This is a genomic window from Methylotetracoccus oryzae (assembly GCF_006175985.1).
GTDB lineage: Bacteria > Pseudomonadota > Gammaproteobacteria > Methylococcales > Methylococcaceae > Methylotetracoccus > Methylotetracoccus oryzae.
The window spans coordinates 1-57,671 of sequence record NZ_SRSH01000019.1 but is presented as its reverse complement, the minus strand read 5'-3'; the positions used below and the strand labels follow the sequence as shown (position 1 = coordinate 57,671).

At 63.9% G+C, this 57,671-nt stretch carries 50 protein-coding genes, 1 tRNA gene and 1 pseudogene (1 of these 52 running past the window's edge); 43 read left to right on the top strand and 9 right to left on the bottom strand.

Features of this window, described 5'->3' with window-relative positions:
• Nucleotides 1-411: the 5' end (the start) of a sigma-54 interaction domain-containing protein gene (locus BWR02_RS21550; RefSeq protein ID WP_139559116.1), read on the bottom strand. It extends 1,479 nt beyond the left edge of the window; only the first 411 of its 1,890 coding nucleotides appear in the window; its start codon is at nucleotides 409-411; the stop codon falls past the left edge of the window.
• 266 nt (nucleotides 412-677) lie between these two features.
• Here BWR02_RS21550 and BWR02_RS17055 point away from each other — a divergent pair, with 266 nt between their 5' ends.
• Genes BWR02_RS17055 through msrP form a run of 5 tightly spaced genes read left to right on the top strand, consistent with a single transcriptional unit; the run spans nucleotide 678 to nucleotide 4,080 of the window.
• Nucleotides 678-950: a BufA1 family periplasmic bufferin-type metallophore gene (locus BWR02_RS17055; RefSeq protein WP_129882864.1), complete on the top strand. Its 273-nt coding sequence runs from the start codon at nucleotides 678-680 to the stop codon at nucleotides 948-950.
• A complete protein-coding gene (gene bufB, locus BWR02_RS17050; protein ID WP_139559115.1) occupies nucleotides 951-1,835 on the top strand; it encodes an MNIO family bufferin maturase in 885 nt (294 codons plus the stop codon).
• Nucleotides 1,819-2,613, top strand: a complete 795-nt coding sequence (locus BWR02_RS17045) for an HvfC/BufC N-terminal domain-containing protein (RefSeq protein WP_139559114.1) — start codon at nucleotides 1,819-1,821, stop codon at nucleotides 2,611-2,613. The genes bufB and BWR02_RS17045 overlap by 17 nt, the downstream gene beginning before the upstream one ends.
• A complete protein-coding gene (locus BWR02_RS17040) occupies nucleotides 2,610-3,092 on the top strand; it encodes a DoxX family protein (protein ID WP_139559113.1) in 483 nt (160 codons plus the stop codon). Before BWR02_RS17045 ends, BWR02_RS17040 begins: the two co-directional genes overlap by 4 nt.
• Nucleotides 3,093-3,147: 55 nt before the next feature.
• Nucleotides 3,148-4,080 carry a protein-methionine-sulfoxide reductase catalytic subunit MsrP gene (msrP, locus tag BWR02_RS17035; protein ID WP_139559112.1) on the top strand — a complete coding sequence of 311 codons (933 nt, stop codon included), beginning with the start codon at nucleotides 3,148-3,150 and terminating at the stop codon, nucleotides 4,078-4,080.
• A gap of 175 nt (nucleotides 4,081-4,255) precedes the next feature.
• Here the strand turns inward: msrP and BWR02_RS17030 are convergent, their stop codons facing one another.
• Nucleotides 4,256-5,155 carry a LysR family transcriptional regulator gene (locus tag BWR02_RS17030; RefSeq protein ID WP_139559111.1) on the bottom strand — a complete coding sequence of 300 codons (900 nt, stop codon included), beginning with the start codon at nucleotides 5,153-5,155 and terminating at the stop codon, nucleotides 4,256-4,258.
• A 133-nt stretch (nucleotides 5,156-5,288) separates the two neighbouring features.
• Between BWR02_RS17030 and BWR02_RS17025 the strand changes: the two genes are divergently transcribed.
• The 3 genes from BWR02_RS17025 (at nucleotide 5,289) to BWR02_RS17015 (ending at nucleotide 6,759) form a co-directional block, all read left to right on the top strand.
• Nucleotides 5,289-5,834 (top strand): carboxymuconolactone decarboxylase family protein, encoded by a 546-nt coding sequence (locus BWR02_RS17025; RefSeq protein WP_139559110.1) that lies wholly within the window; start codon nucleotides 5,289-5,291, stop codon nucleotides 5,832-5,834.
• Nucleotides 5,835-5,908: 74 nt separating this feature from the next.
• Nucleotides 5,909-6,532 (top strand): pyridoxamine 5'-phosphate oxidase family protein, encoded by a 624-nt coding sequence (locus tag BWR02_RS17020; protein ID WP_129882870.1) that lies wholly within the window; start codon nucleotides 5,909-5,911, stop codon nucleotides 6,530-6,532.
• 41 nt (nucleotides 6,533-6,573) lie between these two features.
• Nucleotides 6,574-6,759: a thioredoxin domain-containing protein gene (locus BWR02_RS17015; protein WP_139559109.1), complete on the top strand. Its 186-nt coding sequence runs from the start codon at nucleotides 6,574-6,576 to the stop codon at nucleotides 6,757-6,759.
• A gap of 5 nt (nucleotides 6,760-6,764) precedes the next feature.
• On the opposite strand, the gene BWR02_RS17010 is transcribed toward BWR02_RS17015, so the two are convergent.
• Nucleotides 6,765-7,118: a PIN domain-containing protein gene (locus BWR02_RS17010; RefSeq protein ID WP_162560205.1), complete on the bottom strand. Its 354-nt coding sequence runs from the start codon at nucleotides 7,116-7,118 to the stop codon at nucleotides 6,765-6,767.
• Nucleotides 7,119-7,167: 49 nt separating this feature from the next.
• Nucleotides 7,168-7,482, bottom strand: coding sequence for a FitA-like ribbon-helix-helix domain-containing protein (locus BWR02_RS17005; protein ID WP_139559107.1), 315 nt, complete (start codon nucleotides 7,480-7,482; stop codon nucleotides 7,168-7,170).
• A 32-nt stretch (nucleotides 7,483-7,514) separates the two neighbouring features.
• On the opposite strand from BWR02_RS17005, the gene BWR02_RS17000 reads away from it, so the two are divergent.
• Entirely contained in the window at nucleotides 7,515-7,961 is a 447-nt protein-coding gene (locus BWR02_RS17000; RefSeq protein WP_139559106.1) for a P27 family phage terminase small subunit, read from the top strand.
• Nucleotides 7,962-8,077: 116 nt separating this feature from the next.
• Entirely contained in the window at nucleotides 8,078-8,257 is a 180-nt protein-coding gene (locus BWR02_RS16995; protein WP_139559105.1) for a hypothetical protein, read from the top strand.
• 1,043 nt (nucleotides 8,258-9,300) lie between these two features.
• Here the strand turns inward: BWR02_RS16995 and BWR02_RS16990 are convergent.
• The 3 genes from BWR02_RS16990 to BWR02_RS21715 form a co-directional block, all read right to left on the bottom strand.
• Nucleotides 9,301-10,776 (bottom strand): vanadium-dependent haloperoxidase, encoded by a 1,476-nt coding sequence (locus BWR02_RS16990; protein WP_139559104.1) that lies wholly within the window; start codon nucleotides 10,774-10,776, stop codon nucleotides 9,301-9,303.
• Between the two features lie 187 nt (nucleotides 10,777-10,963).
• Entirely contained in the window at nucleotides 10,964-11,428 is a 465-nt protein-coding gene (locus BWR02_RS16985) for an IS5 family transposase (protein ID WP_139559103.1), read from the bottom strand.
• Nucleotides 11,376-11,717 (bottom strand): transposase, encoded by a 342-nt coding sequence (locus tag BWR02_RS21715; protein ID WP_139559102.1) that lies wholly within the window; start codon nucleotides 11,715-11,717, stop codon nucleotides 11,376-11,378. Before BWR02_RS21715 ends, BWR02_RS16985 begins: the two co-directional genes overlap by 53 nt.
• Before the next feature lie 601 nt (nucleotides 11,718-12,318).
• Here BWR02_RS21715 and BWR02_RS16975 point away from each other — a divergent pair.
• The 11 genes from BWR02_RS16975 (at nucleotide 12,319) to BWR02_RS16915 (ending at nucleotide 20,532) form a co-directional block, all read left to right on the top strand.
• Entirely contained in the window at nucleotides 12,319-12,591 is a 273-nt protein-coding gene (locus tag BWR02_RS16975) for a transposase (RefSeq protein ID WP_139559101.1), read from the top strand.
• 668 nt (nucleotides 12,592-13,259) lie between these two features.
• Complete coding sequence (locus BWR02_RS16970) at nucleotides 13,260-14,477, top strand: tyrosine-type recombinase/integrase (protein WP_139559100.1); 1,218 nt, start codon at nucleotides 13,260-13,262, stop codon at nucleotides 14,475-14,477.
• A gap of 72 nt (nucleotides 14,478-14,549) precedes the next feature.
• Nucleotides 14,550-14,780: a hypothetical protein gene (locus BWR02_RS16965; protein WP_139559099.1), complete on the top strand. Its 231-nt coding sequence runs from the start codon at nucleotides 14,550-14,552 to the stop codon at nucleotides 14,778-14,780.
• Nucleotides 14,781-14,883: 103 nt separating this feature from the next.
• Entirely contained in the window at nucleotides 14,884-15,648 is a 765-nt protein-coding gene (locus BWR02_RS16960; protein WP_139559098.1) for a hypothetical protein, read from the top strand.
• 585 nt (nucleotides 15,649-16,233) lie between these two features.
• Nucleotides 16,234-17,466 carry an AAA family ATPase gene (locus BWR02_RS16945; RefSeq protein ID WP_139559095.1) on the top strand — a complete coding sequence of 411 codons (1,233 nt, stop codon included), beginning with the start codon at nucleotides 16,234-16,236 and terminating at the stop codon, nucleotides 17,464-17,466.
• Nucleotides 17,463-18,050, top strand: a complete 588-nt coding sequence (locus BWR02_RS16940; RefSeq protein ID WP_139559094.1) for a hypothetical protein — start codon at nucleotides 17,463-17,465, stop codon at nucleotides 18,048-18,050. Before BWR02_RS16945 ends, BWR02_RS16940 begins: the two co-directional genes overlap by 4 nt.
• The gene (locus BWR02_RS16935) at nucleotides 18,051-18,671 is read left to right on the top strand and encodes an HK97 family phage prohead protease (RefSeq protein ID WP_139559093.1); all 621 of its coding nucleotides are present in this window, start codon (nucleotides 18,051-18,053) and stop codon (nucleotides 18,669-18,671) included.
• Between the two features lie 28 nt (nucleotides 18,672-18,699).
• On the top strand, nucleotides 18,700-19,257 hold the full coding sequence (locus BWR02_RS16930; protein WP_139559092.1) for a hypothetical protein: 558 nt from the start codon (nucleotides 18,700-18,702) through the stop codon (nucleotides 19,255-19,257).
• Nucleotides 19,254-19,493, top strand: a complete 240-nt coding sequence (locus BWR02_RS16925; protein WP_139559091.1) for a hypothetical protein — start codon at nucleotides 19,254-19,256, stop codon at nucleotides 19,491-19,493. The genes BWR02_RS16930 and BWR02_RS16925 overlap by 4 nt, the downstream gene beginning before the upstream one ends.
• A 17-nt stretch (nucleotides 19,494-19,510) precedes the next feature.
• The gene (locus BWR02_RS16920; RefSeq protein ID WP_268921423.1) at nucleotides 19,511-19,972 is read left to right on the top strand and encodes a DUF5681 domain-containing protein; all 462 of its coding nucleotides are present in this window, start codon (nucleotides 19,511-19,513) and stop codon (nucleotides 19,970-19,972) included.
• A gap of 191 nt (nucleotides 19,973-20,163) precedes the next feature.
• A complete protein-coding gene (locus BWR02_RS16915) occupies nucleotides 20,164-20,532 on the top strand; it encodes a hypothetical protein (RefSeq protein ID WP_201276304.1) in 369 nt (122 codons plus the stop codon).
• A 258-nt stretch (nucleotides 20,533-20,790) separates the two neighbouring features.
• Here the strand turns inward: BWR02_RS16915 and BWR02_RS16910 are convergent.
• Nucleotides 20,791-20,866: transfer RNA gene (locus BWR02_RS16910), tRNA-Phe, on the bottom strand.
• Nucleotides 20,867-21,052: 186 nt separating this feature from the next.
• Here BWR02_RS16910 and BWR02_RS16905 point away from each other — a divergent pair.
• From BWR02_RS16905 to BWR02_RS16810, 20 genes are all read left to right on the top strand, one after another.
• On the top strand, nucleotides 21,053-21,982 hold the full coding sequence (locus BWR02_RS16905; protein WP_236102363.1) for an ATP-binding cassette domain-containing protein: 930 nt from the start codon (nucleotides 21,053-21,055) through the stop codon (nucleotides 21,980-21,982).
• Nucleotides 21,975-22,739 carry an ABC transporter permease gene (locus tag BWR02_RS16900; RefSeq protein ID WP_139559088.1) on the top strand — a complete coding sequence of 255 codons (765 nt, stop codon included), beginning with the start codon at nucleotides 21,975-21,977 and terminating at the stop codon, nucleotides 22,737-22,739. Before BWR02_RS16905 ends, BWR02_RS16900 begins: the two co-directional genes overlap by 8 nt.
• Nucleotides 22,739-26,665: an ATP-dependent RNA helicase HrpA gene (gene hrpA, locus BWR02_RS16895; RefSeq protein WP_201276303.1), complete on the top strand. Its 3,927-nt coding sequence runs from the start codon at nucleotides 22,739-22,741 to the stop codon at nucleotides 26,663-26,665. Before BWR02_RS16900 ends, hrpA begins: the two co-directional genes overlap by 1 nt.
• 239 nt (nucleotides 26,666-26,904) lie before the next feature.
• Nucleotides 26,905-27,288 carry a nucleotidyltransferase family protein gene (locus BWR02_RS16890; RefSeq protein WP_139559087.1) on the top strand — a complete coding sequence of 128 codons (384 nt, stop codon included), beginning with the start codon at nucleotides 26,905-26,907 and terminating at the stop codon, nucleotides 27,286-27,288.
• Nucleotides 27,275-27,781 (top strand): ribonuclease toxin HepT-like protein, encoded by a 507-nt coding sequence (locus BWR02_RS16885; RefSeq protein ID WP_139559086.1) that lies wholly within the window; start codon nucleotides 27,275-27,277, stop codon nucleotides 27,779-27,781. The genes BWR02_RS16890 and BWR02_RS16885 overlap by 14 nt, the downstream gene beginning before the upstream one ends.
• Nucleotides 27,782-28,743: 962 nt before the next feature.
• Nucleotides 28,744-29,412 (top strand): CerR family C-terminal domain-containing protein, encoded by a 669-nt coding sequence (locus BWR02_RS16880; RefSeq protein WP_236102361.1) that lies wholly within the window; start codon nucleotides 28,744-28,746, stop codon nucleotides 29,410-29,412.
• Nucleotides 29,399-30,922 carry an efflux transporter outer membrane subunit gene (locus tag BWR02_RS16875; RefSeq protein WP_236102359.1) on the top strand — a complete coding sequence of 508 codons (1,524 nt, stop codon included), beginning with the start codon at nucleotides 29,399-29,401 and terminating at the stop codon, nucleotides 30,920-30,922. The genes BWR02_RS16880 and BWR02_RS16875 overlap by 14 nt, the downstream gene beginning before the upstream one ends.
• Nucleotides 30,919-32,028, top strand: a complete 1,110-nt coding sequence (locus BWR02_RS16870) for an efflux RND transporter periplasmic adaptor subunit (protein ID WP_139559085.1) — start codon at nucleotides 30,919-30,921, stop codon at nucleotides 32,026-32,028. Before BWR02_RS16875 ends, BWR02_RS16870 begins: the two co-directional genes overlap by 4 nt.
• A 55-nt stretch (nucleotides 32,029-32,083) precedes the next feature.
• Entirely contained in the window at nucleotides 32,084-35,209 is a 3,126-nt protein-coding gene (locus BWR02_RS16865; RefSeq protein WP_139559084.1) for an efflux RND transporter permease subunit, read from the top strand.
• A gap of 279 nt (nucleotides 35,210-35,488) precedes the next feature.
• The gene (locus BWR02_RS16860) at nucleotides 35,489-38,869 is read left to right on the top strand and encodes an NHL repeat-containing protein (RefSeq protein WP_139559083.1); all 3,381 of its coding nucleotides are present in this window, start codon (nucleotides 35,489-35,491) and stop codon (nucleotides 38,867-38,869) included.
• A gap of 18 nt (nucleotides 38,870-38,887) precedes the next feature.
• Entirely contained in the window at nucleotides 38,888-42,406 is a 3,519-nt protein-coding gene (locus BWR02_RS16855) for a pentapeptide repeat-containing protein (RefSeq protein WP_139559082.1), read from the top strand.
• An 84-nt stretch (nucleotides 42,407-42,490) separates the two neighbouring features.
• A complete protein-coding gene (locus BWR02_RS16850; RefSeq protein WP_139559081.1) occupies nucleotides 42,491-45,868 on the top strand; it encodes an NHL repeat-containing protein in 3,378 nt (1,125 codons plus the stop codon).
• A gap of 298 nt (nucleotides 45,869-46,166) precedes the next feature.
• A complete protein-coding gene (gene purT / locus BWR02_RS16845) occupies nucleotides 46,167-47,366 on the top strand; it encodes a formate-dependent phosphoribosylglycinamide formyltransferase (RefSeq protein ID WP_139559080.1) in 1,200 nt (399 codons plus the stop codon).
• Nucleotides 47,367-47,535: 169 nt separating this feature from the next.
• Nucleotides 47,536-47,835: a hypothetical protein gene (locus BWR02_RS16840; protein WP_139559079.1), complete on the top strand. Its 300-nt coding sequence runs from the start codon at nucleotides 47,536-47,538 to the stop codon at nucleotides 47,833-47,835.
• A gap of 253 nt (nucleotides 47,836-48,088) precedes the next feature.
• The gene (locus BWR02_RS16835) at nucleotides 48,089-50,215 is read left to right on the top strand and encodes a peptidase domain-containing ABC transporter (RefSeq protein WP_201276302.1); all 2,127 of its coding nucleotides are present in this window, start codon (nucleotides 48,089-48,091) and stop codon (nucleotides 50,213-50,215) included.
• A complete protein-coding gene (locus BWR02_RS16830) occupies nucleotides 50,212-51,528 on the top strand; it encodes an HlyD family secretion protein (RefSeq protein WP_139559078.1) in 1,317 nt (438 codons plus the stop codon). Before BWR02_RS16835 ends, BWR02_RS16830 begins: the two co-directional genes overlap by 4 nt.
• The gene (locus tag BWR02_RS16825; protein WP_236102357.1) at nucleotides 51,525-53,303 is read left to right on the top strand and encodes a TolC family protein; all 1,779 of its coding nucleotides are present in this window, start codon (nucleotides 51,525-51,527) and stop codon (nucleotides 53,301-53,303) included. The genes BWR02_RS16830 and BWR02_RS16825 overlap by 4 nt, the downstream gene beginning before the upstream one ends.
• A gap of 274 nt (nucleotides 53,304-53,577) precedes the next feature.
• Nucleotides 53,578-54,438 (top strand): 5-bromo-4-chloroindolyl phosphate hydrolysis family protein, encoded by an 861-nt coding sequence (locus tag BWR02_RS16820; protein ID WP_139559077.1) that lies wholly within the window; start codon nucleotides 53,578-53,580, stop codon nucleotides 54,436-54,438.
• Nucleotides 54,439-54,467: 29 nt separating this feature from the next.
• A complete protein-coding gene (locus BWR02_RS16815; protein ID WP_139559076.1) occupies nucleotides 54,468-55,634 on the top strand; it encodes a toxic anion resistance protein in 1,167 nt (388 codons plus the stop codon).
• 119 nt (nucleotides 55,635-55,753) lie between these two features.
• Nucleotides 55,754-55,960: an addiction module protein gene (locus BWR02_RS16810; protein ID WP_139559075.1), complete on the top strand. Its 207-nt coding sequence runs from the start codon at nucleotides 55,754-55,756 to the stop codon at nucleotides 55,958-55,960.
• 111 nt (nucleotides 55,961-56,071) lie between these two features.
• On the opposite strand, the pseudogene BWR02_RS16805 reads toward BWR02_RS16810, so the two are convergent.
• A pseudogene (locus tag BWR02_RS16805) lies at nucleotides 56,072-56,221 on the bottom strand (tyrosine-type recombinase/integrase); the annotation flags it as partial.
• Nucleotides 56,222-56,529: 308 nt separating this feature from the next.
• On the opposite strand from BWR02_RS16805, the gene smbP reads away from it, so the two are divergent.
• Together smbP and BWR02_RS16795 are read left to right on the top strand one after the other, a co-directional pair.
• Nucleotides 56,530-56,931 (top strand): small metal-binding protein SmbP, encoded by a 402-nt coding sequence (gene smbP / locus BWR02_RS16800; protein ID WP_162560204.1) that lies wholly within the window; start codon nucleotides 56,530-56,532, stop codon nucleotides 56,929-56,931.
• A 108-nt stretch (nucleotides 56,932-57,039) separates the two neighbouring features.
• The gene (locus BWR02_RS16795; protein WP_201276301.1) at nucleotides 57,040-57,261 is read left to right on the top strand and encodes a hypothetical protein; all 222 of its coding nucleotides are present in this window, start codon (nucleotides 57,040-57,042) and stop codon (nucleotides 57,259-57,261) included.
• The last annotated feature ends 410 nt before the right edge of the window (nucleotides 57,262-57,671 follow it).

Genomic DNA, 57,671 nt, shown 5'->3' with positions numbered 1-57,671 from the left:
GGCCAGGTGCCCGAGGATCTGGTCGTCCGCATCGCGCAGCGGTACCCCCAGGTAGCTCTCCACGCCTTCCTCTTTTGGAAACCGGGCCGAAACGGCCGCCGGGTAATGGCAGAACTCGCCACTCAGGACGATCTCGCAGGGCGTACCGGCGAGTTCCCATTCCTGGGTGTCGAGAAACGCCCCGTTGTTCCAGTAGGCCAGGGAGCGGGCTCGGGTCTTCTCATCGGCGAATTCCGCGACGAAGGCGCCGGTCACACCCGTTGCCCGGGCCAGGTTGCCTACCAGGGCCCGAAAGAAGTCCTCGCCAATGGCCTGGGCCGTGCCTTCCACCAGGGCACGCAGGGTGGCGAATTCGCTGGGATCGGCGGAGTTTCGGGATTCTGGCGAGGCTAGTGGGGAGGCCTGGGACATAGGCGGGCGGGTTCCGGTGTCTAGGCCGCCATCTTACCCGGTTCCGCAATACCCCCCACCAAATCTGGTGGCTGCCCTCAACGATTCGTGGCCGGGCCGGCCCCTGGCAACGCTTTGAAGCGTTATCCACGATGCTCCAAGCGACTGTATTTATTGCGCCTTAATGGCCACTTCAGAACCTGGCACGGCATTCGCTGTTAAGCCTCCGTCGCGATGAATGACCGCGACCGACTCCTTACCATCAACTCAAGCCCTTGGATCAACATATGACTCAGAACAAGACGATCGTCACTTCCACCCTGGCCGCCGTTGTCGCCCTCGGGCTGGCCGGAAATGCCGGCGCCGCCGAAAAGAAAGCCGATGGGGACAAATGCTATGGCATCGTCAAATCCGGCAAGAACGACTGCAAGACCCTGTCCAATGCCTGCGCGGGCCATTCGATGGAAGACGGGCAGAAGGATGCCTTTCTCGTCGTGCCCAAGGGCACCTGCGAGCGGATCGTGGGCGGTTCACTGGAAGCCCCGCAGGGCGGGAAGTAAATGGCGGTCGTGCTGCCGGCCCCGTGCCTCCAGCGCGCCCAAGGCACGATTCCGGCGTCGGCCGGAATCGGCCTCCGCGCCGAGCATTACCATGAGGTAGCGGAAACTCGCCCGACTGTGGGCTGGTTCGAGGCGCACAGCGAGAACTACTTCGGCGGGGGTGGCACACCGCTTCGGGTCTTGGAAAGTCTCCGGGCCGACTATCCCGTCAGCCTGCACGGTGTGGGCATGTCGCTGGGGTCTGTCGATCCGCTCGACGAGCGCCACCTCACTCGGCTGAAGGCCTTGATCATGCGGATCGAGCCGGGACTGGTTTCGGAACATCTGTCCTGGGGATCCTATGGCGGGTGCTTCCACAACGATCTTTTGCCGCTGCCGTACACGGAAGAAGCGCTGGATCATTTTGTGGGGCGGCTCACCCGGGTCCAAGAGTTCCTGGGCCAGCGGCTGCTGATCGAGAATCCCTCCAGCTACCTCGAATTTGCCCACTCCTCGCTGCCGGAGTGGGAATTCCTCGCTGAAGCCACGCGCCGATCCGGAGCGGGCATTCTGCTGGATCTGAACAACCTCTATGTGTCCTGCCGCAATCATCGCTGGGATACCCACGAATATTTGCGGGGTCTCGCCGGCGGTCCGATCGAGGAATTGCATCTAGCCGGACATAGCCAGCGGCCCATGGAGCACGGCGATCTGCTCATCGACACCCACGACGGGCCGGTGTGTCGCGAAGTCTGGGCGCTGTATGTCGAGGCCCTGACGGCATTCGGGCCGAAACCTACGCTGATCGAATGGGACGCGCGGCTACCCCCCCTGGCGGAACTGCTGGTCGAAGCCCGGACCGCCGATCGCCATCTGGAGGCAAGGTCCCATGCCCTCGCTGGCTGACACTCAACGAGGCTTTTCGGCCGCCGTGTTCGCCAGCGATCCAGGCTCCATCCGGCCCTGGATACGAGCCAACGGCCTGTCGCCGGAACGGCGCCTCGGCCTTTACCGGAACAATACCTTCCTGGGTCTGAGCGAGGCGCTGCGGGACGGATTTCCGGTAGTCCACCGGCTTGTGGGAACGGAGTTCTTCGACGCCCTGGCCCGGAGTTTCGTGGCCGAGCACCCGCCCCGCAGTGGTTGCCTGTTGGATTACGGCGCGGAGTTTCCCGCGTCCATCGCGGGCTCGGAGCTCGCGGCCTCCTTGCCGTACCTGCCGGACGTGGCGCGTCTGGAATGGGCCTGGCACGAGGCCTTCCATGCAGCGGAAGCGCCTGCTTTCGGCGTCGCCGAACTCGCCGCAGTGCCGCCAGAACGTCACACGCAACTCTCTCTCCGCCTCCGGCCAAGCGTCCGTCTTCTGGCCTCTCCATGGCCGGTGCTGCGCATCTTCCATGTCAATCAGCCGGAATACTCAGGAGACCCGAGTATCGACCTCGACCGGGAAACCGGATGCCGGGTACTGGTCCTTCGAGAAGGGGCGGAGGTGCTCCTGCATCCCTTGTCGGCCGGCGAGTTCGCGTGCCTGGAACGCCTGTCCAGAGAAGGCAGTCTCGAGACGGCCTTCGAAGCCGCCATCCGCGCGGAGCCTGGGTTCGACTTGCCCGCAAGTCTCGTCCGGTTGATGGGCCTTCACGTGTTCAACCATCCCGCGCGATTCGCCGGAGGAGCATTGCCATGATCGATTACGTTAATTCCACACGGACCGCGCGCCAACTCGGCTGGCGTGACCGACTCCACCGGATCACTCAGGGCCTGGACTACGCAGCCCCCCTCGGTGATCTGCTGTTGCGCCTGTGGGTCGCCTACGCCTTCTGGGTGTCCGGGCTGACCAAGATCCAGTCCTGGGACAGCACGCTCTTTCTATTCGAGAACGAATACGCGGTGCCGCTGCTGCCCCCGGAAATGGCAGCCTACGCGGGGACCTGCGTAGAACTGCTGTTCCCGGTCCTGCTGGCCGTGGGACTTGGCGGGCGTTTTGCCGCGTTCGTGTTGTTTATCTTCAATCTCGTCGCGGTGATCTCGTATCCCGACATGGGCTCCGCAGGGCTGGAGCAACACAAGGTTTGGGGCCTCATGCTGTTGGTCAGTCTCCTACACGGACCGGGGCGGTTGTCGGTGGACCATCTGGTTTACCGGCTGTGGCTGGCGGAGCGCTGACGGTCCCGGCCAGCGACGGCGAACTGCCGAAAAAAAACGCAACACGGTAAAACTGATGCTGATCAAGCGACCAGCGGACCTTCGTCCGTCAGAGATCACCCCGCCCGAGCTGTTCTACGACCGCCGACGGTTCCTGCAATTGACCGCCGGCATGGCGGCGGTGAGCGCCTGGCCTGGGCTCGCGGCGGCCGGCGAGAAACTCCCCGGCCTGAAGCGGGGTGCCTATGTCGCGCAGGACAAGCCCACCCCCTACGAAGCCGTCACGGGCTACAACAACTTCTACGAGTTCGGAACGGACAAGGAGGATCCGGCCCGCCACGCAGCAAACTTCAAAACCCGCCCCTGGACTATTGCCGTTGAAGGGGAGGTTCGCAAGCCGCGGGTCTTCGACATCGAGGATATCCTCAAGCTGGCGCCGCTGGAGGAGCGCATCTACCGGCTGCGCTGCGTGGAAGCCTGGTCGATGGTGGTGCCCTGGGTGGGCTTTCCTCTGGCGGAACTGCTGAAGCGGGTAGAGCCCACCGGCAACGCCAAGTTCGTCGAATTCACGACCCTGCTCGACCCAGAGCGGATGCCGGGACAGAAGAGTTCGGTGCTGACCTGGCCGTACCGGGAAGGGCTGCGCATGGACGAGGCCATGCACCCGCTGACCTTGCTGACCGTGGGCCTGTACGGGGAGCTCCTGCCCAATCAGAACGGTGCCCCGGTGCGGATCGTCATTCCCTGGAAATACGGCTTCAAGAGCGCCAAATCCATCGTCAGGATTCGCCTCACCGAGCAACAGCCCATCACCACCTGGAATGAGGCGGGACCGCGGGAGTACGGCTTCTATTCCAACGTGAATCCGGACGTGGATCATCCCCGCTGGAGTCAGGCCAAGGAACGCCGCATCGGCGAATTCCTCAAGCGCCCGACCCTGCCCTTCAACGGCTATGCCGAACAAGTGGCTGGAATGTATGCGGGCATGGATCTCCGAAGAGATTTCTGATTATCCGGCTGAACGGGCGCAATCCGCCAGGTGTGTCGTGGCGCGGCTGGAATGTCGGGACATTCGCGCCGAGCCTCATCCCGCTAGCCAACCCGGTCAGGGCAAACTGGCCGCACACGCTCGGTGCGAGCACAAGCGAAAGGTCGGCTCGTCGGCCAGTCCGGGCGCTTGTTCCTCAATTGATTGACGGGTCGGCTCGCAGTCTAGCCACCGCAAAATCGGTGAATGCCCGGACCCGGGCCGGCGCTTTCCGGCCCCCTTGGTAGACCACATGGATAGGTAGAGGCGGGGTCTCCTGGTCCGCCAGTACGATCCGCAACCGCCCCTCTCGCAGTTCCGGCGCGATCATGTAGGACAACACCCGCGTGAGCCCGTGGCCGGCTACCGCCGCATTGATGGCGACCTCCGCCGTGTTCACCGTGAGCCGGGTGGCAAACGCCACCGACAGCCCGTCGACCGGTCCCCGGAACTGCCATTCCGGTCTGGCGTTGAGGCTCGAGAACAGGATGATGTCATGCCGCCGAATGTCCTCCGGCGCCTGCGGGATGCCGCGGCGTTCCAGGTAAGTCGGTGCCGCGCAAACCACGCGCCGCACCGATCCCACCCGAATCGCCGTCAGTGACGAATCGGGCAGTTTGCCGATTCGGATGGCCACGTCCAGCCCTTCCTCCAACAGATTCACCACCCGGTCGACGAACAGCGTCTCCACCGACACCTCCGGGTACCGCTGCAGGAAATCCAGCAGGAGGGGACCGATGTAGAGGGCACCGAACCGCATGGACGCGGTCACACGCAGCGGGCCGCGCGGGGTGCGATGGGCGCCGGCGGCCGATTCCTCTGCCTCTTCCAAATCTTGCAGGATTCGCCGGGCGTCCTCCAGAAACCGCAGGCCTGCCTCCGTCAGTCGCACCTGCCGCGTCGTGCGGTGAAACAGGATGACGCCCAGCCGGTCCTCCAAGGCGGCGACAGCGCGGGTGACGGCGGGCGGCGATAGGTGCAGCTTCCGTGCTGCGGGCGCGAAGCCCTCGGCATCGGCCACTGCCACGAAGACCTGAAGGGCGTGGAGACGATCCATGATTATTCCGAAGAATGGAATAGAGTCTTGTGATCATAGGCTATTCATCATGATCCTGTAACGACATAGCCTATCCCCGTGCCGACAACAACGGCACCAACCCGAACCCAACCCGACTTCCAGGAGAACTCCCATGGCCCGCATCAATGTCATCAATCCGCAGACTGCCACCGGCGAAGCCAAGACCCTGCTGGACGCCGTCCAGGCCCAACTGGGCGCCACGCCCAACTTCCTCCGGGTGCTGGCCAACTCGCCGGCAGCGCTGGGTGCCTTCCTGGGGCTCCACCACATCGCTGGAAATGGCGCTCTGGATCTTCCGACCCGGGAGCGCATCGCCGTCACCCTGGCGGAGCAGAACAGTTGCGAATACTGCCTGTCAGCCCACAGCGCCATCGGCCGCAAGGCGGGCCTGAGCAGCGAGGAGATCGCCGCCAATCGGGACGGCACGTCGCGGGATGCCAAGGCCGCGGCGGCGGTCGCGTTCGCCCGCGCTCTGGTCGAGCACAAGGGAGAGGTGACCCAGGCTGAACTGGATGCGGTCCGCTCGGCCGGCTTCGGCGATGCCGAAATGGTTGAGATCATCGTCCACGTCGGCATGAACCTTTTGACCAATATTCTCGGCAAGGCCAGTCGGGTGGAGATCGACTTTCCCAAGGTCGCATTGAAGCAAGCGGCCTGACGGCATGGAGCCAAGGGCCGGTGCTGCCGTGCCGGCCCAGTCCGGGTGAGATTCAACGCAAAGGAGCCACGACCATGCCCCGCCGATTCGCTGCAATCACCTTCACCGACAGCGTCAAAGCCGCCCAGTCCCGCTATGGCAGTCGGGAGGCCAACCGCCGGTTCGAGGAATTGGAGGAACCGCGACCCGTCCTGAGCCGGACCGAGCAGGATTTCATTGCGGCCCGCGACGGTTTCTACCAGGCGACGGTGGGCCAGAACGGCTGGCCTTACGTCCAATTCCGCGGCGGCCCGAAGGGTTTCCTCAAGGTGCTGGACGAGCACACCCTGGGCTACGCCGATTTCCGCGGGAATGTGCAATACATCAGTGTCGGCAATCTGGCAGCCGAGAGCCGCATCGCACTGATCCTGATGGACTACCCGAACCGCCGCCGGCTCAAAATCTGGGCGCGGGCGAGGGTGGTGGACGAGGCCGATGATCCAGCGCTCATCGCTCGGCTGGAAATGCCAGCCTACCGGGCTCAGGTGGAACGGGCCGTCCTATTGACGGTGGAGGCTTACGACTGGAACTGCCCACGGCACATCACGCCGCGGTTCACCGTTGAGGAAATTCAAGGTCGGCTGCTGGAGCCGCTGCAGGCGAGGGTGGCCGAACTGGAACGGGAGAATGCCGAACTGCGCGCGGCGGCAGGGTTCTGAACCGTTTCCGTGCAACGTCAATACATCGACTGACGAATCCCGTGATCGAACTGTACGAATCGGCGCTCTCGGGCCACTGCCACAAGGTGCGTCTGTTTCTGTCCTTACTGGATTTAGAGTACCGCTCCATTCCAGTCAACGGCGCGGAGCAGGCGCATCAGCAGCCGGACCTTTTGTGCGTGAACCCGTGTTCGATGAAACGTGCCCCGGAAGATCAGGCCCACTGAAGCAGTCATCGAATGAACTCGACGACGCAGATTTCATGGGCCGCAATCTTGTCGAATTGGTCGTGATCGGACGTCCCGACTGCCACATTCAGGCGTCTTGCCAGCGCAATCGCAAAACAGTCAGCGAGGGAAACCCGCCCTATGCTGGCCTTGATCTGGCCGACGTCCTTCCAGAAGTCCTCGTCGATATCGGATCGGTTGGTCACGCCTGCATCCTTTAGATCGCGGATGAGCGCTTCGGCTTTATCCTCGCCGTCGACGCGAATGCAACCGCAATAGACCTCGCAGAGATTGACCGCGTGCGCGAAGCAGTTCTCGGCGATCAGAGGGTTCTGCGACCCGTTCCGACCCCGCTTCACCGCGCAAGTACGCAATGAGCGCGCAGGCGTCGAGGACGACGCTCACCTGTCACCGTTCCGGTGCGACTTCTTCCGCCTTGCGATCGGCAAATTCCTCGCTCGACGATATCGAAGTTCGATACTTTCCCCGCAACGCCAACACACGAGCCGCCCGACGCTGCTGGACTTCTTCTAGCAGCTCCGTTACCCGTGGGTCGCGCAGAGACGCGACGGGTTCCGAGGCGTCCTCCGCTTGCGGGTTGGTCAGCGCCGCCTCAATCAAGGCAATCACCTCCTTATTCAAGCTGCGGTGGTGCTTCTCGGCACGCTGCTTGAGTTGCTGGTGCAGCGCGTCGGGCAGGTTGTTGATCAGCACGGAAGCCATAGGTCTGTCCTGTATACCGTTGCGGTAGCGTTTTGCTATCAGTTCCTGGTGTCAAGGAGTCGGGTGGTAGTCTGCGAACGTCGCGTGCAGTCGGCCATGCGGCTTCCAGCCATTCCGCAGGGGCGACGACTTACCTGGCACCGAAGATGGCGGACGCCAAGCTGTTGTGCGAGGTCGATTTGATGAGTTTTGCGATGCTCTGCGAAGCCTGGGCGGAGTTCTGGTTCGCGCAGGAACAGGTTACGCAGCACCTGATGGTCGGCGGTCCGCCGGTGATTCGTGAGGAGAAGGCCTACTGGCTCCCGTGGATCACCCTGCGCGATCGCGCCGCGGAGCGGATCGAAAAGGGCATCGCCCACTTCGGCCTGTCGCCGATGACCCGGACACGGATCCGGGTGCAGCTGCAGACCGACCTTTCCGCCAGCAACTTCGAGAGCTTCCTCACGTCGTTGTCCTTATCGTCTGGGCTTCCGCAGTAGCTGAAAGCGCGGCTTCAGCGTGGACAGGACGAGGCCAGCCTAAGTGACAATACAAGCACATCTGCCGGCCTGGCTGCTTTGATGGCGACCACGGATCTTGCACGCCGAGAACGCTGTTGGATTTCGCCGATAGCCGACCGGGCGGCGCCGATGGATCCCAGTTGCTATCGGTGTTCGGTCAGATCATCGTGCAGGAGTCGCTGGATATGGTGGAGCCGTGCCACGATCAGGTTCCGTTCCTGCTCGTTGAGGTTACCGAGGAGCGCATCCTGGCTATTCTGTTCGAGCTAAGGTAACCATTTGGGCAAGATCGGGCCGCTCACGACCCAGAGCCGTCGGTCGACAAGACTGACATCGGATGGCCCGTTTCAGACTGAAGCGGTCATCCGGATTCGCGTGGTGATTCGTTAGTCCTCTGCCCTTTCAGCCACTACGTCGTGCCAAAGACTAATCCTGGTGGATGTGAGCCTGCACTAGCCAAAATTGGCACCCGGGGTACGACTGAAGGCATTTGCGGCGAGGACACCACAGACCTGCGTTGCGCGTTCCCCGATTACATTATTTTGGCGTGCCAGTTTTCACAGCAACAGGAAGGGGCATCGGTACGGTAGACCGACCATCAACGATTACTTGGAACATATCGGTCGTTCGCGAGTCCTCGGGCACCACAAAAATGATGTGATCAGAGCGATGCTCCAATACCTCGCATACACGTGAGCCAAGCTTCACCTGGAGCCAGGTGCCGCCCAGGTTGTAACCTCTGAGCAGAAATCGAGGACCCTTCATCGGCGCTATTCGAGTTGATCTGGCGCCGATTGCACGTTTCAGGGATGGCTCGATGGACGTCTGCTCGATCGACGAAATCACAGGATGGTCACAAACGCCTTCCATACCTTGGCAACAGTCCCCAAATTGTTTGCACTCCGGCTCGCACACACAACCCTTGGGATAGCGGCAGCATCCGAGTTGCGGCCCGAAGCAGGTACAGGGCTTCTCCGGCGAGCCCTCAGGTAAATACTTGCCGCACAGTTCAAGTGTGCAAGCGTTGTCTGCTGCGAGGGCAACTGTGGCCAGCGCTAGTAGGATGGTTAAGAGAAATGGCCGGAGCTGCATCACACGAATCCCCCGGGTAGCAGACACTGTACCAAGCTTTACGACAAATCCGAGTTTGTAACAGTGCCCGGAACGATTACCGGGCTGATCGCTTTATCGCATCTCTCTCGACCAACCCAAATCGCGCATTATTGTCGAACCGAAGATACGCGGCGACACCCGTATGGCACACGTCGCTCCACCAGCCAGTAAAGCGCGATGAGCACGTCGCCGCGAATCACCTCAGTCACGGCAATCCGTTGACATGGCGCTGAATAAACTCGTAGGCTGCGTCTCCCGCAGGTCTACACATTGCGATCGAGGCCGCTACCGAGGCCTGGAAGTGCACCCCGCCAAGCACGCGCGCCTGAGCACACTGGTTCTCGAAGTCTGTCCATGTGTTGAACACGAGTGTTGTGTCCTGTGACGGCGTAATGCCCGGCTCGATGCGGGATTGCCCTTTGGGTACGAGGACTTGCCAGCCGAGTTCGTCACTGCCGAGGAGGCGTCGAGTGGCTTGAGCCTCGGCCGCGCAAAAGCAGCTTGACCCGGAAGGATACTCCGGGTGGTCAGGTGTCTGAAGGTAGCTTTGCCATTCGTTTGCGGGCAGCCGCTGGGTGCCTTTGCCCGGACCACCCCACGCAGTAATGGTGCGATCACCGTAAACATGGCGCACCGCCGTCATCGGACGCACTGCGTTCCAGCGCGTCTTCTGCTTCCATGACACGATCGCGCCGTCAAATGCTGCCATGTTGAGCATCGCGTCGTACTGAACCAGCTCGTCAAGACTGAATTGGTTCACACCAGCAACGAACAGCGCGACGAAACCAATGCTGCGGAATTTGTTGTCGAAGAACTCCGCCTGCGCCTTGGTGTAATCGTTAAGCGATGCCGAAATCGCGAGCACTTCGTCGACTTGCTGCTTGTAGGCGTCGCGGCCATTCTTTCCACGTTTCAGGAGACTGGCGATGGGCTCGGGCGAAGAGAAATTCCGCGGGTCGATCGCGTAGGGCCGGGTGCGGGCCAGCTGTGGGGTGACGTATTGCTGTACGCGGAAGATACCGTTGCCCTGCGTAACCACCAGTGGCTGCCATCTGGTCGGATCGAGAATCTCGTAGGCGGTGTTGACTGGCTTGAAGCCGGTCGAATCCATGTAGGGAAAACGATTAAAGGTACGCCCACCTTCGTCCCCAAGTTGGTTCATGCCGTCGTGTTCACGGAAGGCAACGACCGCATTGCCAGCCACGTTACCAATCCCGACTGGACTTGCGAGATTCTGTGAGCCGTTGTTTGGATCTAGTCCCACCGATGTCAGCAGGTTGTCCCAGTCACTCGCTCGGTCCGGCAACAGGCTCATCAGAATTCGGCGCGAGGCATACAGCATCGCGATATTCTTATTGCTGTTGCTTTGGCTCTCGTTGGGCGGGCGACGCGGGAGGTTAGAATAGATCCCGCGCGCGGTTGGGTGATACGGTGCAATTGCGTCGAACCAGCCTACGGCGATCTCGGATGTAATTCGAAGGACCAGCGTTGCATCGTTTGCACCGGCCGAAACGTCGTTCAACACGATAGGAATGATCGCTGGGATGATGACCTCCACGGGAGCACTGCCATTGTCGAAATCGAACGTCTGCGCCTGGGCACTCTCTGCACCAACTGCAAACACTACACTTGCCAAAGTAAACCAAAACGTAGCGAAAGATCGGCGGCTAAGGGGATTCATGAGTCCTCCCAATGTTTCTGATATTCGCAGTTACGACCAGCGCGTACAGTTTTTGTTAACCAGAACTAAACACAGAAGCAACAATCGACAACTAAGAGGAACATAATCGACCAGCGCAGTCAAGAATACAGATCTGCTCACGTCCAATCGTGAAGTTGCTGTTTCAATGGACAGGTTCTGTCGACATTTACTGCGTCCAGACAAGGGTAGCCACATGGTGCAGAAAGCCCATGAAATGGCACGCAGTTTTCTCGAAGCGGGAGAACACTCGCCGGTAGTGCTTGATCTTGCCGAAGAAACATTCAATCAGATGCGTTTCCTTGTAGATGTGCCAGTCACATGGATGTGGGTCGTTGCGGTGGGCACGCGGCGGGGTGACCGCGATGACACCGCGAGCCGCGAGTGTCTGCACGAACCGATCGGCATCGTAGCCCTTGTCGCCGAGCACGGCGTCAGCGTCGATCCCCTCCAACAGGTGGTCGGCCTGGCCGATGTCCGAGGCTTGTCCACCCGTGAGGATGAATTTCAGGGGATGACCCAAGGCATCCGTCAGGGCGTGGATTTTGGTCATGAAGCCCCCGCGGGAGCGTCCCAAGACCTCATCCTCGGCGGCACTGCCGCGGGCACCTGCCGCGCAAGCATGCGCGCGCAATAGTGCTGTCGATCAGTACTTCTTGCAGGTCAGGCTCAGTCGCCACATGGGCCTGCAGGTCCGCCGACACTCCGCGCTGACACCACCGGGCGAAGCGCGTGAACATACTGTTCCAGGCGCCCAGATCGCGCGGTAGGAAGCGCCACTGAGCGCCGCTGCTGAGAATCCAAAGGACGGCATCGAGAAAACGACGACATGCGGCCTGTGCTCCCACGTAGACCCGTGAGTGCGCCGTCAGAAAAGGCAAGATCAGGCCCCGCTGCTCATCCGTAAGCACTGATCGATTCATGCCGCGCCCCAAAAAGCAGCGGAAAATCCACCCCTCACCGCAAAATGTCAACAGAACCTAGTTTGCTGCCGTGCCTCGAAACTGAGAAAGTTCCGTGGAGGAGCATCTTAGCGTGCCGGAAGCACCTTCACCACGAGTGACCCCGCCCAAGCCTACCGAGCAATCCGGCTGACTTGCCCGCGGTCCATGCCCTCGGCGGCGGCGATCTCTCTCAACGATCCCCCTCTCGATGTCGAGCAGATGTCATCGGTTGTGCGAGCCCGCGTGCACGCACGGCCGATGGTTTAGGCTGCACGCCTGGCGTCTGAGAGAGCTGCCATTTTTGAATGGGGCGGTCTTAGGCAAAGGGAGATGTCCGCTCATGCCCAGTAGCAATTGCTTGCGGGTGCAGGGTTCCAATGGCTCCTCTCGGAGTGCTGCGGTCGTTTGAATGACGGATCCTATCCTCAGCCGAACGGCCGGACCTGGCCGAAAGCGCCAGTCCCAGGATGCGTGTTCCGGCTGAAGGTGACCCTTGAATTCGGCGGATCGTGACCGATTTCGACGGGGTTCCGTGATCTGGCATCGCTAACACGGCTATGCGGCAAGCGTGAAACGCTCGATGCGACAGACGCACTGGGCCGGTGAGAAGCTCTTCATCCATTACGCCGGACGGACCGTGCCGGTAATCGACCGAGTTACCGGGGAGATTCGCCCGGCCCATCTCTTCGTCGCGGTATCGGGGGCCTCGAACTACACCTTCGCCTGCGCGACGGCGCCGGAAACCCCGGGCGACTGGTTGTCCGCGCTGAGCAAAGCGCTGCACGCGGGTCACGCATTGGGCGGCGTACCCGGACTGGTGATCCCCGATAATCCCAAGGCGCTGATCACCTGACCGGGCCTTTATGAGTCGGGGGTCAGCGGGATGGCGCAGGACTGCGCCCGTCAACACGGCGCCGCGATCCTGCCGCAACGGCCTTATCATCCCCATGACAAGAACAGGACACGGTCGTTGTGCAACTCGTCGAGCGCTGGATTCTCGCGCGACTGCGGCACTGCCGCTTCTTTTCGCTCGGGGAAGTTGAGTTAGGCCATTGCCGCGTTACTGGTCCGGTTCAACCAACGTCCCTTCAAGAAGCTGCCAAGCTACCGGCCGGCCATTTGTGAGCGCCTGGATTTAAGGCAGGTTGCCGAAAGCCCGCTCAAGACACTTCCGGTTTGCTCGGGAAATAGGTGGTTGCGGAGGCGTTGTTCGTCGGCGAGATCTCCACGACAGGTTCGACGATTCTGGGTGCCTGATGCATCCCAAAGGTCTACCATGGGGCTACCAATAAAAAAAGCTTACCAACGGATGTTGGTAAGCTTTTAATTCCTTGGTGGCCAGGGACGGAATCGAACCGCCGACACGGGGATTTTCAGTTCTTTTCCCAGAGGTTTACGTAAGTTCACAATCGCATACAAGCATTGATGAATCTGTGACTTAGGATTATTCTTCGTTTACGAACGTCGCCCGAAATTCACCCACGCGGTGACCCCGAGGTGACCCCGAGCGGAGAAGTCCTAATGTCGAACGATCTGAACTTCACGAAGCGCGCTATCGAGGCGCTGCCCCTGCCCTTTGCTGGCCAGCGCGCCACCTACCAAGACACCAAAGTTACGGGGCTCGAACTGCGCGTGACTAGCACCGGGACCATGACCTTCTGTGTACGTCGCAAGGTCAAGGGCAAGGCTGAGCGCATCACCCTAGGCCGTTACCCTGCCATGACCCCGGAGCAGGCGCGCAGCCGTGCCGCTGAGGTCAACGGCACCATCGCGGCGGGTCGGTCACCGGTCACCGAGAAGAAACGCGAGAAGCTGGCAGCCAAGACGCTAGGCCTGACGATCGAGGAATACATCGGGCGGCGCACACTCAAGCCGCAAACCGTGTTCGACATCCGACGCTGCGCAAAGGAGGTCTATCGAGAGTGGACCGACAAGCCGCTGACCAGTCTCACGCCGGACATGATCAGCAAGCGGCACAAGACCTACGGAGAGGCCCACAGTGAGGCGCGGGCTAACCTGGCCATGCGCTACCTGCGGGCCATCCTGAATCACGCGATCGACAACCACTTAGACGAACACGGCAAGCCGATCATCATCGACAACGCCGCGACGCGAGCCATGAAGAAGGCATGGTTCCGGGTGGATCGACGTCAGACCGTCATCAAGCCGCACGAACTGGAAGCCTGGACCGCTGCCGTCATGGCGCTACCGTCTGAGGATCACCGCGACTACTTCATGTTCTTGCTGCTGACCGGACTGCGGCGACAGGAAGCACTCGATCTGACATGGCACACGGTAGACCTGACGGGCCGCACGTTCACCGTACTCGACCCGAAGAACCACCAAGACCACACCCTTCCGCTGAGCGACTATCTGGCCGCCATGCTGACCCGGCGCAAGGCCGCGGCGACATCCGCCTATGTGTTCGCGGACACGGCTGGGCGGCGAGTCTCAAATTTCCGCTACGCACAAGCGTCGATCGAAAAGAGCGCGGGCGTCAGGTTCACGCCGCACGATCTGCGGCGCACGTTCGCAACCATCGCGGAAAGCCTGGACATTCCCGCGTATGCGCTCAAGCGGCTGCTGAACCACGCGAACGGTGCCGACGTGACGGCGGGATATATCGTGGCGAACGTCGAGCGCTTGCGCGAACCCATGCAGCGGGTGACCGACTACGTGCTGAAGGCGGGCGGGCTGAAGCCGTCTGCGGACGTGATCCAAATTCGGGCGCAAGCCTGAGAAAGCGGGCCGACACGACGCAGCCACGTCGAGCCGACCCTAACCACAACCCACCTGATACGAGGTGACATCATGGCTACTCACGACATTACCACCGACAGCGACACCCTGGAGGCGCTGGCGCGCATTCTCGGGGCCATCCAGACATTGAGTCACGAAGGCCAAGGCGCGGAGGGTAACCGTTCGCGCATGCTCAGCCTTGCCGTCGACGCATTGGCGCGACAAGGGCTCGACCTGATCGACAATGACCCGTCAATGGTAGGCCTGCACACCGCCTCGGATGAGTTACGCGCCCTGAACTGACCCAGCCCAGACAAGCCGCCCTAGCTCGACGGGGCGAAAGCCGGGACACCCGAAACCGGCCGGGCGGCTTCCCATCTTTCGGGATTCGTCATCGGGGGCGCTTTTGAACCGGGAAGAACGGCGATTCGTTGCATTCGTGCGCCTGCTCGTGCGTAAGCGGCGCGAGCTAGAGAGCACAGGCAAATATGGGACCCTCGCTGAACAGCGGATCAACAACGACCCGCGGTTGACTGAGGCATTCACCACGCTCGATGACAACACAAAACGTCGCATGGTGAGAGCCGCAAGCCTCGCGTTACGCGACTTCATGCCTTTCCGCAAGGCTGCTGACCGGGCTGAAAGGAAGGCTGAGGAAATCGCTAAAAAGGCGGTCGAGCTTCAACGATGTCTTGAGCAATTTTTCTCCAGCGTCCCGCCACAGGTGGTGACCCAAATGTTCTCCATCAATAACCTTCTGCGAGCAGCCGCGAATCCGAGCTCAGAAGGCCGATGGGAAGGAAATCGAGAACATGTCCTTGATCCAATAACCCCCGAAGGGGCTATCGGATGGTCATGGGCCCCCAGCATTGACATTCTTGTTGGGGAGCTTGCTGAAAGGGCCCGAGCTTTCCGTTTTGATGAACTGCCGATCGAACCTGCTTTCAACGCTGTTCGTCAGGCTCGGAACAACCCCAAGACCATATACCTTCGGGCATTCATCTCGTACCTCGATGATCTAGGCATCGCGTCACATCAAGCATGCGACGTTTCACTTAGGAAAGCGGTGTCGACCGTTGCCACCATCGCCATTGATCAAGACATAACCCTAGATGACGTCAATAAGGCGCTGATTTCGCGCCAAGAATTTCTTCGTAGACTTTCACGATGAATTTCTTCGACACGCCGAAGCGCGTGCAATCTAATACGTATCGCTACAAAAACAGATCAGGCGATACGTATGACTACCGAATCTTCTTCGCGCCCCCTCGACCTCGACGCAATACCGGATAGCGCTCTGCTCGATAGTGCAGTAGCCGCAGAACTGATTGGTGTCCAGCCTGGAACCCTTGGTGTATGGGCATGCAATAAACGGTATTGCTTGCCCTACGTTAAGATCGGCCGGCTGAGGAGATACCGGGCAGGCGACCTCAAAGCCTTCATTAAGAGCCGAACGGTGGCAGCGTGAGCTTGCCCACCTACGGTCTGCCCCTGACTCCCGTTCAATCCCCTGTTTTCGTTACCCACGACTGGCGCATCGGCCGCCGAATCGCGGACGCTGACGGCACTGCCGTATACCTACACGACCCGGACAATCTTCCCGACCTGTCGGAGCTATCTGGCCGTGATTGCTGGTTGCTGTGGAGCCGTGACGAAGCGGTTGTCCGTAGGCTGGCGCAAGCCCTCGCCGCTGCTGGCGCGATCGGCGAGGTGGTCCACGCGCACGAAGGGGGTTCGTGGTTTCCGAGGGGCGAGTATGCCTAGCCTGGCAGAGTTCGCGGCCGGGGCTGGAACTGTCGAGAGCGGCGAATCCGGCGAGAAACCCCGCCAGACCGTCAACCTACTGTGTGCGGCAGACGTGACACCCGAGCCTATCCGATGGCTTTGGCCGGGATGGCTTGCTCGCGGGAAGCTGCATGTGATCGCCGGGGCACCTGGCACCGGCAAGACCACGGTGGCGCTGGCCATGGCGGCGACCGTGTCAACCGCTGGGCGCTGGCCGGACAGGAGCGCGGCGACTGCGGGAAACGTTCTGATCTGGAGCGGCGAGGACGATCCGCGGGACACACTGGTTCCGCGGCTTCTGGCCGCTGGCGCCGATGTATCGCGCATTCACTTCGTGGGCGACGTGCAGGAACGAGGCGGGGCACGTCCGTTCGACCCGGCGACCGATTGCGCTCTACTGGCTGCGACTGCTGAGCGGCTTTCCGATGTGGCGCTGCTGTTAGTCGATCCGATCGTTTCCGCTGTGCCTGGCGACTCGCACAAGAATGCGGAGGTGCGGCGCGGGCTCGCTCCGCTGGTGGATCTGGGCGCGAAGCTCGGGGCGGCGATCGTCGGCATTTCGCACTTCACGAAGGGCACCGCGGGCCGTGATCCTGTCGAGCGAGTCACCGGGAGCATTGCCTTCGGGGCGCTGGCTCGGCTGGTGTTTGGTGCAGCGAAGCTGCCGGATGAGGAAGGCGGCGGGCGTGTGTTCTGTAGGGCGAAGTCGAATATCGGGCCGGACTCTGGAGGCTTCCGGTACGACCTGCGGGAGCGCGATGTTCCTGGCTATCCGAGCCTGACTGCGTCAGTTGCCGAATGGGGCGAGGCGATCGAGGGCGAGGCACGCGAGATCCTGGCCGCGGCTGAGGCTTCGCAACCTGAGGGGCGCGGCGCGGCGCTGGCTGAGGCCGAAGAGTTCCTTTCCGGCATCCTGGAAAGCGGGCCGGTGCCGAAGCGCGACATCGTGTCGAAGGCAGAGGCCGAGGGCATCACGTTGGACACCTTGAAGCGGGCCAAGTCATCACTTGGGATCGAGAGTCGGAAGCGGGGCTTCGGTAAAGACGCAACGACATCGTGGACGTTCCCGGATGGGCACTTTTCCCATACTGGCGGAGCAATTGCCAAACAGGCGCACAAAAAATCATCCGCCAGTATGGAATTTGAACCGCCAGTATGTGGCAACGACATCGACACCACCGAACTTGAGGAAGGTTTCCTATGAGCGCGCAACTGATCGAGCAGGCAGCCGCTGATGGCGTGCAACTGTTCTTGGCGGATGGACGGGTTGGATACCGGGGCAAGCCTGAGGCGCTGCGGCGATGGCTTCCCAGGATCAAGGCGCAGCGAGACGGCATCGCGGCGGCGCTGGCTACTCCGGTGCTTTGGTGGCGCTTCGCCGTTCACTGCCCGGCGCGCACCGTTGAGGTCGACTTTGCGAGCGGTGCCACAGAGGCCGAAGGCCTGGAGATCATCCGCGCGCTCTACCCCGACGCCGCGACCATATTCCCCTTACTGGCGTATCCCCGCAAACCGGAAGACGTCGGCGAACCGCGGGAAACTGAGGAGCGCGTTCCATCGCGCGCTTCTGGCACGGATGCAGTACGGGTCCGGTGCTGCAACTGCGGGCGCTTCATGCCGCACGAAGCCCACACGGCAGTTGGGCGCTGCGGTGTCGGAAAGCTCCCGCCCGGCGCGGCCGGATTTTGGGGCACCGATCACCGGATGTGCGAACAATTCGAACAGCGAGAACAGATCAGTGACACCCGATCGATCAACCATCCAACAACACCCCAAGGGGGAGACTAAGTGAAAACAGTGACTCTATGTGCACCGCTGCATTTTCAGGCAGCACCGGCGACCAATCCGAACGAGAGGCCCTTTGGTGGCATTGCGTATGCCGGGGCGGCGATGGACAACGGTTACGGCACCTTCGTCGTTGACCTGGCGACCTTGAAGGCTGTTTCTCCCCTGCCGCTGTTGTTCAACCACGATCAGGCCCAAGTCGTTGGCGTGATCGACACCATGACGCGAAACGGCACGCTCGAAATCGCCGGCCGGCTGTTCCTGGACGGGGGAGGCCGGGAGATTTCCGACCGGGCCGACTCGGGTATCAAGTGGGAGTTGAGCGTCGGCGTTTTCCTGGCCGCCGTGCGAAGCGTCCCATCCGGGAAGCTCGAAATCGTGAACGGCCGGACGCTGACCGGGCCATTCCAAGTTCTTGAGAGCGGGCATCTTCGCGAGGTGTCCGTTGTGGCCATCGGCGCAGACGCCGACACGCGCCTCGACCTGTTCCGAGGCCGCACATTGAGCCCCAGGGACATTTACGCAAAGCGGCGGGGCGAGCCTGCTCGTGCTGACCTGTTCCGCAGTGGCAAGACCCTGGACCCCGCTGAAATCTACCGACTAAGGAACCCCAATGGCCGCTAATCGCAAACCGAAAACCGAGGAACCAAACATGACCGACGAACTGAAGGCGGCGACCAAGAAACTTCGAACCGCCCGTGAGGATCTGGAATCGACCCGTCTCGCGCAACAGAACGTGAAGGACAAGATCGCGGCGCAGCGCGAAGCCATTCACGCAGCCGAGGCGCACGCGATTGCCCTGGACGAACAAGCCGCAGAGTCTATGGAGAGCCCCGAAGCCGCCGAGGCCTGGCGGACGGCACGCGCCAAGGCGCTGACCGACAAGGAAGGGCTCACCATTCAGCTACAGGCGCTGGAGACGTGCGAGAGAAACTGCGCGGAGACTGCGCGGCGGGATAAGACGCGCGTGGCCGAAGCCGAAGCGGAATGCCTTGTGGCAAGGCTCGAGGCCCTTAAGCCCCAAGTTCGAGAAGCCTTCGAAGTGATCGCGGATGGTGCGGCTTTGCATGCCAAGTGGGTCGTAGGCTCGCCGCACCTTGGCACCGAAACCCTGCATGATTTTGTCGACTGGCTGTTCAGTAGCGGCGTGGTGAACCTTGGGGAGCTCAACACCTCGGAGCGTGCGGGGCGCACCGAGGCTCCGCGATGAAGCTCGACGTGACCGAGGCCGAACGGCTGGGAAAGCTCCGCTTGACGCCGGAACAGGCGGCAACTGTGTTGGAGGTGCCGCTTGATTCGCCGGGCTTGGCCGAAGCCGTTGAGCGGGGCCGGGCTCAAGGTCTCGCCGAAGTGACCGCCAAGCTGTTCGAACTGGCTGATGCCGGGAACACTGGTGCAAAGCGGTTCTTGGCCGCGAACCCCGACATTGTCCGCAACGCGCCCTGATCAGGCAGGGCGAAACAGTGGGGCGCTGGAAGAAAGGCCAATCCGGGAACCCTTCCGGCCGACCGTCGAAGGTGTCGCCGCACAGGAAGCTGCTGGCGGACAATGCGGGGGCACTAGCGTCGAAGATGATCGAACTGGCGACGGGTGGCGACGTTCAAGCGTTGCGCTGGTGTCTGGATCGTCTTGTACCGCCCCTGAAGGCACGCACCGAGCCGGTAACGCTCGACCTCGCGGGTAGCCTTGCCGAACAGGGAAACGCGATCCTGCGCGCTGCTGGTGACGGCCGGATTACGCCGGACGAAGCACACACGCTACTGTCGGCGCTCGCGAGTCAGGCGCGGATTGTGGAAGTCACCGAGTTACAGACGCGCATCGAGGCGCTGGAGCGGCGGCGGGAGGAAGTCGCCGAGCAATTCGACGAGGCGGCAGTAGCGGAGGCCGTCTATCGCAAGCTCATTCCTGAGGCTTTCGAGGATTGAGCGCAGACGATCCCACCGACCCGGCCGCAACGCCGGGTTTTTTTGCCTGCTGCCCGGCATGCTGACCAAGCGCGCGGATTGGGCAACACACCGCCACCCGCTAATGGAATAGGCCGACAGCAGTAATCTCGCTATGCTCGAAAGACGGCAGGCGGGCCGTGGGCACGTTTCAACCACAGCAGGAGAAAAGGATGCGTAAGGGTTTGGTGGCCGCGCTGGTCGCGGCGACGCTGGTGTCGGGTTGCGCACAGCGCTTGGGCGATTTCACGATGATTTCGTCGAAGAACGTCGACTTGACGCGGGGGGCGGATTTCAAGCGTGCGCCGACTCGGGTGAAGGGTGAGGATATGAAGGCCGTCATCCTGTTCATCCCGGTCGGCATTGCGAATATGAAGGAAGCGCTGGACGTAGCGATCGAGAAGACGCCGGGCGCCGTGGCACTGGTCGACGCCGTCGTCATGCAGAAAAGCTTCTGGTTCGTGATCGGCGGCGTCGGCGGCTATGAGGTGGAAGGAACACCGCTGATTGACCCTGCGGTAGAGAAGGCCTACCGCAAGTGACGCACTGACAACGGCCAGTCGGCGCTTCACTTTTCAGCGCCTTCCCGCCTACCCTAAGCCTTCATCCCTGGCCCGCCACGCGCGGGCCTTTGCCATTCTGGCTGAGGCGGTTCCACCTTAGCCGTCTAGGCACGCTGAACCCCATGAAGTGCTTCGCAACTGCGCGCCAAGTGACCCCGAATTTCTGCACAGAGTGACCCCGGCGTGACCCCGGCAGAAATGAAAAAGGCCTGCATCGCTGCAAGCCCTTGTATCTACTGGTGGCCAGGGACGGAATCGAACCGCCGACACGGGGATTTTCAGTCCCCTGCTCTACCGACTGAGCTACCTGGCCTCGCGAGAACGCGCATTAAATAGGGAAATGGGCTCAGCGTCAAGATCCGGTGTTGCGATTGTGTTGCAGCGAGGGGGTTCGCCCTCCGCTCGATCGGGGGTGTCCAGGGCTGCCCAGGCGCTTACGGTATAATTCGCGGCGTCATCGCGGGACTCGCCCGGTCCCCGCCCGCACCGATTGTCCCGAGTGAGTGCATCCAGCCTTCCCATCATCCAGGCCCACGGTCTGACCAAGGATTACGGCAAACTGCGCGTGGTCGACCGGATCTCGTTCGCGATCGATGCCGGTGAGTGCTGCGGTGTGCTGGGCCCGAACGGCGCCGGCAAGACCACGACCATGAAGATGCTGATCGGGGCAACGCCGCCGACGGCCGGTGAGTTGCGGGTTCTGGGGCACACGGTACCGCGGGATGCGCGGGCCATGCGGGCGCGGATCGGGGTGGTTGCGCAGAGCGACAACCTGGACCCGGACTTCACGGTCGAGGAAAACCTTCGCGTCTACGCGCGCTACTTCGGGCTGTCGGCGGCCGAGGTTCGCAGCCGCATCCCCGAGTTGCTGGAACTGGCCTCGTTGCAGGACAAGGCCGGAGCCAAGATCAACCAATTGTCCGGCGGCATGAAGCGGCGGCTGTCGATCGCACGGGCGCTGCTGAACCGCCCGGAGCTGCTGATCCTCGATGAGCCGACGACCGGGCTCGACCCGCAGATCCGTCAGGCCATCTGGCAGCTGTTGCGGCAACTGCGGCGCGACGGGCTGACCATCGTGCTGACGACGCACTATATGGATGAGGCCGAGCGGCTGTGCGGCCGCATCATCCTGATGGACGGCGGGCACATACTGGCCGATGCGAGTCCGCAGGCGCTGATCCGCGACCGCATCGAATCCCATGTGGTCGAGGTGCACGGCGCTGGTGGCGAGCGCTGGCTGGCCACGGCACCGATCGGCCCGGAGGTCCGCCGCGAGCGGGCCGGGGAGAGCTGGTTCTTCTACGGCCGCAATCTGGAGTCGCTGGTGCGCTCGCTGGACGAGTACGACGACCTTCACTACAGCTACCGCTCCAGCAATCTGGAAGATGTGTTCCTAAAGCTGACCGGCAGGGACCTGCGCGATGGCTGACACGGTGCGCCGCTGGCTGGCGGTCTGGCGGCGCAATGCGCTCGCGTGGCGCAAGAGTGCGCGCACGGCCTTGCTGGCGGGCTTCGCCGAGCCTCTGTTCTATCTGTTCGCTCTCGGTTACGGCCTCGGCAGTTTCGTCGGTCAGGTGCAGGGCGTCTCGTACATCGGCTTCCTGACCGCCGGCATCCTGTCGACCAGCGCGATGAATGCCGCGACCTTCGAAGGCTTGTATCTGGCCTACACGCGCATGGAGGTGCTGAAGACTTGGGACGCGATCCTCGCGGCGCCGCTCGGTATCGCCGACATCGTGGCCGGCGAAGTGCTGTGGCTGGCGACCAAAAGCCTGATCAGCGGCACGCTGATCCTGATGGTGGCTGCCGGCATGGGGCTGGTCGTCGACTGGCAGGCTCTGGCGGTCTTGCCGGTCGTGTTCATCACCGGGCTGTGCTTCGGTGCGCTGGCCTTGCTGGTGACGTCCTTCGCGCGCAGTTACGACTTCTTCGTGTACTACATCACGCTGGTCATCACGCCGATGATCCTATTGAGCGGGGTGTTCTTCCCGTTCTCGACCCTGCCCGAACCGGTCCGCTTCGGCGCGGCCCTATTGCCGCTGCAACATGTCGTCGAGGTGATCCGGCCGCTGGTCGGCGGGCGGATCGAGCTCGGCCAGCTCTGGCATCTGCTGGTGCCCGTCGCCTATGCGTTCGGCGCGACGAGCTTCGCGATCTGGCGTTTCCGCCGCCGTCTGTTGTGCTGATGGACGAGACCACACTGACGCCGGAGCAGCACCTGCGCCGCCTGGAGCGTGCGCTGGGGGAGGCCATGCGCAAGGATCAGTTCGGGCTGCGCAGGCGCCTCGACCGGGCGCGCGATCTGCTGAAGAAGGGCCAGGATGCCGCCGAGACGCTGGCGCGTGTCGACGGTGAGCTGGCGAAGTCGGTCGAGCTGCGACAGTTGCGGGCGGCCAGTCTGCCGAATCTCCGCTACCCGGAAGACTTGCCGGTCGTCGAGCGGCGCGACGCGATACGCGAGGCGCTGCTCGCCAATCAGGTCATCATCGTGTGCGGCGAGACGGGTTCGGGCAAGACCACCCAGTTGCCGAAGATCTGCCTGGAAGCCGGCCGCGGCGTCGCCGGCTACATCGGCCATACCCAGCCACGGCGCATCGCGGCGCGCACGGTAGCCGTGCGGATCGCCGAGGAACTGGGCCAGCCGCTGGGGGAGTCGGTCGGGTACAAGGTGCGCTTCCACGACCAGACGCGCCCCGAGAGCCTGATCAAACTGATGACCGACGGCATCCTGCTGGCGGAGACGCAGAACGACCGATTCCTCGACCAGTACGACACGCTGATCATCGACGAGGCGCACGAACGCAGCCTGAACATCGATTTCCTGATCGGCTACGTCAAGTGGCTGCTGCCGCGACGGCGCGACCTGAAGCTGATCATCACCTCGGCGACCATCGACCCGGAGCGCTTCTCGCGTCATTTCGACGACGCGCCGATTATCCATGCCTCGGGCCGGACCTATCCGGTCGACGTGCGCTATCGGCCGGTCGGCGTCGAGGAAGCGGCCGACGAAACCGATCGCAGCGAGCAGCGCGCGATCGTGGAGGCGGTCGACGAACTGTGGCGCGAAGGGCAAGGCGACATCCTGATCTTCCTGAGCGGCGAGCGCGAGATTCGCGAGACCGCCGAGTCGCTGCGCAAGCATCACCCGCACGCCTGCGAGATCCTGCCCCTCTTCTCGCGCTTGTCGGGCGCCGAGCAGGAACGGGTGTTCAAGCCCCGCGGCCAGCGCCGCATCGTGCTGGCGACCAATGTCGCCGAAACCTCGCTGACGGTGCCCGGCATCCGCAGCGTGATCGACACCGGCTATGCGCGCATCAGCCGCTACAGCGCACGCAGCAAGCTGCAACGGCTGCCGATCGAGAAGGTCTCGCAGGCCAGCGCCAACCAGCGCTCCGGGCGCTGCGGGCGCTTGGGTCCCGGCATCTGCATCCGCCTGTATTCGGAGATGGATTTCCAGGGCCGGCCGGTGTTCACCGAGCCCGAGATCCTGCGCACCAACCTGGCGGCGGTGATCCTGCAGATGAAGGTGCTCGGCCTGGGCGACATCAGCCGCTTCCCGTTCATCGAGCCGCCCGACGATCGAGCCATCCGCGACGGTCTGAAGACGCTGCAGGAGATCAACGCGCTGGACGCGCAGGGCGGGCTGACCGACATCGGCCGCCGGCTGGCGAAGTTCCCGCTGGATCCACGCCTCGGCCGGATGTTGCTGGCCGCCGCCGACGAGCATTGCCTGGCCGAGGTTGCCATCATCGTCGCGGCGCTGAGCGTGCAGGACCCGCGCGAGCGCCCGGTCGAAAAGGCCGCCGCGGCCGATCAGTCGCATGCGCGCTTCCGGCACGAACATACCGACTTCCTTGCCTACCTGAACCTATGGAAGGACCACGAGGAACAGAAGAAGCATCTGTCGAACGCGAAGCTCCGCGCCTACTGCCGCGATCATTTCCTGTCGTACCTGCGCATGCGCGAATGGCAGGACATCGAGCAGCAGATCATGCAGGTGGTCAAGGGCGACCTCGCGCTGCGCGTGAATCAGATTCCGGGCGAGTACCCGCAGATTCACCGCGCGCTGTTGACCGGGTTGCTGTCCAACGTCGGCTTCAAACACGAGCAGAGCGAGTACCTCGGCGCACGCGGCCTGAAGTTCCAGATTCACCCCGGTTCGTTCCTGTTCAAGGCGCGGCCGAAATGGATCATGACCGCCGAGCAGGTCGAGACGACGAAGGTCTACGGCCGCACGGTCGCGAAGATCGAGCCCGAATGGATCGAGACCTGCGGCGCGCATCTGATCAAGCGGCAGCATTACGATCCGCACTGGGAGCGCAAGCAGGCCGGCGCGGTCGTGCACGAGCGCACCACTCTGTTCTCGTTGACGGTGCAGTCCGGCCGTTTGGTGCCCTACGAGAAGATCGACCCCGTCGCCGCGCGCGAGATCTTCATCCGTTCGGCGCTGGTGCAAATGGACTACGACAGCAAGGCGCCGTTCATGACGCGGAACCGCGAACTGCTGACGGAGGCGGAATACCTGCAGCAGAAGGGGCGGCGGGTCGATCTGGTCGTCGACGAGGACTGGATTTACCGCTTCTTCGACGAGCGCGTGCCGGCCACCGTCGTCAACGGCATCAGCTTCGAGAAGTGGCGGCGCGACGCCGAGCGCCAGCAGCCCAAGCTGCTCTTCCTGACGCGCGATGACATCACCCAGCCGGCGCGCTCGGCGGTGCAGGCGACGGATTTTCCTGACGAACTGAAGGTCGGTCAGCTGACGATCGCATTGCAATACCGCTTCGAGCCGGGGCACGAGGACGACGGCGTGACCGCGATCGTGCCGCTGCACTGCCTGAACCAGCTCGCGCCCGAACCGTTCCAGTGGCTGGTGCCGGGCCTGTTCGCCGAGAAGGTCGTCAGTCTGATTCGCTCGCTGCCCAAGACCTACCGCATCCATTTCGTGCCGGCGCCGGATTTCGCCGAACGCGTGCTGCCGATGCTGGATTACCGTCGCGGGTCGCTGTTTGAGCAGTTGTCCGGCGGGCTGCGCAAGCTGGGGAAGCTGACGCCGCCGACCAGCGCCTTCGACGAAACGACGCTGCCCGTGCATCTGCGCATGAATTTCGCGTTGGTCGACGAGAACCAGCGCGTCGTCGGCCGCTCGCGCGACCTGGCTGCATTGCAGCGCGAACATTCGCGCAAGGCCGTCGACACGTTCACGGTGCTCGCCGCCAGCGTCGTGACCTGCACGCGCCGCACAGCCTGGGATTTCGACGATCTGCCGGCCGTGTTCGACGGCATGCACGACGGCCAGGCGATCCACGGCTATCAGGCCATCATCGACGAAGGTGACACCGTCGGGGTCAAGGTGTTCGACACCGAGGCTGAGGCCGCGCGGCAGCACGAGCAAGGCCTGATCCGGCTGTTCCGGCTCAGCCTGAACAAGGAACTCAAATACCTGCGCAAGAGCCTCGTGGTCGGCGCCGCGGCCGAGCTGGCCTACCGGCAGTTGCCGGCGCATCCGCTATGCCATGCCGATCTGACGACGGCGCGCGAACTGCGCGACGACTTGCTGGACCGCATCGTCGGCGCGCTGTTCGTCGTCGATCCGGGAGCCATCCGGACCCGTGCCGCGTTCGATGCCACGCTGGCTCAACACCGCGGCGAACTGGTCACGGAGGCCGACAAGCTCAGTCGTCTGGTCGACAGCGTCCTGACGCAGCGGATTGCGATCGCGCGCAAACTCGAAGGACGGCTGCCCGAGTCCACCCGCAAGGACCTGCGCGAACAACTGGCCCTGATGATCTTCCGCGGCTTCGTCGTGCGCACGCCGGCCCGCCAGTTGACCGAGCTGCCGCGTTACCTGAAGGCGATGGACCATCGTCTCGACAAGGCCCAGAGCGACCCCGGCCGTGACCAGAAGCTGATGGTCGAGGTACAGGCGTTCTGGACCCCATATTGGACCAGGGTCAAGGCCGATCCGCGTGGTCTCTGGCCCGAGCGCGACGAATTCCGCTGGAGCCTCGAGGAATACCGCGTGTCGCTGTTCGCGCAAATGCTGAAGACCGCCTACCCGATCTCGGCCAAGCGGCTCAAGGAAGCCTGGGATGCGCGCAAGGGCAAATCATGAATTGCCCTGGCCGGCGATGGCGCGAAAAGGCAGGGCGCTGACGGCGGGGTTCGATCGGACATGGCTCGATGGAAGAAGGCAAGCCATAGGAATCAAATCTCAAGCCCCGGGGATGCGCCGCAGTGCGCCGTTTGACAGCCTAACTCGAGCGGGGCATGCTCAGAACGGCAGTCGCAACGTCGCGTTTCCCTCGCCAACCCAGATCGATCCCAAACCCCTATCGCTCCTTGCCTTTCATGATGAGCCACCCCTCCAATCCATCCGAGGTGTCGCCGAGCCAGCTCGAATACTGGCGGCGCGCGCTGTCGGCTCACGCACGCCAACGGCAGGAAATGGAACGGGTGGCCTGGGAGGAAGTCAGGCGCATCGCGGGGGTATTGCGCGATCAGTTCGGTGCGACGCGCGTGATCGTGTTCGGATCACTCGTGCGAGGCCGTTTCACCGAGCGCTCCGACCTCGACATCGCAGTCGAGGGGCTGGATGCAGATCGCTTCTTTGCGGCCTTGGCGATGGCGAACGGCTTGACGGACCGTACGGTCGACTTGAAGCCCCTGGAAAGTCTGAGCCAGCATTTTCGCGAGCGGGTGCTGGCAACGGGATGCGAAGTCGATGCGACCGATTGATCCTGCAAGCCTCCGCGAGCTGGCCGCCGACCTGACGATGGAGTTGGAGCGCCTCGCGGAGCTGGCGCCTGCCATCGCCCATGTGCGAGCCGAGATACGTCGCGACCTGGAGCATGCGCCATTGTTTCGCGAGACCCTGGCGCTCAAGCTGCACAACTTCTACGGCGGTGTGGAGAGAATCCTGCAGTTGGTTGCGGTGGAACTGAATGGCGGATTGCCGTCCGGGGCCGATCGGCATAAGCGGCTGCTCGACCGGATGGCCCAGGCGCGCGAGGGTCGCCCGGCGATCGTCTCTTCTGCGACTGCGGTGCGCCTGCGCGAATTTCTCGGGTTCCGCCATATCGTGCGTCATCTGTACGGGTTCGAACTCGATCCGGAACGGCTGGATGCCTTGGCGATGCAGTACCCGGATACCTGGACTGCGGCGCAAGCTGAGGTGGCGCGTTTCATCGCCTGGCTTAGGGATTTGGCGGTGCATTTGGAGCAGCCCTGAGTCCTGCGCGGCCTGAATTCAATGGCGGACGTGCCGCATTCCGCAGGTGGCGACTGGCTCGGTACCTAGGGTGGGCATGGGGTGTGATGCCTTCCCCAGCTCGGCGTTTTCTCGGCTACTTTGAGATTTTCCCGGATTACACGGAACGGAGGCGTGGAGCACTCTGCGCGGTGCGTTGCCCACGCAACTCGTTGTGTTGAGCGCAATTGACTGACGGACTGCCTTGGCAGTGCCACGGAAAGGGGTGCCCCGGATATCGCTTTCGGCGTCTGGTATCCGGGGCGGGACGCGAACGCTTACATCGCCTTGACGATGCCGACCGCGGCCAGATAAGCCACCAGGGTAATGCCGACCGCATAAATCAAGCTCTTGATGTTCTTGATGTCCAGTTCCATGTCCAACTCCGTTGAAAGCCTGTATTGAACGCCACCGGGTGGCGGACATCGACGTTCCGCTCACCGATCTAGACGCAGCATAAAGCGTGCCCGCAGTGAACCAATGGCCCGGGATACACGGCTTCAACCGTTCGCCGTGATTTCCTGCGGCCGGTTGATCTCCGGCCGTGCTATTCCCTTTGCTTGAAACCGCTCAGTCCGTCTCGCCAAACGACACAGCTGCGGCTATCCGCTGACGGATCGATCGCGGAGGAGCTTCGTGGCTTAGTGTTCCGATCCGCCGTCCGTCCAGTGGCCGGGGCTTAACCTGCCGGATGGATGACCCTCCAACCCGCTGATCACCGGTCAGCCTGAACGGCGGGCAAAGGTTGCGGGCCACGCCAGCGGACCACTGGTGCTGTCCAGCCGTTAGTTCTTCCTGCCCGAAGACCCGTTGCGCCTCTGCAAGTAGCCGATCGGCGCAATGTCATTCGCTGTTCTTGACAATCAAACGCTTGATTAAGACAATGACATTCAATCGTTTGATTGACTGCTTTTGACGATGCCAAAACGCTGCGAGGTCAGCTCTTGAAAGATACCGATGACGTCATGGATGGCCAGGATGCGCGCAGCCGACTGGTGATGGCCGCCCTGCGGCTGTTCGCCGAAAAGGGCTACGAAGGGGCGACGACCCGCGAGATCTGCGAGCTGGCCGGCGCCAACATCTCGGCCATTCGCTACTACTTCGGCGACAAGGCGGGCCTGTACCGGGCCGCGTTCACCGAGCCGATGGGCGACACGCCCTGCGGGGCAAATCTCGGAACTTACGCGGAACTGGCGATGCCGGAAGCGCTGAAGCTGCTGTTCCGCGATTTCCTGGAGCCGCTGAAGCGGGGTGAGGAAACCCGGCTTGTAATGAAGCTCCATTTCCGCGAGATGATCGAGCCGACCGGAGCGTGGCAGGAAGCGATCGATGCCGAGATCAAGCCGCAGCACGATGCGCTCGTCGCGATGTTGACCCGGTACCTGGGACTGCCCGGTGTCGACGTCGACGTCCATCGGCTCGCGTTCTCCATCATTGGGATGGCCGTGCACTTCTACGTGGGGCTGGACGTGGTGTCGAACGTGGCCCCGGAGATGCTCGGTTCCGCGCAGGACGTCGACGTTCTGGGCGAACGCCTGGCGGACTATGCGTGGTCCATGATCGAAGGCGAGGCGCGGCGCCGCGCAGGGCAGGGGGATCGTGGCGCGAGCTGAGATCACCCGAAGATGCCTGACGGTCCTGCTGTCCCTGCTATCGGGATGTGGCGGCGGGTTGATCGCGACCGTGGGCCCGGATTACCAGCCTGCCGCGGCTACCGCCGTCAAGCGTTGGCAAGCGGCACAACCCGACGTCCCCATCGCGCATCGCGGCAATCCGGCGGAATTGAAGCGCTGGTGGGATCGCTTCAATGATCCGGTGTTGACCCGCTTCCTGACCGCTGCGCAACGGGAGAGTGCCTCGGTGGCCGACGCCCGTTCCCGCATCGAACAGGCTCGCGCCGGCATGGTCGGGGCGATAGGGGCGGGTCTGCCTCGCCTCGACGGTCAGGCGGACGCCAATTTCGCCGAAGTGACTTTCGGTGGGCCGCCGTTTCAGTGGACCCGCTACCAGTTCGGCTTGCAGTCGAACTGGGAGGTCGATCTGTTCGGCAGCGTCGCGCGGCAGCGGGAAGCGGCGCAGCGCCAGCTCGACGCGCGGCATGCCGCGTGGCATGACGCCCGCGTGGCGGTGGCCGTCGAAGTTGCCAATGCCTACCTGAATTACCGGCAGTGCGAGGTGCTCGTGCAAATCGCCGAGGCGGATGCCGCGTCGCGAACCGAGACGGCGCGCCTGACGGACATCGTCGGGAAGGCCGGGTTCCGGGCGCCCGCGGACGTCGCCCTGGCCGATGCCAGCGCGGCGGACGGCCAGGAGATCGTCATGCGCCAAAAGGGCTTGTGCGACCGTGCCGTCAAGGGTCTGGTCGCACTGACCGCGCTCAGCGAAGTCGAGGTCCGTCACCGGCTGACCGGCAACCCGGAGCGCGTGGCAAAGCTGCCGGAGCCTCCGCCTTTCCATCTCAGCGGGCTCCCGGCCAAGGTGCTGATGCAGCGCCCCGACGTGGCCGCCGCCGAACGGGAGGTCGCCGAGGCCAGCGCGACCATCGGCATCGAAGAAGCCAAGCGCTATCCGCGGCTGAGCCTGTCGGGGAACATCACCCCGCAGATCCAGAGTCTGAGTGCGGCGGACCTGTTTCTGGCCAACACCTGGGCGGTCGGTCCGACGCTGAACCTGCCCCTTTTCGATGCCGGCAAACGGGCCGCGGACGTCGAAGCGGCAAGGGCCCGTTACGAGGCCGCTGCATCCCGGTTCCGCGCGACCGTCCGCACCGCGGCCAAGGAAGTCGAAGAAGCATTGGTGCGACTGAAGAATGCCGAGGACCGCTTGCCCAAAGCCACGGCAGCAGCCGACGGCTATCGGTCGAACTTCCGGGCGATGCGGGAGCTGTACCAGGCCGGCTTCGGCAGCTTGATCGATGCGGAGGCTTCGCGCCGACAGGCGCTGGTGGCAGAGCGCAGCGTGGCCGAGCTCAGGCAGGAGTCCTCATCGGCCTGGATTGCCCTTTACCGTGCGGCCGGTGGGAGCTGGGACGACGGCAGCGAGTCCAAACCCGCCGACGACCGTCGTTTGCCGACCGGAGTCAAAGATTCTGCATTCCGCGACCTGTTTACAGTGAGCCCATGAACAGACGTTCGATCGGACTGATATTCTTCCTCGCCGTGCTGCTACTGGCGGTCGGCGTCATCGTTGGTCGCGGCAACTCCGCGGCAGCGCCGCCCGCCGTCAGCGAAACCCGCCCGGCGCTCAGCGTCTCGGTCGTGCGACCGCAGTCCAGCGACCTTCCGCTGAATCTCTCGGCCAATGGTTCCATTGCCGCATGGCAGGAGGCTGTTATCGGCGCCGAGGTCGGTGGGCTGCGGCTGGCGGCGATCAATGCGCAGGTCGGAGATTCGGTTAAGAAGGGGCAGGTGCTGGCCATCTTCGATGACGAGAAGGTCGTGGCCGACGTGACCCAGTCGCGGGCTGCGCTGGCCGAAGCGGAGGCCAATCTCGCCGAAGCCAAGCTGAATGCCGAGCGGGTCGATCAGGTCACGGACTCCGGGGCCCTGAGCGCCCTGCAGGCCGGTCAGTACCGGACCGCCGCCAAGACCGCGGAGGCGCGGATGCGCTCCGCGAAAGCCCAACTCGATCAGCAGTTGCTCCGGCTGCGGCATGTAAAGGTCCTCGCCAGTGACGACGGTGTGATTTCCAGTCGCACTGCGACGCTGGGCGCGGTGGCCGCAGAGGGGCAGGAACTGTTTCGCCTGATTCGCCAGAACCGGCTGGAATGGCGGGCCGAGCTGACGGGCGTCGAGCTGATGCGGGTGAAGCCCGGGGTCGCTGCGACCGTGGAGGTCCCCGGCGCCGCGAAGGTGACCGGCAAAGTGCGGATGGTGGGACCGGTGCTGGACGATCAGAGCCGCAACGGACTGGTCTACGTCGATCTGCCGGAGGCCGGTCGCGCCGGCCTGCGGCCAGGGATGTTTGCTCACGGCGAATTCCAGCTGGGCGCCCAGCCGGCTCTGACCGTGCCGCAGACCGCGCTGTCCCTGCGCGAGGGCTTCAGCTACGTCTTTTCCGTGCACGACGAAAGTGGTGGTCAGGCCCGGGTCCGACAGGTGAAGGTGCAGCCCGGACGGCGCGCGGGCGACCGCATCGAAATCCTGTCGGGGCTCGCCCCGGCGGACCGGGTGGTTGCGAGCGGCGTGTCCTTCCTGGCCGATGGCGACATCGTCAAGGTGGTGCCATGAAGCCGCACGCGGCCGTTGGTTCATGCCGTAGCCATGGACGGAGTGGGGGGGCGGCATGAACGTCTCCTCCGCCTCCATCCGCAACCCGATCCCAGCGGTCATGCTGTTCGTGCTGCTGACCTTCGGTGGTCTGGCGAGCTTCATGGCCATGAAGGTGCAGAACTTTCCGGACCTGGACTTCCCCACGGTCACGGTCAGTGCCAGTCTGCCCGGCGCCTCGCCGCCACAGCTCGAGACCGAAGTGGCCCGCAAGCTGGAGAACGCCGTTTCGACGCTGCAGGGCCTCAAGCACATGACGACCAAGGTGCAGGACGGCAGCGTCACGATCACGATCGAGTTCCGCCTGGAAAAGCCCCTGGAAGAAGCGCTGGACGATACCCGTTCCGCTGTCTCCAAGGTGCGGGCCGACCTGCCCGGCGACCTCCGCGACCCCATCGTCACCAAGCTCGATCTGGCGCAGTCGCCGATCCAGGCTTTCACGGTCGCCTCCGACCGCCGCGACGAGGAAGCGCTGTCCTGGTTCGTGGACGATACCGTGACGAAGCGTCTGCTGGCCGTGCGCGGTGTCGGCGCGGTCAACCGCGTCGGCGGCGTCAGCCGCGAGATCGCCGTTGCCCTCGATCCCATCAAGCTGCAAGCCCTGGGCGCGACCGCCGCCGACATCTCCCGGCAGTTGCGGCAGGTGCAGCGGGAAAGCGCCGGCGGGCGCACCGACCTCGGCAGCGGCGAACAGCCGGTGCGCACGCTGGGCAACGTCGCGTCCGCGGAAGAATTGCAGAACATGGAGATTGCGCTGTCCGACGGGCGGCGCATTCGGCTGGACCGGCTCGCGACGATTACCGACACGGTGGCCGAACCCCGCGCGCTGGCCCTGCTCAATGGCACGCCGGTGGTCGGCTTCGAGGTCACGCGCAGCCGCGGCGCGAGCGAAGTGGAGGTCGGCGCGGGCGTCAAAAGTGTGCTCGAGGAACTGCGCGCCGCGAATCCCGACCTGGAGTTTACCGAGGCCTTCAACTTCGTGACGCCGGTCGAGGAGGAATTCCAGGGCTCGATGACGCTGCTGTACGAGGGCGCCTTGCTAGCGGTCCTGGTGGTCTGGCTCTTTCTGCGCGACTGGCGGGCGACGCTGATCTCTGCCGTCGCACTGCCGCTCTCGGCGATCCCGACCTTCATCGGCATGTACTTGTTCGGCTTCTCGCTGAACGTGGTGTCGCTGCTGGCCTTGTCCCTGGTCATCGGCATTCTCGTCGACGACGCGATCGTCGAAGTCGAAAACATCGTCCGCCATCTGCGCATGGGCAAGACGCCCTATCAGGCCGCGATGGAAGCGGCCGACGAAATCGGGCTGGCGGTCGTCGCGACGACGTTCGCGCTGATCGCGGTGTTTCTGCCGACGGCCTTCATGAGCGGTGTCGTGGGCCGTTTCTTCAAGCAGTTCGGCTGGACGGCCGCGCTGGCCGTGTTCGCGTCGCTGGTGGTCGCGCGCATGCTGACGCCGATGATGTGCGCCTATCTGCTGAAGGATACCGGGCACAAGGACAGCACGGACGGCTGGCTGATGCGAACTTATCTGCGAGTGGCAGCCTGGAGTCTCCGCCATCGATTGCTGACCTTGATCGGCGCGCTGGGCTTTTTCATCGGCTCGCTGATGCTGATTCCGCTGCTGCCGACCGGTTTCATTCCGCCGGACGACAACCCGCAGACCCAGATCTTTGTGGAACTGCCGCCCGGCGCGACCCTGTCCCAGACGCGAGAATCTGCCGAAAAGGCCCGTGCCCTGGTGGCAGATATCCCGTATGTACAAAGTGTCTACACGACCATCGGCGCCGGCAGCGCCGGCAGCGATCCGATGGCGACGCAATCGGGGGGCGAGGTGCGCAAGGCCACGCTGACCCTGACGCTGGCCCGGCGCGACGAACGGCCGGTCAAGAAGCAGGTCATCGAGCACGACATTCGACAGGCGCTGCAAAATCTCCCCGGCGTCCGGACCAAGGTGGGACTCGGCGGCTCGGGCGAGAAATACGTGCTGGTGTTGAGCGGCGACGATCCGGCCGCTCTGGCCACCGCCGCCCGGGCCGTCGAGAAGGATTTGCGGACGATTCCCGGCCTCGGCAGCATTGCGTCCAGCGCGGCGCTGGTCCGGCCGGAGATCGCCGTCCGGCCCGATTTCGCGCGGGCGGCGGACCTGGGCGTGACGTCCACAGCGATTGCCGAAACCCTGCGCATCGCGACGGTGGGCGATTACGACTGGTCGCTGCCCAAGCTCAGTCTCGCCCAGAGACAGGTGCCGGTGGTCGTCAGGCTGACGGCCGATGCGCGCAAGGACCTGGCCTTGCTCGAGCGCCTGGCCGTACCGTCAAGCAAGCCCGGCGTCGGACCGGTCATGGTGGGCCAGGTGGCCCGGTTGGAATTGTCCAGCGGACCCGCCGTGATCGACCGCTACGACCGCTCCCGCAACATCAACTTCGAGATCGAGTTGTCCGGCACGCCGCTGGGTGAAGTCACCGCGGCGGTGGAAAAGCTGCCCAGCATGCTGGCCCTGCCGCCCGGCGTGAAGCAGGTGAACATCGGCGACGCCGAAATGATGGCCGAACTGTTCGGCAGCTTCGGCCTGGCCATGCTCACCGGCGTGCTGTGCATCTATATCGTGCTGGTGCTGCTGTTCAAGGACTTCATCCAGCCCATCACGATCCTGGTGGCACTGCCGCTGTCATTCGGTGGCGGCTTCGTGGCGCTGCTGGTCGCCGGCAAGGCCTTCTCCATGCCCTCGCTGATCGGTTTGGTGATGCTGATGGGCATTGCCGTCAAGAACTCGATCCTGCTGGTCGAGTATGCGATCGTGGCGCGCCGCGAACATGGTCTGAGCCGCCCGGAGGCGCTGCTGGATGCCTGCCACAAGCGCGCCCGCCCCGTCATCATGACCACCATCGCGATGGGCGCCGGCATGCTGCCCATCGCCTTGGGCACCGGCGCGGCCGACCCTTCGTTCCGGAGCCCCATGGCCACCGCGGTGATCGGCGGACTGGTCACGTCGACGCTGCTGAGCCTGTTGGTCATCCCCGCAGCCTTTACCTATCTCGACGATCTCAAACGGCTGCTGACGTGGGTGTGGACGCGGGGCGCAAGGACCGAGCCGACAATCGCCATCAAGCACGCCGAACCCGAGAAGGGAACCTCGTAGCCAACTGACGGCCGCTGCTCCGCATGGTTCGAGCGACCCCTGTTCCGCTCGACTTAAACCCTTGTGTTTTCATGGTGAAAGCCGGAAACGCGGCATTCGCTCACGGTCTGGTCGTGGTCATTGACAGTCAGGGTGCGATGGACGCAATCTCACCGGCCTAAGGGAAACCCCTACGTATATCGCTGACTAGCCGATCGACCGAGTCTTCCGCCGATCGTCTGATCGATGACGTGCGATTTACATGCTTCGCAAGTTCAAAGATGTGGTGGGAGAGTGGGTATGGGATCGGAAGAGCGGCACGATGATGTGAGCCAGACCCTGGAAGCGCTGCTGCGAACGCCGGTGGGTCGTCGCTGGTTGCTGAAGCTGGGCGTGAATGCGGCGACGGCGGCCGTGGTGTTGCGCAGTGTGCCGGCGTGGGCGGAAGAAAGTCCGGAGGAGGCCGAGGACGCCGCGGGGTCGGCGGCGCAAGTGGACGGTGGCGTGCTGCGGCGCTTCCATTTTGCGCTGGGGCCGGCGGCGTCACTGGAAGACCTGCATGTCGTGGTGAACGGAGTCAAGGTAGCTTTGACGCCGCACACGCGGGGCACCCGACGCGCGCTGACGGCGTGGGACGGTGTGTGGAAAAGGATGGATCGTCAGCGATTGACGCATTACGCCAAGGTGGTGGTACCGCCTCGGCGTGCGGTTTTGTTGTCGGTGCATGGGCGGCGCGGGGGGCAGTCGGTGGTGGCGGCGCAAGGGTTTCACGCGCCGCGGCCGGCGGTGCGGGCGCTGGCGCAGGCGGCGTATGCCCTGGAAGGTCACTTCGGCTCGGTGTCGGGGTCCGTGGAGCGGTTGCGCGCATTGGGGATCCGGACCTCGCGCCTGATTTCGGCGCAAGAGGTGGTGGACCTGAACCAGATCGTGGACTCCTACGGGGCAGCGGTCGCCCTGAGCTATTGCCATCCGAACGTGGCAACCATCGACGGGCCGACCGCGGCGGTGACGGGTTCGTTGCTGTCGAGCACGCCGGAGGTGACGACACTCGGGACGCAGATCGCGCAGATGCAACAGTCGGGGCAGGACTACGCGACGCTGGATCCGGTGTTGGACCCCGACGGCAAACAAAGCACGTTCAAGGTGGGTGACAAGGTAACGCCCTTGACAACGCTTCATCTCAGCAACGATCCGACCTTCCAGTCGACGGCGCAGGCGGCGATCATCGCGGGTGCCCAGGGCGTGCGGGACACCGGGAATCTCGGCACGGTCTTGAGCCAGCCGCTGGACGAGACGCCGGGCAACACCAGCACCTGGCATCAGCCCGAGGGCATCCAACCAACCTCGACGCCCTATACACCGCCAACCGGGGTCGGCGCCGCGGTGCAGGCGCAGGTCCAGAACACCGGGCTGCTCTACGGCACGTACACCGCGAAGAACGGCGAGTATGCGGGGGGCCAGGTACCGCTGACGCTGTACAACAACTACGTACGCTGGGTCTGGGTGTACGTGCAGTATCTGAAGGCGGACGGAACCAACCTGTCGCTGAACGACAGCCCGACCTGGCCGGACACCAAGTACGCCAAGTCGCTGGGTCTGCTGCCGCAGATCTTCACCTTGCTGGGTGTCCCGATCTGGGACAGCAACACCATCAACGTGACGCTCGACTTTCCACCCGAGGCAACGCAAGCACGGCTGTTGTTCTGCGGCCTGGGCAATGGCGGCATCGACGGCGGGTGGCGGCAGTATTTCCCGGCCGATGCCTATCCCGACCATATCGCGCCCCAGGACGAGGTGCTGTTCGCGTCGCTGACGACCGGTCTGTTTACGCTGGCCCTGACCAGTTTTGCGTTGATCGTCGACCTTGACGTCACCGTCGCCTGGAAGGCGGTCCGCGACGACATCGAGAATGAGAGCAACCTGGTCTGGGAGGATTTCGTTTCGCTGGTCACGACGGCGAGCTCGTTGAATGCCGCTGAGTCGTTCGCGACGGTCGTTGCGGCCGGAGGCGCGACCTACGCGGACGTGGCGAACAACGGCGGTTCGGCCAACAATATTTGGAACCTGCTCCTCCCGATCGCGACCGTCATCCCCAAGCTCATACTGGCTCCCTTCCCCAACGGCCCGCTTTGGGGAGAGGTTGCCGCCGCCCTCCTCGGCGATGAGCTGGCCGACAAGGCCATCGAAGCGGTCCCGCTGATGGGTCAGGTATTCGCTGCACTGTCATTGGTCGGTGACGCGGCCACCCTGGCGGAGGCGATCGGTGAGACGGCGTCGTCGCCGTGGGTGATCGCGAACACGGTGTCGTTGACGTACGCGGCGACGGTGACGGTGTCGCGGGATCCGCGGGCCTCGACCTGGCCGGTGACGGCGGCGTCGTGGCGGATCGAGGCGAAGATCGATGGGGCGGTGGCGCTGAACGCGCAGACCGGGACGATCAACGAAGACGGCAAGATCCAGTCGGACCCGATCGTGTTGAGTCTGGCGGCCCCGTTCGGCGGCAGCACCATCACTTGGTCGATCGTGCTGCTGGACGCCGATGGGAATCAGGTGGCGACCGGCATGTCGGCGCCGCTGGCCAACAACGATGCGGACAACCCCCCGGCGACGGTGGCGTTTGCAATCGTCGAGTTGCCGGCGACGATCAGCGCGACGACGGTGTTCCAGCGCAAGGACACGACCACCTACAGCGCAAGCGCCGGCGGGTACACCTGGGATGCGGCCATCACCGACACCGGGACGCTGGCCAACAGCGGCATTCAGGAGATCACCGGGGTGACGATCTCGACGCGGCTGGGCGTCGCGGGGATTGTCTGGAAGCAGAACGACCAGTACTGGCTGCGGGGCGTGCCGATTGCCGAGAACGGCAACACCATCGCGCTCGGCGGCGCGACCACACAGGGTTATGCCCGGCGCCCCTTCCTGTTGTTCGACGCGTTCGTGGGGGACGGCGACGTGGGCAATCACGTGCTGCTGGAGCCGGACGACACCGAGCCGGGTTATCACGTGCGCGCGCTGAGCATCGATGCGACGACGGGTGCCTTGAGCTGGGATCCGACCACCTCGCTGGGCGAATTCCTGCTGCCGGTGTCGGCGGCGGCCCTGCACTCGTCGGGGCGGGTGATTGCGATTCACACTGACAGCGGTCGCCTGGGGCATGTGCTACCGGCGGGGACGCCGCTGCCGCCGCAGGCGGCGTATAGCGCCGGGCCGGGCACGGAGATCGGATTGTTGTCCTCGCCCACGGCAGTCGCGGTGACCAATCCAGGGACCATCCTCGTGCTGGAGGCAGGGGCTTCGCAACTGGCGGCGTTCGACCTGAACGGGAACCCGGTGCGGTATTTCGGCACCGCGACGCCGGCGGCGTTCACCTTGCCGCTATCGGCCTCGGCGACGTATCTGGACGTGGCGGTGGACGGGGCGGGCCAGATCTACCTGCTGTCGTACCAGGGCGACGGGTCGGCGGTGGCCGACTACCGGATCGACGTGTACCAGCCCAATGGCACGCCGCTGGCGACGAACAGTCCGGGTACGAACATCCCGCATCTGGCGGTGGATTACTGGCGGAGCATCTTTGCGGCGAACTACACGCCGCTGCTCGACAGCAGCACCGGTCAGCCGCGCATCGATCCGGCCCTGGGCGTGGCCGAACCCTCCCTCAGCCGCTTCGATCCATCTTAGGCGGCGGGCGGCACATCGATGCGAGGCGCACTCCTGTGGCTGGGCTTGGCCCTGAGCGTGCTGGTCGCACTCAGGGTCGAGGCCGCCCAATGTATCTACACCGAAACGCCGCCGGCAGCCCCCACTCTGGGGGTCGTGGTGTGGGCGCAAAATCCGCCCGGATCCTCCACGCCCAATACCCTCGTGTTCGGGGCGGGTGAGGATACCAGCGGGCTCGATGACCAGTGCATCAGTCCCATCCTGACGGGACCGATACGGCAGATTGCGGTGGCGCCGGGTGCTGCATTGATGCTTTACAGCGATGCCGGCCCGCTGCCCTGGGGCGCGTTGAATGTCGGGCCGGACGATCCGGCTCCGGTGCTGCCGCCCCCTGATGCGGGCAGCGGCGTTTCAATGCTTGTCTATGCGTGGGCAACCACCCAGTCTGACGTTCTGACGACCTTCAACGCATGCCGAGGCTGCCAGCTGTCTGGGTCCAACGTTGTGCTAGGGAGCCCCCAGGCCGATATTGGCGGGTATAAAGGCGATTTCACCGGTGCCAACTTGCAGGGAGCAACGCTCAGCGGCGACGGCACAGGCGACGTATTCACCGGCGCCAATCTGCAGGGAGCAACGATCACTGCGAATTTCGACTCGGCCGTATTCACCGGCGCGGACCTGAGCGGCGCCACCTTCTCCGGTGCGAATGCCTACATCATTAATTCGCAGTTTACCGGGCAAGCCAAGTTGCGGAAGACGACTTTCGATGTCGTGAACATAGAGTCGGTAGACTTTTCCGGCGCCGATCTGACCGGGGCCGTGTTTCCCGGTAGCGCCGACATCGATGTTGTCTTTGACAAATTCGATGGTGCGATCCTGGACCAGGCAAACTTTGGCGGCGCGTGGTTTTGGGAGAGCACATTCGATCATGCCCGCGTCAACGGTACGATCTTCTCGGGCGCATTTCTGAACGCGGCGGGGTTCAATGCGCTGCAATTCGTGGAGCCCCCGATCTTCGCGAATGCGACGATATCGCCCTGCTCCTACCTCACCGGATCGGACCTGCGGGAGGTTTCATTTTCGGGGATCACCTACTCGTCCGTGAACATCGACAACTGCAACCCAGCAGACCCCTGGCGGTCGGGTCCGCCATTCGAGGGGAGTCTGTTGTCGCTGGCGGGGGCGAAGGAACTCTTGGCCGCCAACCCACCCGGCGGCATCAACGGCGTTCCGCCGATCGACTGGACCGGCGCCCAGGTCGTGGTTTCCCCGGCGGACCGCGCCGTATTCGCGGGAGCCGATCTGAGCGGTGTCAATTTCGCCGGTTTGAGCTTCCTCGGCGAGGCGCTGGATCTGACCGGAACGACACTGAACAACGCCAATTTGAGCGGGACCGATTTCACGCTGGCGCGTTTGGCCGGTGCGAGCTTGCAGAATGTCACGGCGCCGAATGCGGTGTTCGAAAGCGCCGATTTGTCCGGCGACGGGACGCACGCGGCCGCCAGCTTCGCGGGGTCGAATACGCATCTCGAGGGCGCCAGCTTCGCCAATGCGATCATCAGTGGAGCCAGCTTCCAAAGCGCGCACCTGGACAACGCGCTGTTCAGCGGGGCCCGCGGTGTCAGTACCGACTTCAACAGCGTGAGTGCGGCGGGCGCCAATTTCGTGAGGGCGCATCTCTACGGCAAGGGCGACGCCTTCGACAGTGCCACCGACCTGCAGAACGTGGATTTTTCCGAGGCGGTGCTGGCCGGGAGCGTGAGTGAGAGCGGAGGATTCGACCTGACGGGCGCCGCTCTGTCGGGCGCGCGCTTTGACGGCACGATGTGCATCAACTGCAACTTCACTAATTCGGTCCTGGCTCCGAGTGGCCCCGGCAGCTCATCAGCGAGCTTCGTCGGGGCGTATCTGCCGGGTGTGCAACTGGCCAGCGCCGAGCTCGCGGCGGCCGATTTCGATGGCGCCTGGCTGTACTGCGGTGACGCCAACAACTCGTACTGCCAAACCGCGCCGCAGCCGCAAACCTGGAGTTGGACCCTGGCGTTGGGTTCGGGCGAGGTGTACGGCCCGGTCCCGTTCGGCCTCACGGATGTGGCCAATGTGTCCCTGGCGGATGTCGGCGCCTGTCCGAGCGGCAAGCCGGGCGCGACGGCGCCAGTAGGTTGTGCGGGCAATTTGCTGCCGACACCCGCGGTAGCACCGCCGCTGCCGGCGCCGTGTTCGGCCTCGGGCCGAGGTGCATGCCCGTCGCTGACGGCAACGGTGTTCGATGCCACGAAGCTTGGCAAGCCGCTGGCGATTGCCGGGGCCGCGCCGCCGACCTGGAATACGGCCCTGCCGGAAGACAACTATCTGGTCGCGCTGGACGATCATACGCTGCGCCAGTTCGGTGACAGTTCGGCCGTGATCTTTGCCGGGCAGGCCGGGACGACCTGTGGCAGCGCGACGGCAGCGTGCGGTGACGGGGGCCCCGCGACCGCGGCCTTGCTGGGGACGCCCAGCGGACTCGCGGTCGGACTGGACGGCTCCGTATACCTGGCCGATACGGCCTTGCTGAGGGTGCGGCAGATCGACCCGACCGGCACGATCCGCACCGTGGCGGGGACCGGTGTACCGTGCGCGGCGCCCCCTTGTGGCGATGGTGGCCAGGCCACCGCGGCCAGTTTGACGGCCGCGAACGGAGTGGCGGTCGATACCCATGGGGTGCTGCTGATCGCCGATGGCGCGGCCGGCGTGCGGCGCGTCGGCACTGACGGCACCATCACGACGTTGGCGCCCGGATCGGCAACGGGCAAGGTCGTGTCGCTGGTCCAGGCCGCGGACGGGCAGATATTTGCCGCCACCAGCCAACCCGACGGTCTCATACAGATCGATCCGACCAGCAGTCCCGTGAAAGTGACGCCCGTCGTGGGCACCGGGACCTCAGGGTATAACGGCAACAGCCAGTTCGGGATCCTGCTTCCCGGCACCGCCGTGCAGGTGAACGAGCCGCGAGGCTTGGCCGTGAATCTCGACGGTAACGTGCTGTTTGCCGACAGCGGCAACCACCTGATCCGTGCTTACGTGCCCGCGACCGGGCATGTCATCGACGATCTGGCCGGTGTGATTACCGATGGCACGCCGCAGGGCGGCTTCAACGGTGACAAGTTCTACGCGACCGCGACCGAACTGAACGGTCCGTTCGGTGTGGCGGCGACGCGTTCGTCGATGCTGGTGATCGCCGACACCGGAAACCAGCGCGTGCGGCTAGTGGGGCCGGCACCCCTCGGCGGGGTGTCGGACGTGCCGCGCCCCGTCTCCGTGATCGAGTGTCGCCCGGGGCGGGTCCTGCATTGCCGGAGACGGGTGGTAAACCTTCCGGCGAAAGCCGCGACGAAGGGCGTTCCGGTCACGCTGCGCAACCACGGAGCTGTGTTTGCGACAGGGCGCAAGCTCGCCTGGGAACCGGATCGCTTGAGGTTTCGCGTAACGGAGCAGCGCCCACTGGTACCGGGCTGGTACAAGCTGACCAAGCGGCTCAGCGGCGGGCCGCGCCACTTCATGCTGCACCTCCGTTGAAAGCTTCGTGCGTCGCTGCGTCGTGATGGGGGTCGACGGCTTACGTTGGCGAGGATTCTTTCCATATAACGTCGGAGATTTCGTATGGGATCGGAAGCGCAGCACGATGATGTGAGCCAGACCCTGGACGCGCTGCTGCAAACGCCGGTGGGTCGTCGCTGGTTGCTGAAGCTGGGCGTGAATGCGGCGACGGCGGCCGCGGTGTTGCGCAGTGTGCCGGCGTGGGCGGAAGAACGTCCGGAGGAGGCCGAGGACGCCGCGGGGTCGGCGGCGCAAGCGGTCGGTGGCGTGCTGCGGCGCTTCCATTTTGCGCTGGGGGCGGCGGCTTCACTGGAAGACCTGCATGTGGTGGTGAACGGAGTCAAGGTAGCTTTGACGCCGCACACGCGGGGCACCCGGCGCGCGCTGACGGCGTGGGACGGTGTGTGGAAAAGGATGGATCGTCAGCGATTGACGCATTACGCCAAGGTGGTGGTACCGCCTCGGCGTGCGGTTTTGTTGTCGGTGCACGGGCGCCGCGGGGGGCGGTCGGTGGTGGCGGCGCAGGCGCTGCATGCGCCGCGGCCGGCGATGCGCGCGTTGGCGCTGGCGGCCTATGCGCTGGAGGGTCACTTCGATTCAGTGTCGGGCTCCGCGGAGCGGTTGCGAGCCTTGGGACTCAGCAACCCGCGCCTGATTTCGGCGCAAGAGGTGGTGGACCTGAACCAGATCGTGGACTCCTACGGGGCAGCGGTCGCCTTGACCTATTGCCATCCGAACGTGGCAACCATCGACGGGCCGACCGCGGCCGTGACGGGTTCGTTGCTGTCTAGCACGCCGGAGGTGACGACACTCGGGACGCAGATCGCGCAGATGCAACAGTCGGGGCAGGACTACGCGACCATGGAACCTGCCGTCGACGCCAGCGGCAACCCCAGCCAGATCAAGATCGGCAACAAGACGACCGGCTTTTCCACAGTACACCTCAGCAGCGATCCGAACTTCCAAAGCACCCTGCAGACGGCGGTGGTGGCAGGCGTGCAGGGGGTGCGGGATACCGGCAGTCTGGGCACGGTCCTGAACCGGCCGCTGGACGAGACACCGGGCAACACCAGCACCTGGCATCAGCCCGAGGGCATTGTGCCGACGTCAACCCCCTACACACCGCCAACCGGGGTCGGTACCGCGGTGCAGGCGCAGGTGCAGAACACCGGGCTGCTGTACGGCACCTACACCGCGACCAATGGCGACTATGCGGCGGGGCAGGTGCCGCTGAAACTGTACAACAACTACGTGCGCTGGGTCTGGGTGTATGTGCAGTATCTGAAGGCGGACGGAACCAACCTGTCGCTGAACGACAATCCGACCTGGCCGGACACGAAGTACGCCAAGTCGCTGGGCCTGTTGCCACAGGTGTTCACGGTGCTCGGCGTGCCGCTGTGGGACAGCAACACCATTGAGGTGACGCTCGACTTTCCGCCGGCGGCGACCCAGGCGCGACTGCTGTTCTGTGGCTTGGGCAACGGGGCTGTGGACGGCGGCTGGCGACAGTATTTCCCGGCCGATGCCTATCCCGACCATATCGCGCCCCAGGACGAGGTCCTGTTCCCGAGCCTCATGACCGGCCTCCTGACCATCGGTCTGACGGCTTTCGCGCTGCTGACGGACATCGACATGGCCCAGACCTGGGGCGTCATTCGCGAGCTCCCCGTAGAAGGACCGGAAGGCGTCGAACACGCTTTGGTGGATTTGCTCACCAATTTCCAAACGCTGACGAAGCTGGAGAGTTTCGCCACCTTGGTGGCGGCCGGAGGCGCCACCTACGAAGACATCGCCGCCAACGGCGGAAGTGCCACCAATATCTGGAACACTTTGCTCAGCTTGGGCTCCGTCATTCCCAAGGTCATCTTCACGCCGCAGCTCGACCCGATCTGGGACGAAATCGCCGTGAGCATCGTGGGCGCAATCGCCGAGGACCACGTCGAAAACGCCATCCCGATTTTCGGCGAGATCATGGCGGTGATCATGGCCGTCGGTGATGCGGCCACCCTGGCGGAGGCGATCGGCGAGACGGCGTCGTCGCCGTGGGTGATCGCGAACACGGTATCGTTGACGTATGCGGCGACGGTGACGGTGTCGCGGGATCCGCGGGCGTCGACCTGGCCGGTGACGGCGGTGTCGTGGCGGATCGAGGCGAAGATCGACGGGGCGGTGGCGCTGAACGCGCAGACCGGGACGATCAACGACGGGGGCAAGATCCAGTCGGATCCGATCGAACTGAGCCTGAACGCACCGTTCGGCGGCAACACGATCATCTGGTCGATCGTGCTGCTGGATGCCGGCGGCAATCAGGTGGCGACCGGGGTGTCGGCGCCGCTGGCCAACAATGACGCCGACAATCCGCCATCCAGCGTGAGCTTCGCGATCGTCGAGCTGCCGGCGACGATCAGTGCGACGACGGTGTTCCAGCGCAAGGACACGACCACCTACAGCGAAGGTGCTGGCGGGTACACCTGGGATGCGGCCATCACCGATACCGGGACCCTGGCCAACAGCGGGATCCAGGAGATCACCGGAGTGACGATCTCCACCCGCTTGGGCGTGGCGGGGATCGTCTGGAAGCAGAACGACCAATACTGGCTGCGGGGCGTGCCGATTGCCGAGAACGGCAACACCATCGCGCTCGGCGGCGCGACCACACAGGGTTATGCCCGGCGCCCCTTCCTGTTGTTCGACGCCTTCGTGGGAGAGGGCGACGTGGGCAATCACGTGCTGCTGGAACCGGACGACACCGAACCGGGCTATCACGTGCGGGCGCTGAGCATCGATGCGACGACCGGTGCCTTGAGCTGGGATCCGACCACTTCGCTGGGCGAGTTCCTGCTGCCGGTGTCGGCGGCGGCCCTGCACTCGTCCGGGCGGGTGGTGGCGATTCACACCGACAGTGGGCGTCTGGGGCACGTGCTGCCGGCGGGGACGCCGCTGCCGCCGCAGGCGGCGTATAGCGCCGGTCCGGGCACGGAGATCGGATTGCTGTCCTCGCCGACGGCGGTGGCGGTGACCAATCCAGGGACCATCCTCGTGCTGGAGGCAGGGGCTTCGCAACTGGCGGCGTTCGACCTGAACGGGAACCCGGTGCGGTATTTCGGCACCGCGACGCCGGCGGCGTTCACCTTGCCGCTTTCGGCCTCGGCGACGTATCTGGACGTGGCGGTGGACGGGGCCGGTCAGATCTACCTGCTGTCCTACCAGGGCGACGGGTCGGCGGTGGCGGACTATCGGATCGACGTGTACCAGCCCAATGGCACGCCGCTGGCGACCAACAGTCCGGGCACGAATATCCCGCATCTGGCGGTGGATTACTGGCGCAGCATCTTCGCGGCGAACTACACGCCGCTGCTGGACAGCAGCACCGGTCAGCCGCGCATCGATCCGGCCCTGGGCGTGGCCGAACCCTCCCTCAGCCGCTTCGATCCGTCGTAAACAGTGGGCGCGTGGCGCGTCTCTTGCCGGCTGCCATGGTGCTCGTCGGCTTGGTGATGCCGGTCGTCGCCAAGCTCATTGCTCGATTTCCGCGTGCCCAAGACACAACTGGATTTTAACGTGTCGCCCAGTCGGCGGGGTATCGCTGGATCCCGTAAGCGCTGATACTAGGCACTTCGTTCCGCTCCTGGCCTGGCGACTGAGCACAATTGCGCGAGCCGGCCGTGCGGACAAGTGCCTGCCACGAACGCCCGCGGCTGTCGAGCGGACGTCCCAGCCAGATTTCAGGAGTTGCGTCATGAAAATCGGAACCGCGCTGACCGACGGCGCGACGCGCGTCATGCTGCTCGGCAGCGGTGAACTCGGCAAGGAGGTCGCGATCTCGTTGCAGCGCTACGGCGTCGAAGTCATTGCCGTCGACCGCTACGCCAACGCACCGGCACAGCAGGTTGCGCACCGCCACCATGTGATCGACATGACCGACGGCGCGGCGCTCCGGGAACTCGTCGAGCGGGAGCGTCCGCAGTTGATCGTGCCGGAGATCGAAGCCATCGCGACCGCGACGCTGTGCGAGATCGAGCAGGAAGGTCTGGCTCGGGTGATCCCGACGGCGCGAGCCGCTCAGCTGACGATGAACCGCGAAGGTATCCGCCGCCTTGCCGCCGAAGAACTCGGGCTGCCGACGTCACCCTATGCTTTCGCGTCCTCGCTCGAGGAACTGCAGGCCGGGGCTGCGCGGGTCGGTTTTCCGTGCTTCGTCAAGCCGGTCATGTCCTCGTCTGGCAAAGGCCAGTCGCGGGTCACGTCGGCAGCGGAGATACCGGCGGCCTGGGCTCATGCCGAGTCCGCGGGACGGGTGAAGAACGCCCCGGTGATCGTCGAGGGTCAGGTCGAGTTCGATTTCGAGATCACACTGCTGACGGTACGGGCGGTTGGCCCCGACGGAACGCTCGTCACCTCGTTCTGCGAGCCAATCGGGCACCGTCAGGTCAATGGCGATTACGTCGAGAGCTGGCAGCCGCAGACCATGACCATCGCCGCGCTGGCCGAAGCCCAGCGCATCGCGCATGCGGTCACGGATGGTCTTGGTGGGGCCGGCCTGTTCGGTGTCGAACTGTTCGTGACGGGCGACGGTGTCTGGTTCAGCGAGGTGAGTCCCCGTCCGCACGACACCGGCATGGTCACGATGATCACGCAGGCCCAGAACGAGTTCGAACTGCACACGCGGGCCATTCTGGGTTTGCCGGTGGATACCGCGCTGCGCCAGCCGGGCGCCAGTGCGGTGATCTACGGTGGCATCGAGGGCGATGGCATTGCGTACGAAGGCCTTGCCGCCGCGCTGTCCCTGCCACGCACCGAGGTCCGTCTGTTCGGTAAAGCGGAGTCGCACGTCAACCGCCGCATGGGGGTGGCGCTGGCGGCGGCGGACACCGCCACGGCGGCACGGGCGGTCGCGGTGCGGGCAGCGTCCTGCATACGGCCGGTGCCGGGAACTTAGCCTTTGGTTTCGTGGACTGACAAAGGGTGTCCTCCGGGCGTTACACTCTTCAACCGCGCGACCGTCCGCCGTTCCGGCGGCGCGGCTGAGGGATCTGTCGGCGACCGGATGGACATTGACTTTCTGAAACATCTCTCGAAGATAAATCAATACAAAGGGGAGAGCTTACATGCCACTATTTCTGTCGATGCTGCTGACCGCGGGGTTTGCCCTCTGGTACTACAAGACTGCCGAGCGAAAGGGCTTGCCGAGCATACAATGGGCCATCGCCGGCGCTATCGCTTACCAGGTCCCAGCCTGGGCCTGGATGTTTCTGGTGTCACGACCCTATATGGGCTCGATGCGCGGTACGACCGATCGCACGGGTATGGGCTCCTTTCTGATCGGCCACTCATGGATACTGTTCGGCGCCATTTGCGCGTTCCTCGTCTACCAGTTCGTGCTGACGCGGAGCAAGGCACCGGCCTGAGAACGGATCGGAACCGCGCTCGAACGGTCGGGCGCGGTCTTGTGACCCGCAGTCGATATCGGGTATCGTCCCGGCGATATACTGGTTCGAGTCCTGTCCGAATATCCGCTTGTCGAACGAAATTCCGTCATTTGACTCGCGTGCCGCGGCGCGCAGCAGGGTCATCCAGCTAGCCAAGCTCCGGAAATGGCCGCCCTCGACAGAGCGGCGACACCGCTAGTCCGGAAAAGTCCCGATTCTGCCGGCTGAAAGCATGTCCAGCGCTGCCGACAATTTTCTCCTCGATCACCTGCGCGACATCATGTCGCTGGCGCCGGATGGTGCGCCTGATACCGTGGGGGCCGCGCACCCGCCGCCAGTGGCGCCCGATGCCGATTGGGAGGAACGACTCCGGATTCACGGCAAGACGCTGGGCATTCACTTCGGAGAATGGTCCTTGACGATCGACGAGGCGGTCGGCATATGCGGTCCGGGGGTTCCGTTGATTCGGCCGTTCGGTGACGGCTGGGCCGTGCTGCGCGGGTTCCGCGGCGGCGCGGTGCGCGTCACGCTTGTCGGGGCACAAGGCTTGTCGCAGCGTCGTGTATCGCTACGCAAGCTCCCCGCACTGCTGGGGCTCGCGGTGGCCCAGTCCAGCGCGTGGCTGGTGGCCGAGCCGCTGCACCCGCTGGCCGCCGCCGCACACCATGGGCATGGCGACGACGCTCATCTGCCGCCGCTGCGCCGCCTCTTCGGGTTGCTGAAACCCGAACGTCCCGATCTGTTGCTGGTACTTGCATTTGCCTTCGGCGTTGGTCTGCTCGGCCTCGCGACGCCAGTGGCGGTGCAGGCGCTGGTCAATACCGTGGCGATGGGCGGGGTGTTCCAGCCGGTCGTCGTGCTGGCGATCCTGTTGTTCATCTTCCTGTCCTTTTCCGGGGCGATCCACGTGATGCAGAGCTATCTCGTGGAACTCGTGCAGCGCCGGATTTTCGTGCGCGTGGCCGCCGATCTGGCGTACCGGTTACCGCACGTGCGCTGCGAGATTTACGACCGGAATCACGGCGCCGAGCTGGTCAACCGCTTCTTCGACGTGCTGACGGTGCAAAAGGCGGGCGCCACGCTGCTGCTGGAAGGCGTCGCGACCGTGCTGCAGGCGATCATCGGCCTGGTGGTACTGGCCTTCTATCATCCGGTCCTGCTGGCGTTTGACGTGATGCTCCTGATCAGCATCGTGTTCGTCGTGTTCGTGCTCGGACGCAACGCCGTCCCGACGGCGATCGCGGAGTCCCGAGCGAAATACGCGGTGGTCGCGTGGCTCGAAGAGATCGCGCGGAACATGCTGACCTTCAAGCTCAATCGTGGGCCCGCTCTGGCCCGCGCGCGCGCCGACGCGCTGGCCCACACCTATCTCGCCGCCCGCAGCAGCCACTTCCGCGTGCTCATCCGGCAGGTCATCGGCGCCGTCAGTCTGCATGCGATCGCCGGGACCTCGCTGCTGGCCATCGGCGGTTTGCTGGTCGTCGATCAGCAGCTCAGCGTCGGTCAGCTCGTCGCGGCCGAGCTGATCGTGTCTGCGGTGCTGTCCTCGTTCGCGAAATTCGGGAAGCAGCTCGAATCCTTCTACGACCTGATGGCCGGCGTCGACAAGCTGGGCCACCTGATCGATCTGCCGCTGGAACGCGAGCATGGGGAAGCCTATCCCGAGCGCGGTGCGGCGGGTGCCTCGGTGCATCTGGTGGAGGTGAGCTTCGCCTATGAGCATGGGCCCACTGTCCTGGCCAAGGTGACGGCCGCCATCGCCCCGGGTGAACGCGTGGCGATACTCGGACCTCACGGCGCAGGCAAGAGCACGCTGGCCGACTTGCTGTGCGGACTGCGTCAGCCGACCAGCGGGCGCATCGAGTTCAACGGGCTGGATCTCAGGGATATCCGGCTGGAAGCCCTCCGGGAGCGGATTGCCGTCGTCGGCCGCGTCGAGATCGTCGAGGATACGATCGTCGAGAACGTCCGCGTCGGGCGGGAAGACATGAGCCTGGATCGCGTCGTCGAGGTGTTGCGGGCCTTGGGCCTGGAAAGCGAGTTCGCCGACCTGCCGGATGGCCTGAACACGTCCATCGGCCCTAACGGCGCGCCGCTTTCGAGCGGGCAGGCTCGCGGCCTGATGCTGGCGCGTGCGGTCGCGGGCCGGCCGATGGTGTTGATCATCGACGGGCTGCTCGACGATCTCGATGCCGCGTCGCGCGCGAGGGCGGCGCAGGTCGTGTTCTCGGAAGAGCACAGCGGAACGGTGCTGGTACTCACCCGGAGCGAAAACGTGGCCCGTTTGTGCCAGCGCACGGTGCGGCTGGCACCGGCGCGTCCGGCCACGGGCAGCGCGACGGAGGCCGGAGGGTCATGAAAACCTACGAGTATCGTGCCCGGCTGTCCGCACTGGCGTCGGTTCAGACACCGCGACACGTCAGCCGTATCGCGCGCGTCTTCGCGTGGATCTTCGTGATCGGTCCGTTGCTGACGCTATGGATCCCGTGGCAGCAAAACATCATGGGGACCGGTTATGTTTCGGCTTATGCGCCGCTGGAGCGGCGGCAGCTGGTCGAGTCGCCGGTGGGCGGGCGTATCAAGCGCTGGTTCGTGCAGGAGGGCGCTAAGGTCAAGGCCGGCGATCTGTTGGTCGAACTCAGCGACGTCGACCAGAGCTACGCCGCCCGACTCGCGGAGCAGCGGGCAGCTGCCGCCAACAAGCTTGCCGCCAAGGACCAGGAATTGCGCAGCTACCGGCTGCAGATCGCCAATCTCGAAGCGACCCGCGACTTGCAGATCACGACGGCCCGACAGCGCCTCGACGTGTCTCGTCAACGGGTGCAGGCGGCTAGCGAGGCGGTGGAGTCGGCGCGGGCCACGTTGTACGCGGCCAAGGCGCAGCGCGAGCGCTTCCGGCGCCTATTGAACGACGGGTTGGTGTCGCAACGGGATTACGAAGTGGCTGAGCGTGACGAGACCGTAGCCTTGCGTGGCCTGAACAGCGCCGAGGCCAACCTGAAGTCGGCGGACGCCGAATTGCGGGCGGCCGAGGTCGACCTGCAGCGGATTGCGACGGAGGCCCAGTCGCGGATCGATTCCGCCAAGGCCTCGGCCAACAAGACCGAGAGCGAGCTGCAGGACGCCCGCGTGAGCCTGGTGAAAAGCGACGTCGACGTGTCGCGACAGCAGTCCCAGACGGTCTACGCGCCGCGCGACGGTGCCGTGTTCCGTATTTCGGCCAACACCGAAGGCATGTTGATCCAGCAAGGGGAGGCACTGTTGACCCTGATCCCCGATACCGAGGCGCGCGCCGTGGAGCTGTGGGTGGACGGCAACGATGCGCCGCTAATCACGCCCGGGCGTCATGCCCGACTGCAGTTCGAGGGGTGGCCTGCCGTCCAGTTCGTCGCCTGGCCGGAGGTGGCAATCGGGACTTTCGGCGGCACGGTCGCCTATGTCGATGCGACCGATGACGGCAAGGGAAAATTCCGCGTCATGATCCTGCCGGACGAGGGGCAGGCGACGTGGCCGTCGGGGCGGTTCTTGCGCCAGGGCGTGCGCACCAAGGGCTGGGTGCTGTTGAACCGGGTCAGTCTGGCCTATGAAATCTGGCGGCAGCTGAATGGCTTCCCGCCAGTGTTCCCCGACGACGTGCGGCAACCGGATCTGGCACGCAAGACGCTGAAATGAGGGAACGAGCTTCGAACGGGCTGGCGGCGCTGACCCTGGGCGCGGCGATCGCCGGCTGCGCCGCGTGGAATGCGCCCATCGATCCAGTATTGGACCGGACGGTGCGCGACCGTCTTGACCAGTCCGAGGGCATGCCGGTCTTCAAGTGGACCAAGCGCAAGCCGGAGACGGTGGAGGAAAGCCTCAAACGGATGAAGGAGGAGACGCCGGACGGCTTGCCGCCGACCAGCCCGCCGCCCAAGCCGGGGGGTGAGGCCAGGCAGCCCCCGGAGCGGACCCGCCAGCTGACGATTGCCGACGTGCGCGGCGCGGCGCTGCACAACAACCTCGATCTGGAAATCGCGAAGGTCGATCCGGCCATGGCGGCGACTTTCGTGACCGAGGAGGAGGGGCGCTTCAACGAGCTGATCTTCGCGCGCGCCAAGTACACGCGCAAGGACACGCCGCCGAACAACATGGAAGTCGTCCAGTTCCAGACGCCCAACCAGAATGAGCCGATCGACAGCCAGATCGCCAAGCTGACCGAGATCGCGCAGCTGACCGATCTACTGGAACTGGATGCCGGCGTGACGATTCCGCTGCGCACGGGCGGCACGGTCACGCTGAGCACCCCGCTGGACGAAAAGGAGATGTACCGCGGCGTGCCGTCGAACCAGTACCGCAGCGCCCTGCGCTTTTCGATCAGCCAGCCGCTGCTGCGCGCGGCCGGTGTCGATGCCAACGTCGCGCCCATCCGTATCGCCCGCTACGAGCAGCAGGTGGTCGACGTCAAGACCCGGCTGCAGGCGATCCGCATCCTGGCGACGATCGACCGGGCCTACTGGGCGGTCTACCAGGCCTGGGGCGAACTCGACATCCGGCGCCAGCAGTACGAATACGCCTCCAATAACCTGGCGATGGTCAAGCGCCGCGTCGCCGAAGGGCTGGTTGCCGCGATCGAATCGAAGCGCGCGGAGGTCGGTGTCACCGAGCGCATGGAGTCGGTCATCGTCGCGGAGACCAGCCTGAAGTTGCGCCAGCGCCAGCTGAAACTGCTGATGAACGACGCAAATCTGAAGATGGATTCGGCGACCATCCTCGTGCCGACGACGCGCCCGACGCTGGTCAGCTTCGCTTTCGACCGCGACCAGCTCGTCAAACAGGCGCAGGCGCAGCGCCTGGAACTGCTGGAGCTGGAGCTGAAGCTCGCGGCCGACCTGACCAAGGTCGATTACCTGCGCAACCAGACGCTGCCGCTGTTCATGCTCGACTACAGCTACGCCTCGCTGGGCCGGAACACCAATTCGTTCGAAAGCGCGATTGGCCAGGCGTTTTCGGGCGACTTTTCCGACTGGTCGGTCGGCCTGCGCATGGAATACCCGATCGGTAATGAACAGCGGCTGGCGCGATTGGAGCGGGCCGTCAACGAGCGGCTACAGCGGCTGACGACACGGCAGCTGCGGGAGCTGACGGTACAGCGCGAGATTTACGACGCCCTCGACACGCTGCAGCAGAACTGGCAGCGCATCGTTGCGGCCCGCCAGAACGTGCTGGTCGCCGGCATCAACTACGACGCCGAACTGAAGCAGTTCAACGAGGGCCTGCGGACCATGACCGAAGTGCTGGAAACCTTGACCCGGCTCGGCGATGCGCAGGTGCGCGAGATCCGTGCGGTCACGGATTACCAGATCGCCCTGATCGACCTGTCCTTCGCGACCGGCACCCTGCTCGGCTACAGCCGCGTCGATTTCGAAGGCATTCCGCGGACGCCGTCGCGGGAGATCAGGACCGACTAGGGGCCGATAGCCATTCGCTTGTCTCGCAAGCACGGCATGGTAAAGTTGCGGCGATTCAAGCCCCGGGCCGGCGCATAGGGTGGGTTCGGGTTTGGTGTGGCGAAAGTGAGGCAGGGTGAACGACGGTGTGGCGTATTCTCGGCTTGTTGATCGTACTGGCGACTGTGGGTCTGGCGACCTGTCAATCACTGTTGAATTCCGGGCCGCAGACTGAAAACCCGTCGGGCCAGCAGCTGTCCGGCCGCACGGGCTCGAAAGCACCGGGAGCTCCCTGATGGACCAGAAGACGCTGGACGAGTGGCGCGAAAAGCTGCCAAAAAGCTGGTCCGAAGTGGTCCTGGCCATGCGCGGCTGGCTGCTGTTCCTGTGTGCGCTGCCGGCGATTCCGGCGACGATGATCTCGCTGGCCCGCAACAATCTGCCGGGCATCGTCGCCAATGCGGCCGGTCTGGCCGCGCTGCTGCTGGCCTTCGTGCTGTTGCGCCGCGGGTTCCGCAACGAACATGCGCAGCGCACCCAGAAGCTCGTGCGTCCGTTTCGTCCGCTGAAAACGATCTCGGCGCTGATCACGGCAGCAGCGACCGCCGGCCTGGCCTGGTTTGGCGCCGGTCATACGCTGACGGTGTCGGTGCTGTTCGGTCTCGGCGCGCTGCTCGGCATGTATCTGGCCTATGGTTTCGAGCCGCGTTCGGTGCAGGCCATCCTGCCCGATATCGAAGGTATCGACCGGGAGGAGATTCTGCGTCTGCTCGAAGGCGCCCAGCAGCGTGTGTTCGGGATCGAGAAGGCCGGCAAGGCGATACGCAACCCCGAGCTGAATACGCGGCTGACGCGGATCTCCACGCTGGCGAAGGACATCCTGAACGACTTGTCCGAAGACCCGCGCGATGTGCGGCGCTCGAAGAAATTCCTGAACGTCTATCTGGACGGGGTCGAAAAGGTCGTGACCGGTTACGCGAAGACGCACACCCATGCCGGCTCGGAGCAACTCGACGACAATTTCCGCAATGTTCTCGTCGCGATCGAGGACACCTTCCAGGAACAGCGCAAGAAGCTGATCGACAATGACGTGTTCGATCTGGACGTGCAGATGGAAGTGCTCGCGACGCAGCTCAAGCGCGAAGGCATCATGTAGCACCCGATAACGATCTCAGGAGCAAGCCCATGTCGGACCAGAAACCCATCGCCGTCGCCACCGAGGTGGCCATGCCCGCCGTGATCGAACCGACGCCGTCGGCCGGTGAGATCGTGCCCGGCGTCCAGGCCGAGCCGGTCACTTATGTCGAGGCCGATCCGCAGAAGCGGGCGGCGATCGACGCCGTGATGAAGGAAATCGACCTGGGCGATTCGCGTTCGATCATGTTCTTCGGCAGCAAGGCCCAGCAGCAGCTGACGACGGTGTCGGAAAGCATGCTGGAAGGCGTCAAGAACAAGGACATCGGCGGCGCCGCGGGCGGTGCGCTGAACGAGATGGTCGCGACCTTGCGCGGTTTCGATGTCGACGAGTTCGATCCGAACAAAAAGCCCGGCTTCTTCGATCGCATGTTCGGCAAGGCCAAGCCGCTGGTGAAGTTCATCCAGCAGTACGAGACCGTTCGCAGGCAGATCGACACGATTACCGACAAGCTCGAAACGCACAAGACCAAGCTGCTCACCGACATCACGGCGCTGGACAAGCTGTACGAGGCCAATCTCGACTACTTCCGGATGCTGGAGGTCTACATCGCTGCCGGTCAGGAGAAACTGCGCGAGCTGGACGAGCAGACGATTCCGGCGCTGGCGGCGCAGGTTGCAGCCAGCGATCAGGTCATCGAAGCTCAGCAACTGCGCGATCTGCGCTCGGCCCGCGACGACCTGGAGCGGCGCGTGCACGACCTGATGCTGACGCGTCAGGTGACCATGCAAAGCCTGCCGAGCATCCGGCTGGTGCAGGAGAACGACAAGGGGCTGGTCAACAAGATCAGCTCGACGATGGTCAACACGATTCCGCTGTGGCGCCAGCAACTCGCGACGGCCGTGACCATCTTCCGCTCCGGCGAGGCGGCGAAGACCGTCCGCGCCGCGACCGACCTGACCAATGACCTGCTCGAAGCCAATGCCGAGAACCTGAAGATGGCGACGTCCGAGGCCCGCAAGCAGATCGAGCGCGGCGTGTTCGATATCGAGTCGGTCAAGAAGGCCAACCAGACGCTGATCGCGACCATCCAGGAAAGCCTGCAGATCGCCGACGAAGGCAAGCGCCGCCGCGCCGAAGCGGTGGTCCAGCTCGAACAATGCGAAAGCGAACTGCGCCAGGCGCTGGCGTCGGCCAGCGCGTGGACGGGGGTTTGAAGAGGCCTTATTGGCATAGCCGATTATGGAATCGCTGAACGTGCCTGTGACCTTGTGGCAAGCTAGCGCCAACGTCAGCTCTTGACTGCGGAGACTTCCCTGACCCGTCCCCACTTGCACTGCAAGCGGAGATTCTGAACCTACCGTCGGCCTACCGCGCACGACTTATCGAGCAGCTGATCGCCAGTCTCGATCGTGATGCCGAGACCGAAATGGCGTGGGATCTCTTGGCCATCGAGCGCAAGTTGCAACTGGATAGCGGTGCGGGCAAGTCGGCTCCCCTCGCTGACGTTGCGAAACGCCTGGAGGCACGTTTCCCCGGATGAAGGTAACTCTGCATCCGGATGCAGAACAGGACATCATGGACGCGGCGTCGTACTACTGCCGCCTTTGTTCAGCACTTGGGTGTAGACCTGTCCTGAGCGATGCCGAAGGGCCTATCCTGAGCGAAGTCCAACGGGCATGGTGGTGCTGACGTCCTTGCGACCCAGCAGTTCCTGCACCGTCCGGATGTCATACCCAGCCTGTAGCAGATGCGTCGCGAACGAGTGGCGCGGGGTATGGCAGGAGGCCGGCTTGGTCAGGTCCGCATCGTGTACGGCCTATCTGACCGCGCGTTGCAAGACCTTTTCGTCCAGAGGATGGCGGCGCTCGACACCGGAACACCGGCCGGAATTTAACGTACAGCGCCGGAGACGCCAGCTGCGGCTTCCAGCCAATCTGAAGTACGAAAAGAATAGGGCCGGAGTAATATTGGAAACACTCTGGCACCGATTGCACTGCTGATTTACTGTTGAGTCTCAGGGTGTAAGCGCCGCGGCTGTGTTGGGTCAAAGACGGGGCAGCCTGTCAGCCCCTCGTCTTTTCTGCCGCGGTCCTCATGAGGTCTTCGGTCATGAAAATGAAGCATCAGATCCAATCTTGCATTTTTGCCGTCCTGTTCGTGGCGGCGACTCCTTTTGTGCGGGCCGAGCATCACATTCAACAGGTGCTGCAGCACGCCGATGATGCCGTCGAGGCGGCGGGAGATTCCCAGGCAATCAAACGGCACGCGCAGGAAGCTCTCGATTTGGTCGATGAAGCAAAGCTGGCGAATGCCGATCACTCGGACGTCGTGAAGCTCATCAACAAGGGTGAGGCTGAGTTGAGCTCAGCGGTCACCAATGCGGCGGAATTCAATGCCAATACGGCAACGGAAGACGCGATCGATGCCAAGCAGGCGCTGGAGGCTGCCGACAAGGTGGCTGATCAGGAGAAGGCCGGACCTTGGCCTATCGAGCAGGGGGCTCGACCATAGCGACTTTACGGTACTTGCAAGGGAGATGGTGCTTCGAAAAGTGTCACAACTTGTGACACTTTCCCAAGGTTATTGAGTGACGGCGACGATCAGGCAACCGGAACCGTGATGAGCGTCTTCCAGTTTGAGCCGCGATGGAAGGAAGAGTTGCTGTGCACCGGCACAGGCGGATCGTTCGTGTTGGAATTCCCGATGGGCAGCTTGTCGGTGTACGTGCCGACCGAAGCGGTATGGAAGCGCGATGCCCCTCAATGGGCGTCGAATTTATGGCCGCCTGCTGGCGGAGTTGCGGATCTGGTGCATCGCGAACGACGCTCAGCTGGTCATTGACGACGCGGCGCCCGGTTCCAATGTCGCAAGTTGCGACACTCTCGATAGCCAATCCCCTTGATTAGGACGCCTCGAAAAGTGTCACAAGTTGTGACAGTCTCGGTGCCTCAAGCGAGTGCGGTGTGCGCCCTCCTTAAAAGTGTCTCAAGTTGTGACACCTTCTTCGTAGAGTAGCCCCTCCGAAGGAAGGCTAGGAGGGGAACCCTAGGGTTATCAGTTCTTGACCTTGTAGGTACCCACCGATCGGAAAAACGGCGTAGGGTTCTTTCTGTCTGGACATGAACCGCCGGGTAGAGTCCAGCGACGTGGTGTAAATCGAGGGTCAGAGATGGGAGGCCATCGCGAACTCCGGTAAGGTTGAAAGTGCGAAAGACAACCTGAACGTGGAGACGACGATGGCCGACGACAGC

Bases quoted from the DNA above. Each gene is read 5' to 3' on its own strand.
- BWR02_RS21715 (WP_139559102.1), bottom strand. From the start codon at position 11,717: ATGAATCGATCAGTGCTTACGGATGAGCAGCGGGGCCTGATCTTGCCT.
- bufB (WP_139559115.1), top strand. From the start codon at position 951: ATGGCGGTCGTGCTGCCGGCCCCGTGCCTCCAGCGCGCCCAAGGCACG.
- BWR02_RS16840 (WP_139559079.1), top strand. From the start codon at position 47,536: ATGCCACTATTTCTGTCGATGCTGCTGACCGCGGGGTTTGCCCTCTGG.
- msrP (WP_139559112.1), top strand. From the start codon at position 3,148: ATGCTGATCAAGCGACCAGCGGACCTTCGTCCGTCAGAGATCACCCCG.
- BWR02_RS16885 (WP_139559086.1), top strand. From the start codon at position 27,275: ATGCGACCGATTGATCCTGCAAGCCTCCGCGAGCTGGCCGCCGACCTG.
- BWR02_RS16825 (WP_236102357.1), top strand. From the start codon at position 51,525: ATGAGGGAACGAGCTTCGAACGGGCTGGCGGCGCTGACCCTGGGCGCG.
- BWR02_RS16865 (WP_139559084.1), top strand. From the start codon at position 32,084: ATGAACGTCTCCTCCGCCTCCATCCGCAACCCGATCCCAGCGGTCATG.
- BWR02_RS16940 (WP_139559094.1), top strand. From the start codon at position 17,463: ATGAGCGCGCAACTGATCGAGCAGGCAGCCGCTGATGGCGTGCAACTG.
- BWR02_RS16830 (WP_139559078.1), top strand. From the start codon at position 50,212: ATGAAAACCTACGAGTATCGTGCCCGGCTGTCCGCACTGGCGTCGGTT.
- BWR02_RS17045 (WP_139559114.1), top strand. From the start codon at position 1,819: ATGCCCTCGCTGGCTGACACTCAACGAGGCTTTTCGGCCGCCGTGTTC.
- BWR02_RS16855 (WP_139559082.1), top strand. From the start codon at position 38,888: ATGCGAGGCGCACTCCTGTGGCTGGGCTTGGCCCTGAGCGTGCTGGTC.
- BWR02_RS16965 (WP_139559099.1), top strand. From the start codon at position 14,550: ATGGCTACTCACGACATTACCACCGACAGCGACACCCTGGAGGCGCTG.
- BWR02_RS16860 (WP_139559083.1), top strand. From the start codon at position 35,489: ATGGGATCGGAAGAGCGGCACGATGATGTGAGCCAGACCCTGGAAGCG.
- BWR02_RS16975 (WP_139559101.1), top strand. From the start codon at position 12,319: ATGCGACAGACGCACTGGGCCGGTGAGAAGCTCTTCATCCATTACGCC.
- BWR02_RS16925 (WP_139559091.1), top strand. From the start codon at position 19,254: ATGAAGCTCGACGTGACCGAGGCCGAACGGCTGGGAAAGCTCCGCTTG.
- BWR02_RS16815 (WP_139559076.1), top strand. From the start codon at position 54,468: ATGTCGGACCAGAAACCCATCGCCGTCGCCACCGAGGTGGCCATGCCC.
- BWR02_RS17025 (WP_139559110.1), top strand. From the start codon at position 5,289: ATGGCCCGCATCAATGTCATCAATCCGCAGACTGCCACCGGCGAAGCC.
- BWR02_RS16890 (WP_139559087.1), top strand. From the start codon at position 26,905: ATGAGCCACCCCTCCAATCCATCCGAGGTGTCGCCGAGCCAGCTCGAA.
- BWR02_RS16850 (WP_139559081.1), top strand. From the start codon at position 42,491: ATGGGATCGGAAGCGCAGCACGATGATGTGAGCCAGACCCTGGACGCG.
- smbP (WP_162560204.1), top strand. From the start codon at position 56,530: ATGAAAATGAAGCATCAGATCCAATCTTGCATTTTTGCCGTCCTGTTC.
- BWR02_RS17030 (WP_139559111.1), bottom strand. From the start codon at position 5,155: ATGGATCGTCTCCACGCCCTTCAGGTCTTCGTGGCAGTGGCCGATGCC.
- BWR02_RS16990 (WP_139559104.1), bottom strand. From the start codon at position 10,776: ATGAATCCCCTTAGCCGCCGATCTTTCGCTACGTTTTGGTTTACTTTG.
- BWR02_RS17020 (WP_129882870.1), top strand. From the start codon at position 5,909: ATGCCCCGCCGATTCGCTGCAATCACCTTCACCGACAGCGTCAAAGCC.
- BWR02_RS17055 (WP_129882864.1), top strand. From the start codon at position 678: ATGACTCAGAACAAGACGATCGTCACTTCCACCCTGGCCGCCGTTGTC.
- BWR02_RS16820 (WP_139559077.1), top strand. From the start codon at position 53,578: ATGGACCAGAAGACGCTGGACGAGTGGCGCGAAAAGCTGCCAAAAAGC.
- BWR02_RS17005 (WP_139559107.1), bottom strand. From the start codon at position 7,482: ATGGCTTCCGTGCTGATCAACAACCTGCCCGACGCGCTGCACCAGCAA.
- BWR02_RS16795 (WP_201276301.1), top strand. From the start codon at position 57,040: ATGAGCGTCTTCCAGTTTGAGCCGCGATGGAAGGAAGAGTTGCTGTGC.
- BWR02_RS16930 (WP_139559092.1), top strand. From the start codon at position 18,700: ATGACCGACGAACTGAAGGCGGCGACCAAGAAACTTCGAACCGCCCGT.
- BWR02_RS16835 (WP_201276302.1), top strand. From the start codon at position 48,089: ATGTCCAGCGCTGCCGACAATTTTCTCCTCGATCACCTGCGCGACATC.
- BWR02_RS16900 (WP_139559088.1), top strand. From the start codon at position 21,975: ATGGCTGACACGGTGCGCCGCTGGCTGGCGGTCTGGCGGCGCAATGCG.
- BWR02_RS16970 (WP_139559100.1), top strand. From the start codon at position 13,260: ATGTCGAACGATCTGAACTTCACGAAGCGCGCTATCGAGGCGCTGCCC.
- BWR02_RS17040 (WP_139559113.1), top strand. From the start codon at position 2,610: ATGATCGATTACGTTAATTCCACACGGACCGCGCGCCAACTCGGCTGG.
- BWR02_RS16870 (WP_139559085.1), top strand. From the start codon at position 30,919: ATGAACAGACGTTCGATCGGACTGATATTCTTCCTCGCCGTGCTGCTA.
- purT (WP_139559080.1), top strand. From the start codon at position 46,167: ATGAAAATCGGAACCGCGCTGACCGACGGCGCGACGCGCGTCATGCTG.
- BWR02_RS16945 (WP_139559095.1), top strand. From the start codon at position 16,234: ATGCCTAGCCTGGCAGAGTTCGCGGCCGGGGCTGGAACTGTCGAGAGC.
- hrpA (WP_201276303.1), top strand. From the start codon at position 22,739: ATGGACGAGACCACACTGACGCCGGAGCAGCACCTGCGCCGCCTGGAG.
- BWR02_RS16915 (WP_201276304.1), top strand. From the start codon at position 20,164: ATGCGTAAGGGTTTGGTGGCCGCGCTGGTCGCGGCGACGCTGGTGTCG.